Origin of the sequence: Streptomyces malaysiense, assembly GCF_000980885.2 — a bacterium.
Lineage (GTDB): Bacteria > Actinomycetota > Actinomycetes > Streptomycetales > Streptomycetaceae > Streptomyces > Streptomyces malaysiense.
Genome location: NZ_LBDA02000056.1, coordinates 1 through 56,737, shown reverse-complemented (window position 1 = coordinate 56,737; position 56,737 = coordinate 1). Strand labels below are relative to the sequence as shown.

Genomic DNA, 56,737 nt, shown 5'->3' with positions numbered 1-56,737 from the left:
TGCCGCACAGCGCACCCCGGTTGACCGGGAACCCCGGCCGCTCCAGCACCTGGACCGGCGCGCCGTCCGGACCGTCCGCGGGCACCAGCCGCATGCCGCACTGCAACGCGCAGTACGGGCAGTGGGTGTCCACGGCCGTGATGGTGGTCGTCGTCATGCCGTGAGCGTCACCGGCGCGCGTTTCGCCACCGGGTCGCCCGTGTTGCGCCCACGGCACGGCCCCCTCACACCGCCGGTGGTACGGGGTGACGTCCCCGACATCTTCCGTAACGCGGGGGGCCGACCGCTTACGCCGCCGTGACGCGCGGGCAACCGGCCCGCAACGCGTCGGGCTGACCTTGAGGGGCATGGCAACGGGCATCCACACAGGCACCACGGCGGCGCGGCGAGCCGGTCCGCTGACCGGATTCGCGGTCGGAGTGACCGCCACGCGCCGCCGCGAGGAGCTCACCGCGCTGCTGGAGCGGCGCGGCGCACGGGTGGTCGAGGCGCCGCTGATGCGCATCGTGCCGCTCGGCGACGACACCGCGCTGCGGGAGGCCACCGAACGCTGCCTCGCCGGGCCGCTCGACTACGTCATCGCCACCACCGGCGTGGGCTGGCGCTGCTGGATGAGCGCCGCCGACGACTGGGGCACCGGCGGGCGGCTGGCCGCCGCCTGCCGGGCGGCGGTGGTGCTCACCCGCGGACCCAAGGCCACCGGCGCGGTGCGGGCGAGCGGTCTGGACGAGGCGTTCTCGCCGCGTTCCGAGGCCAATGACGAGCTGCTCACCTGGCTGCTCGCCCGGCCGCTCGACGGCCGCCGGATCGCCGTGCAGGAGCACGGAGTGCCGCTGGACGGCTTCGCCGCCGCGCTGCGCGAACGCGGCGCCGAGGTGATCGAGGTGCCGGTCTACCGCTGGGGCCCGCCGGACGACCCGGAGGCGGTGCGCCGCCTCGTCGAACTGACCGTCCGGCGTGAGCTGCATGCTCTGTCCTTCACCAGCGCGCAGGCCATCGAGGCGCTGCTGGCCTGCGCGGACGGCTTCGACCGGCGCGCCGAGGTGCTCGCCGCCCTCGGCCGCGACGTACTCGCGGTGTGCGTGGGGCCGGTGTGCGCGCGGCCGCTGCTCGAACTCGGCATCGAGCCGGTGTGCCCGGAGCGCGGCCGGCTCGGGGCGCTGGTGCGCACGCTCGCCGAGGCGCTGCCGGCCAGGATGCGCCGGGAACTGGAGTACGAGGGGCGGCTGGTGGTGCTCCAGGGGAGCGCGGTGCTCACCGACGACGCCCAGGTCACGCTGCCGCCGGTGCTCGCCGCGCTGCTGCGGGCCCTCGCCGACCGACCGGGCCATGTGCTCAGCCGCGCCGAGCTGCTGCGCCGCGTCTGGCTCGCGGACCGTGCCGACGAACACGCGGTGGAGGCCGCGATCGCCCGCCTCCGCACCGCCCTCGGACCCCATTCGGGGCTGGTGCGCACGGTGTCCAAGCGGGGGTACCGGTTGGCGGTGGCGGCTTGAGCACCGTACGAGCCGGGCCGCGGTGATGGGCTGGGCGCCGCCCGAGCCCACCGGCGATGACAGCAGGGCACGACACGGCGCGAACGGCGGAAAGGACCTGAACACCCCACGGGCCGAACGGCGCCGGCGCCCCGAGCACCGCATGCGCGGAACGGCGGTGCCGGCCCGGACACCGCGCGAGCCGAACGGCGGTGACGACCTGAGCGCCGCACGAGCCGACTGGCGATGGGGGCCTGGGCGCCCCCGCGAGCCGGACGGCGGTGACGGTCCGGGCACCGCGGACGTCAGCCGGCGGCGCCGACCGGGCGCCGCCCCGAACACGCGGCGAAACCGGCCGGGACACCAGCCGGTCGGCGTGCGTCCGGCACGACGGAACCGCCCGCGTCACACGCGAGCGGCGGACGAGCGAAAGGAGAAGGCCCATGAGCGACAGCCCGGTCCTGGTCGCCGTCGGCCATGGCAGCAGAGGCCCGGAGCACGAGGAGACGATCGGTCGGCTCGTCGACGTCGTACGGCGGTCGCGGCCGGGGCTGCGCGTGGAGACGGGGTGGCTCGACCTGGTGCGTCCGCCGCTCGCCGAGGTGCTGGCGGGGCTCGACGCCCCCGCGGTCCTGGTTCCCCTGCTGCTCGGCACCGGCTACCACGTGCGCGTCGACATCCCCGCCGTGGTCGCGGCCGCGCCGGGGGTGACGGCCCGGGTGGCCCGCGCCCTCGGCCCGCACCCACTGCTCGCCGACGCCCTGTGCGACCGGCTGGCGGAAGCGGGCTGGGCACCGGGGAACGCCGTGGTGCTGGCGGCGGCGGGATCGACGGATCCGGGTGCCGACGCGGACACCGTGCGGATGGCCCGGCTGCTGGCGCGGCGGCTCTGCACCCCCGTGGTGCCGTCGTATCTGTGTGCCGGCTCGCCCACCCCCGCCGAGGCGGTGGCCGGACTGCGGCGGCGCGGCCACGGCAGGGTCGCGGTGGCCCGCTACCTGATGGCGCCCGGCTTCTTCGGCGGCCGGGCCGCCGCGGCGGGCGGCTGTGTCACCGCGCCGCCGCTCGGCGCGCACGAGTCGGTCGCCCGGCTCGTGCTGCGCCGATACGACGACGCGGTGCGCGAGGCCGCGGCAGCCGTGCCGTCGTGGCCTCGCGCACCGCGCCGAACCGCTACTTCGTGAGCTCGGACAGCTCCCGGTCGCCGCCGGCGTTCACCCGGCGCCGGACGCCGAACCAGCCCGCGACGAGCATGACGGCGATCACCGGGATGAGCAGCAGGGTCTTGCGGCCGACCTCGTGGTCGTCCCACATCATGCCGAGGCAGACCAGCAGGAAGGCGATCGTGGCGATCTCGGTGACCGGGGAGAACTTCAGCTGGAAGTGCGGCCGGGTCACCAGGCCCGCGCGGGCGCGGCGGACGAAGATCATGTGGCAGATCATGATGATCACCCAGGTGCTGATGATCCCCAGCGAGGCGACGTTCAGCACGATCTCGAATGCCTGGCTGGGCACGAGGTAGTTCAGGCCGACGCCGAGGACGCAGATGCCGCAGGTCAGCAGGATGCCGCCGTAGGGCACCTGGCTGCGGCTCATCACCCGGGTGAACTTGGGCGCGGAGCCCGACATCGCCATGGAGCGCAGGATGCGGCCGGTGGAGTAGAGGCCGGAGTTCAGCGAGGACATGGCGGCGGTGAGGACCACGAGGTTCATCACGTCGCCGGCCGCGGGGATGCCGATCTTGGACAGGACCGTCACGAAGGGGCTCTGGTCGGCGGTGTACACCGAGCCGGGCAGCAGCAGCGCGAGCAGGACGACCGAGCCGACGTAGAACAGGCCCACTCGCCACATGATCGAGTTCACCGCGCGCGGGACGATCTTCTCCGGCTGCTCGGTCTCGCCGGCGGCGACGCCGACCAGCTCCAGGGCCGCGTAGGCGAAGATGACGCCCTGCATCACGAGGACGACCGGCATCATGCCGTGCGGGAAGACGCCGCCGTGGTCGCTGATGAGCTTCATGCCCGGCGTGTAGCCGTCGACGTGGTGCTGGGTGGCCAGCAGGAAGATGCCGACGAACATGAAGGCCACCAGCGTGGCGACCTTGATGATCGCGAACCAGAACTCCATCTCGCCGAAGATCTTCACCGAGATCAGGTTCACGGCGAGCACCACGGCGAGCGCGATCAGCGCCAGCACCCACTGCGGGATGGGCGTGAAGAAGCTCCAGTAGTGCGTGTAGAGCGCGATCGCGGTGATGTCGGCGATACCGGTGGTCGACCAGTTCAGGAAGTACATCCAGCCGGCGACGTAGGCGCCCTTCTCGCCGAGGAACTCACGCGCGTACGAGACGAAGGACCCGGACGAGGGCCGGTACAGGACCAGCTCGCCCAGGGCGCGCACGACGAAGAACGCGAAGATGCCGCAGACCAGGTAGGCCAGGGCGAGCGCGGGGCCCGCGTCGTGCAGGCGTCCGCCGGCGCCGAGGAACAAGCCGGTTCCGATGGCGCCGCCGATGGCGATCATGTTGACGTGGCGGGCCTTGAGGTCCTTGCTGTAACCGGCGTCGCCCGCGTCGGCGGGCGTCTGCGCCGCCTGTGCAGGGGCGGCCTGTGCCGATTCCACGGCTTGCTTGCTCACGGGTGGTACCACTTCCTGGTGCGCCCGGACCTGAGCCCGGGGGTCGTGCAGGGCTTGGCCCGCACCACCCGATGAGTCGCGGCACAGACCAAGCCAGCAGCTTCCCAGACGCATCGCGCATTACGCGGTGGCCTACGTCACACAGCGTTACTTCTCACACGATCTTCCCAGCGTCCACATGATGTCCATCACGGCGTGTACACGACGACACGACGGGTTTCACAGTAGTGGTGTGACAGCGATACTGCTGCACATGACGACCGATGCCGGGGAGATGAGCCTGACCGTCGACGAACTGGCCGCACGGGCGGGGGTGACGGTGCGGACCGTGCGCTTCTACGGGAGCAAGGGGCTGCTGCCGCCACCGGCGATCGGGCCGCGGCGGGTGGGTCGGTACGGGGCGGAGCACCTGGCCCGGCTGGCGCTGATCGAGGAGTTGCAGCGCCAGGGGATGACACTCGCGGCGATCGAGCGGTACCTGGCTCAGCTGCCGTCCGATCTGTCCGCCCACGACCTGGCCATCCACCGCGCCGTGGTCGCCTCCTGGGCGCCGGACTCCGTGGAGACGCTCCCGCGCGCCGAGCTGGAGCGGCGCGCGGGACGGGTGCTGGCCGACGAGGAGTTGGAACGGCTCACGGCGGCCGGGGTGCTGATCGCGGACGCCGAGACCGGCGCCGGCGGGGAGGACCGCTTCCGGGTCGACACCGGCCTGCTGCGGCTCGGGCTCGAACTGCTGGACGTGCCGTTGTCGCGGGGCACGATCCTCGCGGCGCGCGAGGTGCTCATGGAGCACTCGCGCGCCGCGGCCCGTGAGCTCGCCCGGCTCTTCCGCGGCGAGGTGGCCGAGCGGGACACCCGCGACGTGCGGGACCTGTCCGCGCACATCCACCCGCTGGTGGTGCAGGCGCTGCTGACCACCTTCCAGCGTTCGCTGCGCGAAGAGCTGAGCGAGCTGCTCAGCGGCGAGGGGCCGTCAGGCGGCTGAGTCCGTGAAGCGCTCGCCCCGGTCCGCCTTCTCCACCAGCAGCGCCGGCGGCTCGAACCGCTCGCCGTAGGCCTCGGCGAGTTCCCGGGCGCGGGCCACGAAGCCGGGCAGGCCGCCCTCGTAACCGTTGATGTACTGGAGCACACCGCCGGTCCACGCCGGGAAGCCGATGCCCAGGATGGAGCCGACGTTGGCGTCGGCGACGGAGGTCAGCACGCCCTCCTCCACCAGGCGCACGGTGTCCAGCGCCTCGGAGAAGAGCATCCGCTCCCGCATGTCCTCGAACGGGATCTCGTGCCCGGCCTTGGTGAAGTGCTCGCGCAGGCCCGGCCAGAGCCCGGCGCGCTTGCCGTCCTGCGCGTAGTCGTAGAAGCCTGCGCCGCCGCTGCGGCCGGGGCGCCCGAACTCGTCGACCATGCGGTCGATGACGCTGTCGGCCGGGTGCGCCGTCCAGGTGCCGCCGGCCTCCTCGACCGCCCGCTTCGTCTCGTTGCGGATCTTCCGGGGGAGGGTGAGGGTCAGCTCGTCCATCAGGGAGAGCACCTTGGCCGGGTAGCCGGCCTGGGCGGCGGCCTGCTCGATGGAGGCGGGCTCGATGCCCTCGCCGACCATGGCGACGCCCTCGTTGATGAACTGGCCGATCACCCGGGAGGTGAAGAAGCCGCGCGAGTCGTTGACGACGATCGGCGTCTTGTTGATCTGCCGGACCAGGTCGAAGGCGCGGGCGAGGGCCTCGTCGCCGGTGCGCTCGCCCTTGATGATCTCGACCAGCGGCATCTTGTCGACCGGCGAGAAGAAGTGCAGGCCGATGAAGTCGCCCTGGCGCTCGACGCCCTCGGCGAGGCCGGTGATGGGCAGGGTGGAGGTGTTGGAGCACAGCAGCGCGTCGGGCGCGACCACGGACTCGATCTCCTGGAAGACCTTGTGCTTGAGCGCGGTGTCCTCGAAGACGGCCTCGATCACCGCGTCGCAGCCGGCGACGTCGGCGGCGTCCCCGGTGGGCGTGATCCGGGCGAGCAGCGCGTCCGCCTTCTCCTGCGTGGTGCGGCCCCGGGAGACGGCCTTGGCGCACAGCTTCTCGGAGTAGCCCTTGCCCTTGAGCGCGGCCTCCAGCGAGACGTCCTTGAGGACGACCTCGATGCCCGCACGGGCGCACGAGTAGGCGATGCCCGCGCCCATCATGCCCGCGCCGAGCACGGCCACCTTGCGGACCTCCCGGGGCTCGACGCCCTTGGGGCGGTTGGCACCGGAGTTGACCGCCTGGATGTCGAAGAAGAACGCCTGGATCATGTTCTTCGCGGTCTGCCCGGTGACCAGCTCGGTGAAGTAGCGGGTCTCGATGGTGCTGGCGTTCTCGAAGTCGACCTGGGAGCCCTCGACCGCCGCGGCCATGATGTTGCGCGGCGCCGGGTAGGGCGCGCCGTTCGTCTGCTTGCGCAGGCTGGCCGGGAAGGCGGGCAGGTTGGCGGCGAACTTCGGGTTGGCCGGGGTGCCGCCCGGGATCCGGTAGCCCGGGACGTCCCAGGGCTGCTGGGACTCGGGGTGCTCGTCGATGAAGGCGCGGGCCTTGGCCAGCATCTCCTCCGGCGTCTCGGCCACCTCGTGGACCAGCCCGTTCTCCAGGGCGCGCCGCGGGTTGTACTGGGTGCCCTGGAGCAGCAGCTTGAGCAGCGCGTCGGTGATGCCCATCAGGCGCACCGTACGGGTGACACCGCCGCCCGCGGGCAGCAGGCCGAGGGTGACCTCGGGAAGACCGATCTTGGAGCCGGGGGCGTCCAGGGCGATGCGGTGGTGGGAGGCGAGCGCGATCTCGTAACCGCCGCCCAGGGCGGCGCCGTTGATGGCGGCGACGACAGGCTTGCCGAGGGTCTCGATGCGGCGCAGCGCGTTCTTGATCGCGGTCGCGGTGTCGAAGACGGCCTGGGCGTCACCGGGGCCGGCCTGGATCATCTCCTTGAGGTCACCGCCCGCGAAGAAGGTCTTCTTGGCGGAGGTGTAGATGATGCCCCGGATGGAGTCCTTCTCGGCCACGGCGCGGTCCGCGATCGCCTCGATGGACGCCTTGAAGGCCTGGTTCATCGTGTTCGCGGACTGGTCGGGGTCGTCCAGGACCAGGGTGACGACACCGGTGTCGTCCTGCTCCCAGCGGATGGTGGTGCTCTCGGTCATGACAGTCGTCTCCGTTGAAGTCGCTTGGTTCCGCTGGGAGTTCAGATGCGCTCGATGATGGTGGCGATGCCCATGCCGCCGCCCACGCACAGGGTGGCGAGGCCGTAGCGCTTGTCCTGGCGCTCCAGTTCGTCGATGAGGGTGCCGAGGATCATGGCACCGGTGGCGCCGAGCGGGTGGCCGAGGGCGATGGCGCCGCCGTTGACGTTGACCTTGTCCAGCGACAGGCCCATCTCCTGGACGAAGCGCAGCACGACGGCGGCGAACGCCTCGTTGATCTCGACCAGGTCGATGTCGTCGATGGTGAGGCCGGCCTTGGCGAGGGCCTTGCGGGTGGCGGGCGCGGGGCCGGTGAGCATGATGGTGGGCTCGGAGCCGGAGACGGCGGCCGAGACGATCCGCGCGCGCGGGGTGAGGCCGTAGCGCTCGCCGACCTCCTTGGAGCCGATCGCGACGAGCGAGGCGCCGTCCACGATGCCGGAGGAGTTGCCCGCGTGGTGGACGTGGTCGATCTTCTCCACCCAGTGGTACTTCTGGAGCGCCACGGCGTCGAACCCGCCGAGTTCGCCGATGTCGGCGAAGGACGGCTTGAGCTTGGCCAGGGTGTCCGCGGTGGTGCCGGGGCGCGGGTGCTCGTCGCGGTCGAGGACGACCAGCCCCGCGCGGTCCTTGACCGGGACCACGGAGCGGGCGAAGCGACCCTCCTTCCAGGCGTTGACGGCGCGCTCCTGGGACAGCGCCGCGAACTCGTCCACGTCCCGGCGGGTGAAGCCGCCGATGGTGGCGATGAGGTCGGCGCCGATGCCCTGCGGCACGAAGTTGACGTCGAGGTTGGTCATCGGGTCGTTGAACCAGGCGCCGCCGTCGGAGGCCATCGGGACCCGGGACATCGACTCCACGCCGCCCGCGAGGACCATGTCCTCCCAGCCGGAGCGGACCTTGGCCGCGGCCAGGTTGACGGCTTCGAGGCCCGAGGCGCAGAAGCGGTTCTCCTGCACGCCCGCGACGGTGTCCGGCAGCCCGGCGGCGATCGCGGCGATGCGGGCGATGTCCGAGCCCTGGTCGCCGACGGGGCCGACGACGCCGAGCACGATGTCGTCGATGGCGGCAGGGTCGAGGCCCGGGAAGCGGTCCCGGATCTCGTGGATGAGGCCGACGACCAGGTCGATGGGCTTGGTGCCGTGCAGGGCGCCGTTCGCCTTGCCGCGGCCGCGCGGGGTGCGGATCGCGTCGTACACGTACGCTTCGGTGCTCACTGGGATGCCTTTCGGGAGGGTCGGCCGGGCGGTTCGGCCCGCGGCGGATGGGTCGGGGGCTCAGTCGGCGGCCGGGGTCGGCCGGGCGTCGCCGGTGAGCGCGGGTATGTCCCAGTCCCGGGCCACGGCCTCGGTGTCGGCGCCGGGCAGCGCGGGTCCGGTGCGGACGGCGGTGGGGGTGGCGGAGAAACGGGGTGCGGGGGCGGGCTGGGTGATGCCGCCGTGGTCGGTGAAGGTGCCGCGGGCGGCCAGGTGCGGGTGGTGCGGGGCCTCGCGCAGCGACAGCACGGGGGCCACGCAGGCGTCGGAGTCCGCGAACAGGGCGGTCCACTCCTCGCGGCCGCGCTCCCGGAAGCGCGCCGCGATCGCCGCGCGCAGTTCCGGCCACCGGGTGAGGTCGGCGCGGGCGCCCTGGAGGTCGTCCAGGCCGAGCAGGCGCAGGAACTCGGCCGAGAACCGCTCCTCCAGGGCGCCGACCGCCATGTATCCGCCGTCGGCGGTCTCGTAGGTGCCGTAGCAGGGGCAGCCGCCGTCCAGGAGGTTGGTGCCCCGCCGGTCCTGCCAGGCGCCGGCGGACAGCATGCCGTGGATCATCGCGGACAGATGGGCGGTGCCGTCCACGATGGCGGCGTCCACGACCTGGCCGGTGCCGGTGGCACGCGCGTGGTGCAGGGCGGCGAGGACGCCGACGACCAGGTAGAGCGAGCCGCCCGCGTAGTCCCCGAGGAGGTTGGCGGGCACGGCCGGGGGGCTGCCGGGGTGGCCGATCATGCCGAGGGCGCCGGTGAGCGCGATGTAGGACACGTCGTGGCCCGCGCGATCGGCGAGGGGGCCGTCCTGGCCCCAGCCGGTCATCCGGCCGTAGACCAGACGGGGGTTGCGGGCGTGGCAGTCGGCGGGGCCGACGCCGAGCCGCTCGGCGACGCCCGGCCGGTAGCCCTCGACGAGGACGTCGGCGCGCTCGGCGAGGTCCAGGACGCGGGCGGCGCCGTCCGGGGACTTGAGGTCGACCACGATCGAGCGCTTGTTGCGGTTGGTGATGTCGTGGGCGGGGTCGATGCCGAGGCCGGGGCCGCCGGGGCGGTCCACCCGGACCACGTCGGCGCCGAGGTCGGCGAGCAGCATGGCGGCGAACGGGCCCGGCCCGATGCCGGCCAGCTCCACCACGCGCACGCCGCCGAGCGGTCCCCGCTCCGCTGGTGCCGCCGTGCTCATGCCGACCCCCAAGCGTGTGACACAACTGATGTAACACCGGTGATGCTATGAACGCGTTCCATCTGGCACAAGACCTGAACGAGCAAGCGCTTAGCCAAGTGCCCATCCGGCTGAAAATCACCCGGCCGCCTCCGGCACGCTCTCCTCACGCTAGCCTCGGCCACCGACAGCGGCGCGGGCTGCGCGACCGAGGGGTGTCATGAGCAGGCGAGGTGGGTCATGAACGGGCTGGATCGTCCCTACGACGTGGTGCTCTACGGGGCGACGGGGTTCGTCGGCGCCCTGACGGCGCAGTACCTGGCGGCGCACGCGCCGAAGGGCCTGCGCTGGGCGATCGCCGGGCGCGACGAGGTGAAGCTGCGGCGGCTGCGGGACCGGCTGCCCGCGGCCGCGGACATCGGCGTGCTGCGCGCCGACACGTCCCGGCCGGCCGGGCTGCGCGACCTCGCCGAGCGGGCCCGGGTGGTGGCCACGACCGTGGGGCCGTACCTCCACCACGGCGAGCAACTGGTCGCGGCCTGCGCGGACGCCGGGACGGACTATCTGGACCTCACCGGCGAGCCGGAGTTCGTGGACCTGATGTACGTACGGCACGACGCCCGCGCCCGGGAGACCGGCGCGCGCCTGGTGCACGCGTGCGGGTTCGACTCCGTTCCGCACGACCTGGGCGTGTACTTCACGGTGCGGCGGCTGCCGGAGGGTGTGCCGCTGCGGGTGGACGGCTATGTGACGGTCGACGCGGCGTTCTCCGGCGGCACCCTGGCCTCGGCGCTCGGCCAGCTCGCCCGTGGGCGCGCGATGCTGGCTGCCGCCCGCGACCGGGCCCGGCACGAGCCGCGACTGCACGGGCGCCGGGTCGGCGCGCCGACCGGGGCGCCGCGGTTCGCCCGCGAGGTCGGCGCGTGGGCGCTGCCGCTGCCCACCATCGACCCGCGGATCGTGAGCCGTTCGGCGCGGGCCCTCGACCGGTACGGACCCGACTTCCGTTACCGGCACTTCGCGGCGGTCCGTCATCTGCCGGTCGCGCTCGGCGGGGCCGCGGCGGTCACCGCCGCGGCGGCCGCCGCCCAGCTGCCGGCCGTGCGCCACTGGATGTCCGACCGGCTCGGTCCCGGCGAGGGGCCCAGCGCGGAGAAGCGGGCCAGGAGCTGGTTCAGGGTCCGTTTCGTCGGCGAGGGCGGCGGCCGGCGCGTCTACACGGAGGTCGCGGGCGGCGACCCCGGGTACGACGAGACCGCCAAGATGTTCGCCGAGGCCGCGCTCTGCCTGGCCCTCGACGATCTCCCGAAGACATCCGGCCAGGTGACGACGGCCCAGGCGATGGGCGACGCCCTGACGGAGCGGCTGCGAACGGCCGGGATCACCTTCCGGGTGGCGGCCGAGCGGTGACCGGGATCGTCCGGTGCGCGCCCGCCTCGCGCGGGCCCGGTGCGACGATGGGCGTTCAGGCCGGACGATGCCCTGAGGAGGCGCAAAAACCGTGAAGTTCGTGCTCGAAGTGACCGTGGACGAGAACGCGTCCGCGCAGGAGCGGGCCGCCGAGCTGGGCCGGATCCTGCGCTACTGGGGCGGCAATCTGCACCACTACGCGCTGGAGCCGGGCGACGGCTCGCCCCTCCACGACTCCGGATATCAGGAGGTCGGGGCCTGGCGGCTCGTCGCCGACTGAGCCGGCCCGTCCGCCGCCCCCTCCCTCGCCTCTTCCGCCGCCGCCTCCTTGAGCGCCCTGCGGCAGAGGCCGTCCGCGCGGCGGGTGGTCTCCGGGAGGCGGTAGGCGGGGGCGAGCGCCAGCGTGTGGGCGAGGGCGTTGGCCAGGGACACCCGGTGGCCGACGGAGACGAAGACGGGTTTGACGGCGTCGCGCGTGCGAAGGGCGCGGCCGACCTCCTCGGCTCCGGCGAGCAGCGGTGCGGAGCTGCCGCGGGCGGGCGCGGGCTCGTCGTAGGTGAAGGTGAAGGGGTTCTTGGCGACGCCGATGGCGGGCAGGCCGGTGAGAACGCCCAGGTGGCTCGCCAGGCCGAAGCGGCGGGGGTGGGCGAGGCCGTAGCCGTCGCACACGACCAGGCCGGGCGGACACGGCAGGGATTCGAGCGCGGCCAGGACCGCGGGCAGCTCGCGGAAGGCGAGCAGGCCCGGGACGTACGGGAACGACACCCGGCCGACCGCGGTCGACTCGGCGACGACCTCCAGGGAGGCGGCGTCCAGGACGACGGCCGCGGCGGCGACCAGGTCCCGCTCGTCGTCGTAGGCCACGTCGACCCCGGTGACCCGGCCGGTGCCCGGCGGCGGTCCGGGCTCGTCGAGCACCACCCGGCCGCGCAGTTCGTCCTGGACCGCGCGGGCCTCCTCCTCGGTGGTGGGCCAGCCCGCCGGTACGCCTACGGTCGTCATGAGGGCCGACTGTACGTGCCCGGCCCGGCCGCCCCGGCTCCCGGGGTCAGGCTCGCGATCATGCTCGTACCGGAGCCGTCCCGGTACCGGCGGGATCGGGATCGCGACCGCGGCGCGGCCCGTCAGCCCTTCCTGTCGTCCAGCGCGCGCCGCAGCTCGTCCTTGTTCATGTGCGAACGTCCCTCGATGCCCCGCTGCCTCGCCTCGTTGTACAGCTGGTCGCGGGTCGGACCCTGGGGCCCCGACCGGTTGCCCGACCGCAGGCCGCCGCGCCTGCCGGACGACATGTCCTGGGTCGAGGCGCGGCTCGCGGTCCTGGACTCGCCGGACCGGGCGCGCTCCTTGTTGACGGTCCGCGCGGCGATCTCCTTCGCGCGTCCCTCGCTCGCGCCCCGGTCCCGCGCGCTCTCCTTGATGTGCTCGTACTGTCGTTCGCGCTTGGGGCTGGAACCGGCGGGCATGATCGCTCCTTTCACCGCGAAGGCTGGTCCGACGCCTTCGGGGCGCGAGTACCCGGCTCCCGGCGCGCCTACCTCACCGTTCCAGCCGGGCCACCCTGCCCCGCTCGCCGGCCGCCCAGCAGCCGAGGTCGGGGGTGCAGGAGACGGTGTCGTACGAGCCGGTGTCGATCGTGCGCCAGGTGCGGCCGCCGTCCGTGGTCAGATCGGTGCCGGTGGGACCGACGGCGAGCGCCGAGTCGCTGCTGTGCGGGAGCCAGGCCGCGCCGGAGCGGTAGGCGGGCGGCGGGGTGGCGGCGGGCTGCCAGGTGCGGCCGCCGTCCCGGGTGACGGCCGCGGCCTCCGGCGAGGGCAGGCCGGCGCGGTAGTCGCCGCCGACGGCGAGACCGTGGGCGCGGTCGCGGAAGGCGAGCGCGAAGACCCCGCGGGCCGGGTCGCCGGCCGGGACCGGGGTGTCGGTCGCGGTCCAGGTCAGCCCGCGGTCGGCGGAGTGCAGGACCCGCGCGCGGGCGCCGCCGCCGGTGGCCAGCCAGACGTCCTCGGGCCCGGAGGCGACCAGGCACTGCCCGCTCGCCGCGAAGCCCGCCTCGCCGTCGAGGGCGGGCGGCATCCCGGCCGGGGGCAGCACCCGCCAGGAACGGCCGCCGTCACTCGTGGAAAGGACGCGGAACCTCCCGTCCACGGGGTCGGCCACCGCGAGGCCGTGGCGGCGGTCGAAGAAGGCCATGCAGTCGTAGAACGCGTCCGGGTCGGTGTTGCGGAAGGACTCCGTCCAGCTCGCCCCGCCGTCGTCGGTGCGGTACACCCGGGACGCCTCGCCCTCGCCGATGGCCAGGACCACCGCGTGCCGCGCGTCGAACGCCTCGACGTCCCGGAACTCCAGGCCGGCCGCGCCGGACGGGGAGACGTCGCGCCAGGAGGTGCCGCCGTCCCGGGTGAGCAGCACGGTGCCGCCGGTGCCGGCCAGCCAGGCGGTGTGCCGGTCGACGGCGGCCAGGCCCCGGAAGCGGACCTGCGGGGTGCCGGGGTCCTTCGCCGCCCAGTGCACACCCTGGTGCCTGCCGAGCGCTGCGGCCGACGGGACGGTCAGCGCGGCCAGGGCCGCACCGCACGCGACTCCCGCCGCCGCCAGCCTGCCCATCCGCCGCACGCCCCGCGTGCCCCCCAGGTCCCGCTCGCCCCTCGTGCTCCCCATGCGCCTCATGGCGGGCGAAGCTAGTCCACCGCCCGGCCGCCGTCCAGAGGGCCGACCGCCGCGCCGTGGGCGGCGGCACGCGCATGAACGCGGTGACCGAGGTCACTCGTCCCCCAGGTGCACGTACCGGCCGGTTCCGTCGTCTCATCCAGTGCCGGGAGTCACCAGGCCGCAGTCCAGCCGTCACGAGGGAGCAAGGCGTTGTCCACCGTCATCGAGCAGCCCGTAGAAGCCCGCCTCGTCGCCGCCGCACCGCGCATGCAGAGCATTCCCGCCACGCTGCGCTACGACCGCTGCGACCGGTTCGCCGTGCGGATGACCTTCCCGGCCCCGGCCACCCTGGAAGGCGTCGAGGTCTGCTGGACCTTCGCCCGGGAACTGCTCGCCGCCGGACTGCACGCCCCCGAGGGCCAGGGCGACGTACGGGTGCGGCCGTACGGCTACGACCGCATCGTGCTGGAGTTCCACGCGCCCGAGGGCACCGCCGTCGTGCATGTGCGCGCGGGCGAGATACGGCGCTTCCTGGAGGCGGCCGGCGAACTGGTGCCGGTCGGGCTCGAACACCTCCAGCTGGACCTGGACCACCACCTGGCCGAACTGATGCGGGACGCCTGACGGCGCGGACGCGCGGCCCGGCGCACCGGGGCGAGCGCGGCCTCGACGGGTGCGGCCTCGGCGAGCGGGGCGCGCGGCGGGTGCGGCGCCGACGGCGATCCGGGCGACGGCGGCCGGAGCGCGGTCCGGCCGGATGGCGGCCGGCCGGGGAGACGCGGGGTGCGAACGGCGTGGGCGGGTGCCCCGCCGCCCCCACCGCTCCGCCGGAGCGCGAGCGCGTACGCGTACGCCTCGCCGGTAAATGCTTTGACTCCCGTCTGCGGTGCTCCTACCGTTCATCTCGGTTCTGTTGCCGTCGATCGGAGAAGGACGTTGCTCGTCTGAGGTTCGGAGACATCGCGTCGCACCGGTGAGGTGTGCGTGGCGTACGACCCTCGGCGTTCGAGCCGTCCTCCGGCACAGGCCCTTCTTCTTTTTGTACGGCCTCCGGGTGATCCATCGGTTCCCGCCCCGCGGTGTCTCCAGACGCGTCCGCGAAACCGCACTCACTCCCCCGCGAGGCCCCTATGTCATCCGCGTCCTCCTCTTCCGTCAGCCTTTCCTCGCTGTCCTTCGCCTGGCCCGACGGCACCACCGTGTTCGACGGGCTGGACCTCTCCTTCGGCCCCGGCAGGACCGGGCTCGTCGGCGTCAACGGATCCGGCAAATCAACCCTGTTGAAGCTCCTGGCGGGTGAACTCGCCCCGGCCGACGGCACCGTCAAGGTCATGGGCGAGGTCGGTTATCTCCCGCAGAACGTCACCCTGGACACCGCGCTCCGCGTGGACCAGGCCCTCGGCATCGCCGAGCGGCGGGCCGCGCTGCACGCCATCGAGGCGGGCGACACGGCCGAACGGCACTTCGAGACGGTGGGCGACGACTGGGACGTCGAGGAGCGCGCCCTGGTCACCCTCGGCGAACTCGGCCTGGGCCACATCGGGCTGGACCGCACCGTCGGCGAGGTGTCCGGCGGCGAGTCGGTGCTGCTGCGGCTCGCGGCGCTGCTGCTGCGCCGCCCGGACGTACTGCTCCTGGACGAACCCACCAACAACCTCGACCTGTACGCGCGCCGCCGCCTCCACCAGGCCGTCGCCACCTGGTCCGGAGTGCTCGTCGTCGTCAGCCACGACCGTGAACTGCTGGACCTGGTCGACCAGATCGCGGAACTGCGCTCCGGCGAGGTCGCCTGGTACGGCGGCAACTTCTCGGCCTACGAGGAGGCACTGTCCGTCGAGCAGGAGGCGGCCGAACGGATGGTGCGGGTCGCCGAGGCCGATGTGCGCAGACAGAAGCGCGAGCTGGCCGACGCACAGGTCAAGTTGGCCCGCCGCAAGCGGTACGGGCAGAAGATGTGGGAGTCCAAGCGGGAACCGAAGATCGTGATGGGCGCCCGCAAGCGCGCCGCCCAGGAGTCGGCGGGGAAGCACCGCATCATGCACGAGGAACGCCTCGCCGAGGCCAGGGAGCGCCTGGACGACGCGGTGGACGCGGTGCGGGACGAGGACGAGATCCGCGTCGACCTGCCGTACACCGCCGTGCCGCCGGGCCGGCAGGTACTCACCCTGGAGAACCTGGCGACGGCCTACGGGGCGCGGGTCGGGGGAATCCTCGATCTGCGCGGCCCGGAGCGGATCGCGCTGGTCGGGCGCAACGGCACGGGCAAGACGACGCTGCTGCGCACGGTCGCCGGGGAACTGGCGCCGACGGAGGGCACCGCCACCGCCCACGTCCCGCTGCGGTTCCTGCCCCAGCGCCTGGACGTGCTGGACGACGAGCTGACCGTCGCCCAGAACGTGGCCCGGTTCGCGCCGGGCGCCACCAACAACCGGGTCCGGGCGCGCCTGGCCCGCTTCCTGTTCCGGGGCGCGCGCGCCGACCAGCGGGCGGGCACCCTGTCCGGCGGCGAGCGCTTCCGGGCCGCGCTGGCCGCGCTGATGCTGGCCGAACCGGCACCCCAGCTGCTCCTGCTCGACGAGCCGACCAACAACCTCGACCTGGCGAGTGTGCGGCAGCTCACCTCGGCCCTGGAGTCGTACGAGGGGGCGCTGCTGGTGGCCAGCCACGACCTGCCGTTCCTGGAGTCGATCGGCATCACCCGCTGGCTGCTGATGGCGGACGGCGAGCTGCGGGAGATCGCGCCGGAGGATGTCGGCTAGGGAGGGGGACGACCCGGGGACGAGGGTTTTGTCCTGGCCACGTCGGGCTGCATGATGGCGGACCAGCGCCGCGCACCTCGCGCAGGCACCGCGTCTCCGACCGGAAAGGCCCGTCGTGCCCAGCAAGAAGGCTCTCGTCCGCCGCCCGAGCCCCCGTCTCGCCGAGGGCCTGGTGACCCATGGCGAGCGGCAGAAGGTCGATGTCGGGCTCGCCACCGAGCAGTGGGAGGCGTACGTCGCGGCGCTGCGGGCGCACGGGTGGGAGACCTTCGAGGTCGAGCCGGCCGACGACTGCCCGGACTCGGTGTTCGTGGAGGACACCGTCGTCGTGTTCCGCAATGTCGCGCTGATCACCCGGCCGGGCAGCGCGTCCCGCCGCCCGGAGACCGCCGGTGTGGAGGAGGCGGTGGCCGGCCTCGGCTGCTCGGTCAACTGGATCTGGGACCCGGGCACCCTGGACGGCGGCGACGTCCTGAAGGTCGGCGACACGGTCTACGTCGGCCGCAGCGGCCGCACCGACGTGGCCGGGGTGCAGCAGGTGCGGGCCGCTTTCGAGCCACTGGGTGCCCGGGTGGTGGCCGTACCGGTGAGCAAGGTGCTGCACCTGAAGTCGGCCGTGACCGCGCTGCCGGACGGCACCGTCATCGGGCACATCCCGAAGGTGGACCGGCCCTCGCTGTTCCCCGGCTTCCTCTCGGTGCCGGAGGAGTCCGGCGCGCACGTGCTGCTGCTCGGCGGGCACAAGCTGCTGATGGCGGCGAGCGCCCCGAAGACCGCCGAGCTGCTGACCGACCTCGGCTACGAGGTGGTCACGGTGGACATCGGCGAGTTCGAGAAGCTGGAGGGCTCGGTGACGTGCCTGTCCGTACGGCTGCGGGAGCTGTACGCCTGACCGGGTGAGCCCCTCCCCCCGACGGCCCCGGGGCCGATGTGTCCCGGGGCCGCGCCCTGCACCCGGACGGCCCGGCGCACCTCTGATCTGGGGCTCTCTTACGACGGCCTTAACCTACGGTTTCGTAACCTACGGTTTCGTAGCCTACGATCACGTAGGTTTCCCGGCACCGCTCGCCGGTACCCCTCGTTTGTGCTCTCCCCCGTTCGGCGTCCCCTGGAGTTCCCGTGACGATCACTTCCCCCCATCTCGGCAGCCCGTCCGTCTGGACCGACGCCCGGCTGCTGTACGCGCTGGAGGAAGTGGTGGAAGGAGAGTTGAACCGGCATCTGAAGGTCGCCAAGGACTGGATGCCGCACGAGTACGTGCCCTGGGGCGACGGGCGCAACTTCCCGGGCCTGTTCGAGGACGGGGAGCCCTGGACGAAGGACCAGTCCAAGGTGACCGAGATCGGTCGCACCGCCCTGGTCGTCAACCTGCTGACCGAGGACAACCTGCCCAGCTACCACCACGAGATCGCCAGCCTGTTCGGCCGCGACGGCGCCTGGGGCACCTGGGTGCACCGCTGGACGGCCGAGGAGGGCCGGCACGGCATCGTGATGCGGGACTATCTGCTCGCCTCGCGCGCGGTGGACCCGGACAAGCTGGAGCAGTTCCGGATGGCGCACATGAGCGAGGGCTTCGAGTCCGACAACCGGCACTCGATGCTGCACTCGATCGCCTATGTCGCCTTCCAGGAGCTGGCCACCCGGATCTCGCACCGCAACGCCGGCCATCAGTCCGGTGACCCGGTGTGCGATCGCATGCTCGCCCGGATCGCGACCGACGAGAACCTGCACATGGTGTTCTACCGCAACCTGCTCAAGGCGGCGTTCGAGCTCGCGCCCGACCTGACGATGCAAGCGGTCCGGGACGTCGTCGTGAACTTCCGGATGCCCGGCCACGGGATTCCCGGTTTCGAGCGGGCCGCCGCGCAGATGGCGATCGGCGAGGTCTACAACCTGCGCATCCACCACGACGACGTGCTCCAGCCGGTGCTGCGCTTCCTGAAGGTCATGGATCTCGACGGCCTCGGGCCCGAGGGGCGGCAGGCGCAGGAGGAACTCGGCCTGTACATGGGCGGCCTGGACATGGAGGCCGGCCGGTTCGACGAGAAGCTGGCGGCGCGCAAGGCACGGATGGCGGCGCGGGCCGCCGGCCGCTGAGCGGGGCGGTCACCGGCCGGCCGGACCCCCGGTCCCGGGGGCCGGTCAGCCGGAGGTGCGGCGCAGGGCGAGGCGTTCCTTCTCGGACAGCCCGCCCCAGACGCCGAAGCGCTCGTCGTTGGCGAGGGCGTACTCCAGGCAGGCCGGGCGCAGCTCGCACATCCCGCAGATGCGCTTCGCCTCGCGGACCGAGCTGCCCGGCTCGGGGAAGAAGAAGTCCGGCCCCGTCTGCGCGCACAGGGCCTGCGCCGGCCAGGTCGGGTCGGCCGGGGTGATGGTGTCGAGGTGCATGGCAAGGATCATGCCGATCGGCGAAAAACGTTCGATCAACGCGCGCTCAACGCCGTCGTCGGGGCCTCCGGCCGCATCGATGATGCTCCACGGCACCGGTCGGTTGCACGGCGGCGCGCGGAATTTCCGGGAACCCGGCGGACATGCCGGGTCGCCGATGGCGCGGGCGCGCTCCGGCGGTGCTCCGGCGGCGGTCGTCGGAGGGCGGTGCCAGACTCGGCAGTGCACGGGACGGGACCCCTTCGAGGAGGGCGGCAATGCTCAGCACCGATTTCGTCGACGGCGCGCCGAACTGGCTCGACATCGGCGCACCGGACATCGACGGCGCGCGCTCCTTCTACGGCTCCCTGTTCGGCTGGCGCTTCGAGTCGGCGGGCCCGGACGCGGGGGGCTACGGCTTCTTCCAGCTGGACGGGAAGACCGTCGCTGGTGGGATGCGGTGCGGGCCCGAGCAGGGGCCGCCCGCGTGGACGCTGTACTTCGGGACCGCGAACGCGGCGGCGACCGCCCGAGCGGCCGAACAGGCCCACGGGAAGGTGCTGTTCGGGCCGGTCGACGTGATGGGCCAGGGTGACATGGCCGTCCTCGGCGACCGGGCAGGCGTACGGTTCGGGGTCTGGCAGCCCGGCCGGACCAGGGGCGTGGACCTGGCGAGCGCGCCGGGCGCGTTGTGCTGGGCCGAACTGCACACCCCGGACGTCGCGGCGGCGGCCGCCTTCTACCACCGGGTGCTGGGCCTGGAGACGTCCGGGGTGTCCTTCCCGGGCGGCGTGTACACGTGCGTCAGCCCGGCGGGTGCCGGTAAGGACGCGATGTTCGGCGGGATGGTGCCGCTGACCCGGGCGGGGGACGAGCCGTACTGGCTGCCGTACTTCGAGGTCGGGGACACCGACGCGATCGCGGCCGAGGCGCGGCGGCTCGGCGGCTCGGTGAGCGCCCCGGCCGTGACGGTCGAGGGCGTGGGCCGCGTCGCCAGGCTCGTCGATCCGTACGGGGCACGGTTCGCGGTGATCCGGAGCGAACGGACCCGGGGGTGAGGCCGTGACCGGGGGCCGGCCGGGGTGCGGTCGGGCGCGCGGTGGCCGGCGGCCCCGCACGGCTCAGGCGGATGCCCGGCGGATCAGGGTGGTCGGCAGGATCACGCCGGGTCCCGGAGTCCGGGCCGCCGGCCCGGTACCGCCCGGACCTGAGGAGCGGTCCGGGGCAGAGGAGACTTCCGGTGCTGAGGCGCCGTGCGGGACGGAGGTGCCGTGCAGGGCGGAAGGCCCTCGCAGCAGCAGACGGGCCATCAGGCGGCCCATCCGCTCGATGTCCTGACGGACCGTGGTCAGCGGCGGATCGGACTGCTCGGCCAGCGGCAGCATGTCGTCGAAGCCGACCACGGCCACGTCCTCGGGCACCCGCAGCCCCCGCTCCCGCAGCACGCGCAGCGCGCCCAGCGCGGTGAGGTCGTTCGCCGCGAACACGGCGTCCACGTCCGGGCGGCGGCCGAGGAGTTCCCGCATGGCCCGCTCCCCGCCGGCCGGGGTGAAGTCGCTCTCCACCACCAGCGAGGGATCGAGCCCCCCGCCGGCCGTCTCCGCCATGACGTCCCGGTAGCCGTCGAGCCGGTCCGCGGCCGAGGTCTGGTCCAGGGCGCCGGTGATGTGCGCGATCCGGCTGCGGCCGAGCCCGACCAGATGGCGTACGGCCGTGCGCGCACCGCCCCGGTTGTCGGTGTCCACGTACATCGGTGTGCCGGTGCGGTCCCGCCAGCCCGGCCGGCCCCCGAACACGGTGGGCACCCCGGCGTCGTGGATGAGTCCGGGCAGCGGGTCGTCCAGGTGCAGGGAGAAGACCAGCGCCCCGTCGACATGGCCCCCGGCGAGATACCGGGCGACCCGGGTGTGGTCGTCCCGGCCCTCGGTGAGCAGCAGCACCAACTGGTTGTCGTGCGCCGTCAGTTCCTTGCTGATGCCGCGCAACTGGAGAGCGAAGAAGGGGTCGGTGAAGACCCGGACCTCGGGTTCGGCGATGACGACGGCCACGGCGTCGTGCCGCTTCGTGACGAGGCTGCGTGCCGCCTGGTTGGGGACGTAGCCGAGTTCGGCCACGGCCCGCCGTACCCGCTCGGCCAGCGGTTGCCGCACCCCGTATCCGCCGTTGACCACCCGTGACACGGTGGCTCTGGACACCCCGGCGCGCGTCGCCACGGCCTCCAGGGTGGGACGCGACACTGCCTCGGGCACCACGGGACTCCTCATCGGCCGGTTACCGCCCAGGATAACGAGGGTCCGGTGCCCGGCGGGGCGTCGTCGGTGGTCAGGACGCGGGGTCCTCGCGGGCCCGGCTCGGCCGGACGCGTTTGGGTTCGCCGGGCATCTTCGGGTACTCCGGCGGGTACGGCAGATCGCCCAGCCCGTGGTCGTGCTCGTCACGGCGGGCCAGCTCCAGCAGGGCGTCCAGGGAGTGGGCGTGCTCGTCCATGCCGGCGTGCACGTCGCCGAGTTCGGCGAACCGGGCCGGCATCGTGGCCAGGTCGAAGTCGCGGGGCCGGGCGGAGTCGACCTCCGCCCAGCGCAGCGGCGCGGAGACCGTGGCCCGCGGACGGGGGCGTACCGAGTAGGCGGAGGCGATGGTGCGGTCGCGTGCCGTCTGGTTGTAGTCGACGAAGACACGGGCGCCGCGCTCCTCCTTCCACCACTTGATGGTGACCTGTTCGGGCATCCGGCGTTCCAGCTCCCGGCCGACGGCGATGGCGGCGCGCCGTACCTGGGTGAAGGTCCAGCGGGGTTCGATGGGCACGAAGACGTGCAGGCCCCGGCCGCCGGAGGTCTTCGGCCAGCCGCGCAGTCCCCCGAACTCGTCGAGGACGGCGCGCAGTTCATGGGCGGCGCGGACGGCGTCCGTGTAGTCGGTGCCGGGCTGCGGGTCGAGGTCGATGCGCAGTTCGTCGGGGTGGTCGACATCGTCCGCGCGCACCGGCCAGGGGTGGAAGGTGAGGGTGCCGTACTGGGCGGCCCACACCACGGCGGCCTCCTCGGTCGGGCACATCTCGTCGGCGCTGCGGCCGCTGGGGAAGGTGATGTGGGCGGTCGGGATCCAGTCGGGCATGCCCTTGGGGGCGCGCTTCTGGAAGAACCACTCGCCCTCGATGCCGTCCGGGTAGCGCTCCAGGGTGGTGGGCCGCCCGCGCAGGGCGCGCAGGATGCCGGGGCCGACCGCGACGTAGTACCGCGCGAGGTCCAGCTTGGTGAAGCCGCGCTCCGGGAAGAACACCTTGTCCGGGCTGGACAGCCGTACGGTCCGCCCGGCCGCCTCCAGTTCCACCGCTTCGGCCATGCGGCCACCGTAGGCGCCCCCCGCGCGGCTCGCACACCGGGCGCGCACGGGTGCGCACACCGGGCGCGCGCTCGCGGGCGCGAGCAGAATCGGAGCCATGGAGCTGCCCGTGATGCCGCCGGTGAAGCCGATGCTCGCCAAGTCCGTGGCGAGGATCCCGCCGGGCATGCACTACGAGGCGAAGTGGGACGGGTTCCGTTCGATCGTGTTCCGCGACGGCGCCGAGATCGAGCTGGGCAGCCGTACCGGCAAGTCGCTGACCAGGTACTTCCCAGAGCTGGTCGAGGCGCTGCGGGAGCGGGTGCCCGAGCGGTGCGTGCTCGACGGGGAGATCGTGATCGCGCGGGCCGGGCATCTGGACTTCGACGCCCTGACCGAGCGGATCCATCCGGCCGCCTCCCGGGTGCGGACGCTGGCGGAGCGGACCCCGGCCTCCTTCGTCGCCTTCGATCTGCTGGCGCTGGACGACCACGCCCTGCTGGACGTGCCGCTCGGCGACCGCCGCGCGCTGCTGGACCGGGCCCTCGCCGACGCCACGCCGCCGGTGCATCTGGCGCCCGCGACGACGGATCTCGCGGTGGCCGAGCTGTGGTTCGACCGGTTCGAGGGCGCCGGACTCGACGGGATCGTGGCCAAACCGCTCGACCTGCGCTACCGGCAGGACGAGCGGGCCATGTTCAAGATCAAGCACGAGCGCACGGCCGACGTCGTCGTGGCCGGGTACCGGCTGCACAAGAGCGGCCCGGTGGTGGGCTCACTGCTGCTGGGGCTGTACGACGGACGGGGCAGGCTCCAGCACGTGGGCGTGTCGGCCGCGTTCCCCATGAGGCGGCGCGCCGAACTGGTCGAGGAGCTGGCGCCGCTGCGGATGGACGATGTCACCGGGCACCCCTGGGCGGCCTGGTCCGAGGAGGCCGCGCACGAGAGCGCCCGGCTGCCGGGCGCGCCGAGCCGCTGGTCGGGCAGGAAGGACCTGTCCTGGGTGCCGCTGCGGCCCGAGCGGGTGGCCGAGGTCGCCTACGACCACCTGGAGAACGGGCAGCGCTTCCGGCACACCGCCCGGTTCCGCCGCTGGCGACCCGACCGGGCGCCCGGGAGCTGCACGTACGCCCAGTTGGAGGAGCCGGCGCGGTACGACCTCGCGGAGATCCTCGGGGAGCGGCGCTGAGACCGGCCGGGAGAGCCGGTGACTCTGCCGCCGGGGAGCTCCCGCCGCTACGGCTTCATCAGGACCTTGACCGCGCCGTCCTCCTTGCGCTGGAACATCTCGTAGGCGTGCGGCGCCTCGGCCAGCGGCACCCGGTGCGTGGCGAAGTCGTCCACGCCGAGCGGGTCCTCGTCGGTGAGGTACGGCATGATCCGGTCGCTCCAGCGGCGGACGTTGGCCTGCCCCATGCGGAGCTGGGTCTGCTTGTCGAACAGGGTGAGCAGCGGGATCGGGTCGGCCATGCCTCCGTAGACGCCGCTGAGCGAGATGGTGCCGCCCCGGCGTACCAGGTCGATCGCCATGTACAGGGCGCCGAGCCGGTCGACGCCGAAGCGTTCCGCGAGAGGGGCCGCGACCCTGCGCGGCATGAGGGAGGTGGCCTGCTGGGCGAGCCGCGCGGCCGCGCTGCCGTGGGCCTCGGTGCCGACGGCGTCGATCACCGCGTCCGGGCCCCGGCCGCCGGTGTCGTCGCGGATCGCGTGGACCAGTGCCTTCTCGTCGTCGAAGGTCCTCAGGTCGTACGTCCGCACGCCCCGCCGGCTCGCCCGCGCGAGCCGCTCGGGCACGAGGTCGACGCCGAACACCCGTTCCGCGCCGCGTGCCACGGCGATCCGGCAGGACATGTCGCCGATCGGGCCGAGGCCGAGGACCGCGACGCTGCCGCCGGGCGGGACCGCCGCGTACTCGACGGCCTGCCAGGCGGTGGGCAGCACGTCGGAGAGATAGACGAAGCGGTCGTCCGGCGGGCCCTCGGGCACCTTCATCGGGCCGAACTGCGCCTGCGGCACCCGCAGGTACTCGGCCTGGGCGCCCGGTACGGCGCCGTACAGACGGGTGTAGCCGAACAGGGCCGCGCCCATGCCCTCGCCGGTGACCTGGGTGGTCTCGCACTGGGTGGTGAGCCCCGAGTCGCACATGAAGCAGTGCCCGCACGCGATCTGGAACGGCACCACGACCCGGTCGCCGGGCCTCAGGTCCGGCACCTGGGAGCCGACCTCCACCACGATGCCCATGGGCTCGTGGCCGAGGATGTCGCCCGGGGTCATGAACGGGGTGAGCACTTCGTACAGATGCAGGTCCGAGCCGCACAGCCCGCTGGAGGTGATGCGGATGACGGCGTCGGTGGGTTCCTCGATCCTCGGGTCCGGCACGTCCTCCACCCGCACGTCCCGCCTGCCCTGCCAGGTGACTGCCTTCATGAGGTCGCGCTCCTTCGGTCGCTCGCGTGCGTCCGGTTCGCGTGCCGGCCGGGTACCCGTGCGGACGGGCACCGAACCCCCTGGTGGGCGCGGCGTGGGTGCGGGCGGGCGCGGGAGCCACGTGCGCGCGATCCAGCGACGGACGACGGGCGGGACGGCGAGAGTGGGCACGGGACGTGGTGCGCGAAGAGGCGCGGTGACGGCGGTCGTGCTGGCCGCCTTGCTGGCCTCGGGGTGCGGCGGGCACGGCGGCCGGCACGACCGGGGCCCGGTGCCGACCCGGCCCCCGGCCTCCACCGCCGCGGGCGGCTCCCCGCTCGCCGTGAAGATCGACAATGTGCCGGCGGCCCGCCCGCAGACCGGGCTCGATGCCGCCGACGTGGTGTACGCGGAGCAGGTCGAGGGCGGTCTGAGCCGGCTGATGGCGGTGTACGCGAGCCGGCTGCCGGACGCCGTCGGACCGGTGCGCAGCGCCCGTGAGTCCGATCTGGAACTGCTCGGCCAGTTCGACCGGCCGTACCTGGCCTTCTCCGGTGTCCAGCGCAAGCTGCTGCCGCTGATCGGGCAGGCGCCGGTGCGGCCCGAGTCGCCCGAGGAGGCACCCGGCGCCTACTACCGGGACAGCGCGCGGGCCGCGCCGCACAACCTCTATCTGCGCCCGGCGCGCCTGCTGCGCTCCGCCCCGGGCGAGGGCGCGCTGACCACGGGCTTCCACTACGGTCCCGCCCCCGCCGGCGGCACCCCGGTGGCCTCGCGCACCGTGCGCTATCCGGCGGCCCGGTTCACCTTCTCCTGGTCCGCGGCCCGGCACGGCTGGCTGATCGCCATGGACGGCACCCCCACGGTCACCGCGGACGGCCCCCGCCCGGCGCCGCCGACGGTCGTCGTCCAGTACGTCGGCATCCGCGACTCGCGGTACCACGACGTCCTCGGCAACCCCACCCCCTACACCGAGACGGTCGGCTCCGGGCGGGCGGAGGTGCTGCGCGACGGGCGCGCCTTCGCCGCCACCTGGTCACGGCCGGCGGCGAACGACGGTACGACGTTCACCGCGGCGGACGGCGCGCCGCTGGCCCTCGCCGCGGGTCAGGTCTGGGTGGTGTTCGCACGGGCGGGCTGAACCGCCCCGCGGCGCCCGAGGATTACCGCGCCCCACCCCCGTCGAGCGCCGCCCTCGCCTGTGCCACCAGGCCGTCCGCCCCGCACGAGCGGGCCAGGGCGAGGCCCCGGTCGAGTTCGGCGGCGGAGCGGGCGAGGACGCCGTACTCGATGCGGGCGGCCGCGTGCTCGTACTGGGAGGGCGATGCCTCCAGATAGGTGACGGCGCGGCCCGCGAGCTGGCGTGCGCGGCTGCCGGTCTCGAGCGCGGCGGCACAGCGCAGGGCCTCGCCGATGGCGGTGTCCGTGCCGAAGCGCTCGGCCTGCCGGCGGGCGTCGGCGGCGAGCCGCTTGCTGCGGGCCGGGTCCTGGACCGCGAGGGCGCGGGCGAGGTCGACCGACCAGGGCGCGAGGACCGGGTTGTGGCCGCCCCTGGAGACGGCGGTCTTCTCGGCGGCCTCCAGCTCGTTGACGCCCTCCTCGACACGGCCGACCGCGAGCAGCAGCCGGCCGCGCACCGAACGGACGTCGGGCAGCACGATGGTGGACGGGTAGGGCGGGGCGAAGCCGTACTGTTCGGCGACCGACCAGGCCTCCTGGACGCGGCCGCGGGCGAGCAGGGTGTCGACCAGCCCGCACGTGGCGGACCAGTGCAACGGCAGGCGCCGGCCCACCCGTTCGGCCAGGACGAGGGCCTCGCGCAGATTGGTCTCGGCGTCCCGCAGACGGCCCTGCCTGCGATAGGCGAGACCCAGGTAGGCGTTGGCCAGGGAGAGATGGCCGCCGTGCCAGCCCGAGCCGGTGTACACGCGCAGGGCCTGCGCGAACAGGCTCTCGGCGCGGTCGAGCCGGTCGGTGTACACATAGGCGCTGCCGAGCATCATCAGCAGCTCGATGCCCCACTCCCGGTCGGTCCAGCCGAGGCCGGGCGCGAGCCTGCCGTTGACGAGGGCCCGGTCGCAGAGTTCGACGATCTCGGCCGCGCTCTCGCCGTGCGTCATGGCGTCGAAGCCGCGCAGGATCAGCAGCGCGCGCTCGGTGTTGTCGCGGCCGGTGCAGGTGGCGGCGAGTTCCGCGAGGCTGCGCGAGCGGGCCGGGGCGGCGGCCTCGCCGTGGATGCCCTCCCACATGTACTGGAACGCCTGCAACCGCATCCGCACGGGCCCCGGTTCGTGCCGGGCGGCCTCGGCCTCGATGGTGCGGACGGCCTCCTCCAGCTGGTCGTTGTGGAGCAGGGCCTGGGAGAGGCGGACCACGGCGTCGACGCGGTCGCTGCCGTCGAGGCCGCGCATGCCGAGGGCGCTGCGCAGCTGACCGATGGTGACGGCGGGCGCGGTGAGCAGGGTGGCGCAGCCCAGTTCGTACAGGACGTGCGCGTGGATGTCGGGGCGGGGCGGCTCCTCCAGGGCGCGTTCGAGGCAGACCCGGGCGGCGTCGGGCGCGCCGACGGCGAGGTGTTCGCGGGCGGCCTCGCGCAGCTGCTCGACCAGTCTCTCGTCGGCCTCCGGATGGACTTCGAGGAGGTGCCTGGCGGCTTCGGCGGCGCCCCGGCCCAGCTCGGTGACGATCTCGGCGGCCACGCCGTGCATCGCGGTGCACACGCCCGGCGGGATGGAGTTGTAGACGGCGGATGCGATCAGCGGATGCACGAACTCCAGGTCGCCGCCGCGGTGTTCGGTGGCCGTGGGATCGGGCGTGGTGAGGATGCGGGCGGTGCGCAGCAGACCTGCGCAGTGCCGGGCGGTGTCCTCGTCCATGGTGGCGAGGCGGGCGACCGACTCCAGGGTGATGCCGGTACCGAGGACGGCGGCGGCCCAGGCGAACTGGGTCGCCTGGAAACCGAGTTCCTTGATCCGGTCGACGAGTCCGCCACCGCGGGCCGCGCGGTTGAGGGCGCGCAGTTCCCCGGCGCGGGCCTCCACCGGCGACAGTTCGCTCTCCTGCACCTTGGCGAGGAGTTCGACGGCGTCGTAGGGGTTGCCCGCGGTGACGGCCCAGACCTCGCGGCAGAACGCGTCGTCGGCGTGCCGCCCGAGGGTGGCTCGGGTGAGTCCGGCCGCGGCGCCGGGGGTGAGCTCGCGCAGGTTGTTGACCGCGCGGCCCGCGGCCTCGGCGACCGCGTCGAGGTGGCGGGCGCTCTCCCCGCTGACGTCGCCGGGCCTGCGGGCGACCACGACCAGCACGGACAGGTCGTGCAGGCGCTCGGCGAAGGCGGCGAGCCAGCGCAGGGTCTCCTGGTCGGCCCAGTGCGCGTCGTCGATCAGCAGCACGAGCGGCCATTCGCGGCGGGCGAGCCTGCGGACGGCGGCGACGAGGCCGTCGCACACGTACTGCGGGTCGGCGCTCTCCTCCTGCGGTTCGGCTATGCCGAGGGCGGGACCGGCGATGTCGTACCAGTCGCCGAGGTACTCGCGGGCCTCCTCGGGCAGCAGCGACAGCAGCGCGGGCTGGAGCAGCTGCCGTACGACGTTGAAGGGAACGGACCTCAGGGTCTCGGCGCCGCGGGCGTACCACACGGTGCAGCCCCGGCGTTCGGCCATGCGGCGGATCTCGGTCAGCAGCGCGGTCTTGCCGAGGCCCGCCTCGCCGCGGAAGACCAGCAGGCCGCCCGCGGAGGACTCGTCGGCGCGCAGCTCCTCGATGGCCCGCGCGACGGTGTCGATCTCCGCGTCCCGCTCCCACAGGGGAGCCGAAGCGGCCGCCGCCGGCCGTCCCTCCGTCATCCTGTTACCTCCCCAAGGTCGCCCGAATGACGTACAGACCCCGAGCGTAGCCGTCCGGTGGGATATGTGGAGGCCGGTCGGGGCAGCTCTTGCACAGCCGGGTGAAAGTTCGGGCGGCCGGGCGACGCGGGCCCGTCCCGATCAGCGATGTCGTCGGCGGACGGAGCGTCAGCAGTGACCGGGACGAGGCGGGTTCCGCGCGGGCTTACCACGGGCCGGGGCCCCGGGGTGCGGGCCGTGGCGGCGGGTTCGGCCGGGAGCTTCGTGACGTGGTACGCGTTCGCGGTCCACGGCTTCCCCGACACCGTGCTCGCCGAGCGGGTCTTCATCCCGGTGGGCGGCGCGGGTGACGGGCCGGGCGGCGGCCGGTCGTGCTCGCGGACGCGGTGCCGGTGGTGGCGACCGCGCGGCCGGGGCTCGGCCCCGCTCCAGGATCCCGGCACCCCGACCTCGGTGAAGGCCCTCGCCCTGGCCGGCGCGGGCGCGGTGAGCGGGCCGGCCCTGCCGAAGCGGGCTCCGCGGGAGACGCGTCGGCGGAGCCGGCTGCGCGGGAAGACCTCACGGGGAGCGATCGGGAGGAAGCGGTGCGAGTGATCGGACTGATGTCCGGGACGTCGTACGACGCCGTGGACGCGGCGGCCGGTGATCTGCGGCTGGACGGGGACACGTTGGCGCTGCGGCCGCTCGGGATGGTCAGCGCGCCCTACGAGGAGCCGTTGCGCGCGGCGCTCGCGAAGGCGTTGCCGCCCGCGGAGTGCGGTGTCGAGGCGGTGTGCCGCCTCGACACCGGGATCGGGCGGGCGTTCGCCGCGGCGGCGGTGCGGGCCGACCGGGAACTGTGCGCGGGACGAGCGGAGTTGGTGGCCTCGCACGGACAGACGGTCTACCACTGGGTGGCGGACGGGCGGGTGCGCGGCACCTTGCAGCTCGGGCAGCCCGCGTGGATCGCGGAGGCGACCGGGCTGCCCGTGGTCGCCGACTTCCGGGCCCGGGACGTCGCGGCGGGCGGCCAGGGCGCGCCCCTGGTCAGCCTGTTCGACCTGCTGTGGCTGCGCGGCCGGCCGGGCCGGCCGGTGGCGCTGAACATCGGCGGGATCGCCAACCTGACCGCGCCGGACGGCACCGCCTTCGACACCGGACCGGGCTGTGCGCTGCTGGACGCGGCGGCACGGGAGTTCAGCGGCGGGCGGCTGGCCTACGACGCGGACGGCGCCCTCGCCGCGCGCGGCCGACCGGACCCGCGGCTGCTGGACCGGCTGCTCGGTGAGCCGTACTACGCCATGCCCGCGCCCCGCACCACCGGCAAGGAACTGTTCCACGCCGGATATCTGCGGGCCGCCGGCGCCTTCGGCGGGGGCCGGCCGGAGGACGTGCTGGCCACGCTCGCCCTGCTGACCGCGCGGACGGTCGCGGACGCGGTCCGGTCGGTCGGCGCGAGCGAGGTGATCGCGTCCGGCGGGGGCGTGCGCAATCCGGTGCTGGTGCGCCTGCTCCGGGAACTGCTCGGGGAGATCCCGCTGCGCTCCTCGGACGAACTGGGACTGCCCGCCGCCGCCAAGGAGGCGTACGCCTTCGCCGTCCTCGGCTTCCTCACCGCGCACGGCCTCGCGGGAACCGATCCGCGCAGCACGGGGGCGCGGCGGCCGAGCGTGCTGGGGTCGGTCACACCGGGGCGGGACGGGTTCCGGATGCCGGCGCCCGCGAGGTGCGTGCCGGTGCGGCTGGTGGTGGAGGGCGGGGAGGGGGAGCGGACGGTGCCGGCCGAAGAATTCGGGAGGTGATTTGTCCGGGTCGGCAGGATTGGCGGCAGATCCTCTCATCGCACTTTCACGGATGCCTCATACGGTGGGGCCATGACGCAGGTGACTCCTCCCGGGTGGTACCCCGACCCCGGGCAGACGCATGACGGCCCGCCCACCGAGCGCTGGTGGGACGGCAAGGCCTGGACGGACCGGATCCGCCCCGCCGGGACGGCCGCGACGTGGGGTCCCCCGGCGGCGCGGCCCGGCCAGGCGCCGGAGTCCGGCCGGGCACCTGAGTCCGGCCCGGCACCGGACGGCGGCCAGGCACCGGGGCCCGGCGACGCGGCCGGGGCCGGCACTCAGGCGCGGACGGCCCCGGCGGCGGGCCCCGTGCCGCCCGCCGCCGAAGCCCCCGACGCCGGTCCGGCGCCAAGGACCGCTCCCCCGCCGCCGGCCGGCCAGGCGCCGCCCGGCTACGGCGCCCACCCCGGCCACCAGCCCCCTCCCGGGCAGCCCGGCTACCCGGCCTACACCGGCTATCCCTCCTATCCCGCGCCGCCTCCGCAGCCCTCCCACAGCGGGCTGCGGACCGGCATAGCGGTCACCGCGGCGGTCGCGGTGCTGGCCTGTATCGGGATCGGTGTGTACGCGCTCACCGATGGCAGCGGCCGTGGCAACGACCGCGCCGGGGCGCCGCACAGCGCGAGCGGCGGGCAGAACGGCGGCGGGTTCGGCGGCCGGGGAGGCCCCGGCGGATCCGACGGCTCCGGCGGCGCTTCCGGCGGACAGGGCGGCTCGGGCGGCTCGGGCGGCTCGGGCGGCTCGGGCGGCCAGTCTCCGGAGCGCACCCCCGCGCCCAAGATCAAGGGCGGCGGGACCGTCCCGGACTCGGTCGACGGCGTCAGTCTGCCCGTGCCGAAGGGCTGGACCGGGCAGACGATCAGCGTCGGCGCACAGGTCACCTCGGACGACTCCTACAAGTGCCCCGGCAACAGCTCCCAGACCTGCACGGCGGGCGGCGCGTACACCGCGCCCGCCGTGGCGCTGGGCACCGACGGCGACACCGCGGAGCAGGTCGCGAAGGCGGACATCGCGGCGAACGCGAAGGAGTCGTACGGCGGCAGCACCTACGGCAGCATCACCTCGCACCGGCAACTGGCCGCCGAGGCGGTGACGGTGGCCGGGCAGAAGGGCTACCTGGTGCGCTGGAAGGCCGTCACCAGCAAGGGCGCCGACGGACTGGTCGAGTCGGTCGCCTTCCCCTCCCCGAACGACGCCCGGCAGATCGTGGTCGTGCGCTTCGGCGTCGACGTCGGGCAGGACGCGTCGGTCATCGACGAGATCCTGAAGGGGATCAAGGTCTCCTCCGGCGGCGGGGACGGCCAGAACGTCTGACCCCCTCGAAGGCCCCGGAACGCGGAAAGCACGAAAGGCGCGGGCGGAACGCGGAAGGGGTTGAAGAGTCCGGCCGGGTGGGGTTCCCTCCGCTCAAGGGGAACCCCACCCGGCCGGGGGTGCGCGCCGCCCCCGTCCCCACGGTGCGGCGCGGGCAGACCGCCGTTCAGTCATCCCGTGAACGGCGGCCTGGGTCTCATGTGAGCCCGAGCGCGGGCAGCACGGTGGCCTCCACGAACCGGAGCAGGTAGCCGGCGTCGGCGTACTGGCCGCTGAGCACGGGCCGGACGCGCAGCACGCCGAACATCATGGCGGGGATGAACTCAAGGGCGGGGTGGTCCGCCGCGACCTCACCGCGCGCCACGCCTCGGTCGAGGATCTCCTGGAGCGCGGCGATCTCCGGGTGCACCAGCGCCTCGCGCAGCGCCTGGGCCAGTTCCTCGTCCTGGGTCACCGCGGACCCGAGCGCCTGGAGCAGCTTGGTGTCCTTGCCCGACCAGTCGCCGGCGGCCCGCGCCGCCCGGCGCAGGTCCTCGGCGAGCGATCCGGTGTCGATGCCGGCGAAGCGCACCCGCCCCCTGGCCCGCAGCGCGGCGGCCACGAACTGGGGTTTGTTCTTCCACTGCCGGTAGAGCGTGGACTTGCTGCAACGGGTGCTGGAGGCGACGCCCTCCATGGTCACGGACTCGTAGCCGCACTCGCGGATCTGTTCCAGCACGGCGTCGAAGAACTCCCGCTCACGCTCCGGCGTGATCTTGGAGCGGCGCGAGGCGACGACCGACTCCGGTCCCTCCGCGGCCTGCGACGTCATGTGGTGTTTCCCCTCGCTCATGGGCTCGGGCGCCCCGGGCCCGGTTTCCAGTGTGTCGGACTTCAATCGATACACGAGTGTACCGGTACTCCATCGTATCGGTACACTGCCGTATCGGTACACCAACGTATCGGTACGGACACGTACCAAAGAGTCGCCGCACCGTACCGAAGCATCACCGCACACGATCTTCAGCGAAGGGGCCGGGGGATGACCGCGCTCACCGAGCCTGCCGAGGCAGAAACGGACCCGGACGCCGTCGCGCGTCCGGGTCTCATACGCGAGTTCCTGCTCGTCGCGGGGCTCTTCCTCGTCTACAAGCTCGGCCGGCAGCTGGCCACCGGCCACACCATCCGCGCCTTCCACAACGCCCATCGCGTCTGGGACCTCGAACGGAACCTGCGCCTGCCGCACGAGACCGCCGTCCAGTCGGCACTGCTGCACGGCGACACCCTCGTCCGGGCCGCCAACACCTACTACGCGGCGGTGCACTTCCCGGCGACGCTCGCCTTCCTGGTCTGGCTCTACCTCAGGCGCCCCGCGCACTACGTGTGGGCCCGCCGGGTCCTCGCCGCGGTCACCGCGGCCGCCCTGGTGCTGCCCTTCGCCTTCCCGCTCGCCCCGCCGCGCATGCTGGCCGGGACCGGCCTGGTGGACACCGCCCGGGTCTACGGCCCCTCCGTGTACGGCCCGCCGGCCCACGACCATCTCTCCAACCAGTTCGCCGCGATGCCCTCGCTGCACTTCGGCTGGGCCCTGATGGTGGCGATCGGCCTGATCGCGGCCACCCGCTCCCGCCTGCGCCCGCTGTGGCTGCTGCACCCACTGCTCACCCTGCTGGTGATCGTGGGCACGGCGAACCACTACTGGCTCGACGCGCTCGTGGCGACCGCCATGCTGGGCGTCGCCCTCGCGCTGTTCCGTCCCCCGCACCGCGCTCCCACCACGACGGGCGTCGGCACCGGCCTGGCCGTCCCGCGCCGACGGGTGCCGGCGGGAGCGGGCCGGTGAACGCCGCCGAACTGGTCGCCGTCGCACTGTCCCTGGTCTCGGCCGTGGCCTACGCGCTCGCCGCCGTCGCCCAGGAGCGCCTGGCCGCCCGCGACGCCGGGGCCGGGCTGCGGCGGCTGCTCGGCACGGGCGCCTGGTGGTCGGCGGTCGGCCTGAACGCGGCGGCCGCGCTGCTGCACGTCGCGGCCCTGAAGTACGGTCCGCTGACCGTCGTACAGCCGCTCGGCGCGCTGACCCTGGTGGCGGCCGTGCCGCTCGGCGCGCGGGCGGCCGGACGGCGGGTCAGCGCGGTGGAGTGGCGCGGTACGGCGCTCACCCTGCTCGGTCTCGGCGCGGTACTGGTCACCGCGTCGGGACCCGCGCCCTCCCGGGTGCTCAGCCTGCCCGAGGCGGTCGCGGTGGCCGGTACGACGGCCGCGCTGATCGGCGCCCTGTCCTGGCCCGGCGCCCGGCCGGGGCTGCGGCACGCGACCGCGTCCGGGTTCGCCTCGGGGGTCGCCTCCGCGCTCACCCAGACCGTGACCGTCGCCGTCACCGACCGCTCGGGGCCGGTTACGAGCACCGAGGTGATCGTGGTCGCGGTGCTGGTCGCGGCGTTCGCGGCCGGCGGTCTGCTGCTGTCCCAGACCGCCTACCGCGGCGGCCTCGGCGCCCCGCTGGCGGTCGTCACCCTGGCGAACCCGGTGGCCGCCGCGCTGATCGGGCTCACCCTGCTCGGGCAGGGCCTCACCGGTGGCGCGGGCGGTGTGCTGCTGGCGCTCGCCGGGGCCGCGCTCGCCGCCCGCGGTGTGGTGCTGCTCACCCGGGCGGCCAAGGAGGCGGCGGACGTGGCGGACTCGCACGGCCATCCGGTGGCCGCGGTGCTCGCGCTGCGCCCGGGGACGGCGGCGACCGAACCCGCCCTGCGGTCCCGGCTGCCGGGGCAGCCCGAACAGCCGGGGCGTCTCACGGCGCGGTGACCTCGCGGCCCGCGGACGTCGGCGGCCGGTGCGCGCGTCCCCGCGTGCACCGGCCGCCGTTGCCGTACTCGGTGTTCTGCCGTGCTTCGTGCCGTGTGGCGCGTGCCCCCGTGCGGGAGGCGCTCAGTTCCAGCCCCGCGAGTCCTGCTTGAGCGCGGTGTCGACGGTCAGGGCCGTCGCGACCACCAGGCTCAGCAGCGGCTCGGGCAGCTGGTAGTGGATCTGGAGGACGTAGTTGTCCGCGGTGGTGAACAGCGTCTTGGCGAGGCCCTCCCAGGTCTTGGTGATCCGGGCCACCTCGTTGTCCGCGTGGTCGACGATCGCGAAGTTCCACGCCCGCCAGTTCTCCGCCTTGATCGCGCCGACCTGCTGGCCGTTGACGTTCATCGCGAAGTTGATCTTGCCGATCATGTTCTGCTGGACGATCTCGCCGACCGGCGAGCCGTCCGGGCGGGACACGATCACCCGGGACTTGAAGATCTTCGCGGGCCGGGTCAGCAGCAGCTGCGGCTGCCCGTAGGCGTCGCGGATCTCCAGCTTGTGGGTGAGGAACTGGTCCCAGCTGGAGACGAAGCGCAGGATCTTGCGCAGCGCGCCCTGCCCGACCTCGGTGACCGAGCCGAGCTCACGGCCGTTCTGGTCCATGACCTTGTACTCGTTGGTCAGCTCGATCAGCTTGGCCTTCTGGTTCACCACCAGCACCGGCTCGGTGAACAGGGTGCCGCCGCCGGGGCCGCCGGCCACGACGCCGGCCTGCTGCTGCACCTGGCGCTGCACCCGGGCGTCGGGAGCCTGCTGCTGGGGGAACTGCTGCTGCGGCACGGCCTGCTGGGCCACGGGGGGCTGCTGCGCCGCCGGGGCCTGCTGGGCCTGGCTGTTCGTGTGCTCGGTCCACTGGTTCCCGTCCCAGTAGCGGAGCGTCTGAGGAGCACCGTGCGGGTCCGGGTACCAGCCCGCCGGAGTGTTCGATTGCGTGGTCACCGGGGCACACTACCCTGCCCTGACCAGTACCTGACCAACTCGGCGGAAGCGGTGCTCATCGCCCGTTCACTCCGTCGCGAGCGCCGGGTCGCTGACGCCGGGCCGCCCGTTCTCCACGTGCCCGGCGAAGCCGCGCAGGAAGGCCGGGTCGTCCGCGGAGGTCACGGTCAGGTCGTACCACCGGTGGCTGCGCCTCAGGTCCACGGTGTGCCGGACGCGCGCGCCGGGCCGTACGGAGACGGTGACCGGGGCGCCGCCGTAGCCGTCGGCTATCTTCAGCCGGGCCGTGCCGGAGCCCTGGTTGGTGAGGGTGAGTTCGACGTGGTCGCCGGTGTGCCGGGCGGTCGCCTCGGGACCCGCCGTCCTGTTGCCGCCCTTGAAGACGCGCAGGAAGCCGTTGGGGCCGTGCACCGCGAGGTCGTAGGAGCCGCCGGAGTAGGCCGAGTTCCAGGTGTCGGACAGGGACTTGCCGGCCTCGGTGGTGTACGTCCAGGGGCCGTCGGCGCGGTTGCCGGAGGTGACGAGGAAGACCGCGCCCGCCTTGGCCCCGGAGGCGAAGGAGAGGGTGAACGTGCCGGCCGAGGTGTCCGCCGAGCCGTCCACGACGGGCGCGTACCTCAGCGGGCGGGTGGGCCGGCTGCCGCGCTCCTGACGGGGCAGCGACGGGTTCGCCGGCGGCTTGGGCACGTAGTCGGGGTGCCGGTCGTGGTCCGGCGGCAGATAGCCGGCCGTCGAAGGCAGCGAGACCGTCCTGACGTCCTTGCGGCAGAAGTCGAAGGCGCTGGTGAGGTCGCCGCAGACGGCCCGCCGCCAGGGCGAGATGTTCGGCTCGCGCACCCCGAAGCGCTGCTCGATGAAGCGGATGATCGAGGTGTGGTCGAAGGTCTCGGAGCAGACGTAACCGCCCTTGCTCCAGGGCGAGACCACCAGCATCGGCACCCGCTGGCCGAGACCGTACGGTCCGGCCGAGTACCCGGCGCCGCCCCGGTACAGGTCGGCCGAGGCGTCGACCGTCGACTTGCCCTGGGCTCCGGAGGCGGCCGGGAAGGGCGGCAGGACGTGGTCGAAGAAGCCGTCGTTCTCGTCGTAGGTCAGGAACAGGGCCGTCTTCGCCCACACCTCGGGGTCGGAGGTGAGCGCGTCCAGGACCTGGGAGACGTACCAGGCGCCGTAGTTGGCGGGCCAGTTGGGGTGCTCGGTGAACGCCTCGGGGGCGACGATCCAGGAGACCTGCGGGAGCGTGCCGGCCCTGACGTCCGCCCTCAGCCGGTCGAAGAAGCCCTCGCCGGCCTTCGCGTTCGTGCCGGTGCGAGCCTTGTCGTACAGCGGGTCGCCGGGCCGGGCGTCGCGGTACCTGTCGAAGTAGAGCAGCGAGTTGTCGCCGTAGTTGCCCCGGTAGGCGTCCTCGATCCAGCCCCAGCCGCCGTTCGCGTCCAGGCCGTCGCCGATGTCCTGGTAGATCTTCCAGGAGACGCCCGCCTGCTCCAGGCGCTCGGGGTACGTCGTCCAGCCGTAGCCCTTCTCGTCGTTGCCGAGGACCGGGCCGCCGCCTTTGCCGTCGTTCCCGGTGTGACCCGACCACATGTAGTAGCGGTTGGGGTCGGTGGAGCCGATGAACGAGCAGTGGTAGGCGTCGCAGATGGTGAAGGCGTCCGCGAGGGCGTAGTGGAACGGGATGTCCCGGCGGGTCAGGTACGCCATCGTGGTCGCGGACTTGGCGGGCACCCACTTGTCGTACTTACCGCCGTTGAACGCGGTGTGCCCGTCGTTCCAGCCGTGCGGCAGGTCCTGGATGAAGGCGAGGCCGAGGTCGTCGGCGTCCGGGTGGAAGGGCAGGATGTCCCGGGTGCCGTCCGACTGCCGCCACACGGAGCGGCCGTTCTGGCTCACCGGGCGCGGGTCGCCGAAGCCGCGCACGCCCCTCAGCGAACCGAAGTAGTGGTCGAAGGAACGGTTCTCCTGCATCAGGACGACGATGTGTTCGACGTCCTCGACCGATCCGGTGCGATGGTTCGCGGGGAGGGCGGCGGCGCGCTGGACGCTGCTCGACAGCGCCGTGAACGCCGTCGTGGCGCCCGCGATCTGGAGGAAGCGCCGGCGGTTGACTTCGGTCATGGGGGATGGGTCCTCTCGTCCTGACGTCCGTGACTGCCGCGCCGAGTGTTCCAAGCGCGGCGAACGTCAGGGAAGGGTGAGGTGACGCCGATATGAAAGTACGTCTCGCGAACGGTGTCAGTCCTCGGGCGGCGGGACGACCGTCAGATGCGCCGGCACGGCGCGCTGCCCGCGCGGGCGCCGGACCGGCGCGGCGGCCCCGCGGGAGTCGCGCGGGACCAGCGTCAGCCGCCGGCAGCCCAGCTCGCCGAGGGCCTGGGAGGTCTCGTCCACGATGCGGCACTCGGTGGGGCCCCGGCGCGGATCGGGGTGCAGCAGCAGCCGTACGGCCCCGTCGAGCCGGGTGCCGCGCTCGCCGACGGCGCGGATCCAGTGCGGCAGACCCTGCCGGTAGGCGGCGTCCATGAGCGGGTCCTGCATGATGTCCCGGCGGATGGCCTGGAGTTCGGGATCGTGGCCGTAGGCGTCGATGGCGCCCTTGAACTGGGCCAGCATCGGCAGGCACCAGCCCGCCTCGTGGTCGCCGAGGACGAGCCCGGCGTCGGGGTGGAACAGCACGAACCGCAGGAAGTTGTCCCCGGGCATGGCCGTGGGATGCGGGCGCGCCCCGCCGAACAGCGTGGCGTAGGCGTCGTTGGCCAGCACCACGTCCCAGCGGTGGTCCACCACCAGGGACGGGAAGGGCACGGCGTCCAGCAGCACGCCGTGGTCCTGTAGGTACGACTGGGTCTCGGAGGTCTCGGGGACGGGCCGCGGCGCCGGCCGCTGCCCTCCTGCCTGATGTGCCATCGGGAGGTCACCCCTCTTGCCTCTGCGGCCTTCACGCGGCGATGCGATCCTGCTTCCCCACGACGAGTGATGTCAACTATCGTGGCATTCCACGCCGGTTGACGGCTGAAATTCGCCACAGTTGTGGCGACACCTGGATGTGGGTTCACGGCACGGGCTAATCTCCGGGAAGTTCACGGCGACCGCCGGTCCTGGTACCGGGCCCGCGGGACGCACGGACGCACCTGTTGCCCTTGCTCGAGAGACGTAGGAGTTCTGTCGGTGACGGATGGCTACGAGGATCCGGGCGCCGCGGCGACCGCCCAGCTGCCGGCCGTCGTCGCCCGCGTCACCGCGCTCGCCGAGCGCCTCGGGGTGACCCAGCCCGAGGTCTTCGACGTCGCGCGGCTCTCGGTCGCCTGCGGGGTGCCCGAGCCGGTGGTCAAGGCGCTGCTCAGCGGGCGCCCGGCGGGCGAACCCGATGTCCAGGCGCGGTTCCTCCAGCGCCTCGGGCTGCTGCGGCGCACCCGGCTGAAGCCCAACGGGCGCAAGTACACCCAGCAGGAGATCGCCGACGGCGCGGGCATGTCCCGGCAGCAGGCCGGTGCCCTGATCAACGGCGACCGGCGGCCCACCATGGAGCACTGCGACGCGTTGCAGCGCTTCTTCCGGGTGCACGCCGGGTTCCTGACGGCGGAGGACCCGGAGGCGCTGGCGGGCGCGCTCCAGCGCACCGAGCAGGAGCTGCTCCAGAAGCTGGCCGACCGGGAGCGGGCCGCGGCCGGGCCGGCCGAGGATCCGCTGGAGCGGCTGCTCCAGGACCACGGGGTGCGCGGAATCGCCTGGCGCGCCGCGCAGTTGCCGACCGACCAGCACCGGGACAAGGTCGCGGAATGGCTGGACATGCTCCTTGAGAGCGTGAAGCGGCCGGAGGCCTGACGGCGTCCGGGACGCGGCGCCGAGGTGCGGTTTCGCCCGATTGTCAGTGGTGCGCGGCAAGCTGGTACGAGTGCGCCGCAGCGCGCGTGACCGTGACGCCTACTCGGGGAGAGCAGACCGATGCCGACCGCTGTACTGACCGACCATGAGCGCACCGCCGTCCAGGCCTACTTGCGGCTGCTGCACACGGTGCGCGCCGCCTTCGACGGTCCACCGGACGGGGCGCCGCCCGCCCTGGTGCCGCCGTCCGTGCTCGCCGAGGCGGAGACGGCCCTCGCACGCGCGGGCCTCGCGGGCAACGAGGAGGGGTTCTTCCGGATGCTGGGCGAGTGGTGCCCCTCGGCCCGGTGAACGGACGCCGGGCCGGGGGCCCCGGGACCGCCGTGGCCGGACGCGGGTCCGGGGACGGCGACGGCCGCCGTGGCCGGACCCGGGGGTACGAGAACGGCGGCCGCCGTCGCCGGGACGCGGTTACCGCGGCGGGGCCGCCGGGGCTTCTCGGGCGCGGGCGCGGGTGCCCCTCAGCCGGGGTGCGGGATGACGACCGTGGTGGTCACCAGCGCGTCCCGGGCGGCCCAGCGGCCGTCGAGCACCTGGAGGCGGCGGCCGCCGACGAGGGGGCCGGGGACCAGCAGTTCGGCGTGCAGGGTGCCGTGCGGGGCGCCGTCGGGGGACGGGCTCAGGGTGATGTCGGCCTCGGAGAAGTCCAGCCACTTGTGGGTGAGCGGGAACCATGCCTTGTACACCGACTCCTTGGCGCTGAAGAGGATGCGGTCCCAGTGCACGGCGGGCCGCCGCTCGGCGAGCCGCTCCAGGCGGGCCGTCTCGGTGGGCAGGAAGACGGAGGCGCCGACGCCGTCGGGCAGCGGGCCGTGCGGCTCGGCGTCGATGCCCAGCGAGACGAGATCGGTGGCGCGGACCAGCGCGGCGGCGCAGTAGCCGTCGCAGTGGGTCATGCTGCCGACGATGCCCGCCGGCCACTGCGGGGCGCCCCGCTCGCCGCTGACCACGGGCCGCGCCGGGATGCCGAGCTTCTCCATGGCACGCCGGGCGCAGCCGCGTACGGCGGCGAACTCGCGGCGCCGCTTGGCCACGGCACGGGCGACGAGCACCTCCTCCTCCGGGTGGAGCGGGGTGTCCCACAGCGGGTCGTCATGGAGTGCCTCCACGGCCACGACCGACTCCGGGAGCAGTTCCTCGATCACCGGCTTCCACCTCCTCCATCGGCAGGATGCGGCGCGCCGTTCCCGGCGTCCGCGAACGCTTGCGCCACTCGCGGGGGTAGCCCACGGAGACCTCGGTGAAGCGGACTCCGTCGTGCCAGGTGGTGCGGGGGATGTGCAGATGGCCGTAGACCATGGTGGCGACGCGGAACCGGCGGTGCCAGTCGGCGGTCAGCCGGGTGCCGCACCACATGGCGAACTCGGGATGCCACAGCACCTCGGTGGGGTGCCGGTCCAGCGGGTAGTGGTTGGCCAGCACGGTCGGCAGGTCCGCGGGCAGCGCCGCGAGCCGTTCCTCCGTCCGCGCCACCCGGTCGCGGCACCACGCCTCGCGGCTCGGGTACGGGTCGGGGTGCAGCAGGTACTCGTCGTTGCAGACGATGCCGGTGCTCTCGGCGTAGGCGAGGCCCTCGGCCTTGGTGGCGCAGCCGGCGGGCAGGAAGGTGTAGTCGTAGCCGAGGAACAGCGGGGCGACGGCGACCGGGCCACCGGGGCCCCGCCACACCGGGTAGGGGTCCTCGGGGGTGAGGACGCCGAGCTCGCGGCAGACCTGGACCAGATGCTCGTAGCGGGCGACGCCGCGTAGCTGTACGGGGTCCTTCGGATGGGTCCACAGGTCGTGGTTGCCGGGTGCCCACAGGACCTTGCGGAAGCGGGCCGCGAGGGTGGCGAGGGTCCAGCGGATGTCCTCCACCGTCTCCGCGATGTCGCCCGCGACGATCAGCCAGTCCTCGTCGCCCGTCGGGTGCAGCCGCTCCACGAGCGCCCGGTTCTCCGGATAGGAGATGTGCAGATCGCTGATGGCCAGCAACTGGCCGGGACCGGCCGTCGGCTCCACCCCGTGTCCCCCTTCCCGTCAGCGGATCGTCCGGTCCACAAGAACACAATCGCGTGCGGCGTTCAAGAGCTTCTTGAGCCGGTCTACTTGAGGTAGGCCAGGCCAGGATGGACCGCCAGGTAGCCGTCCGTCAGCCGGCGGGCCACGGTCACCGAGTCGACCAGGGGGTGCAGGGCGAACGCCTTGAGCGCGGTGGCCCGGGAGCCGGACTCGGCGGCGGCGAGGACCTCGCGTTCCACCGCCTTGACCGAGGAGACCAGGCCCGTCGCGTGGGCGGGCAGCGGGGCGGTGGCCAGCGGGTGGGCGCCGTTGGCGTCCACCAGGCAGGGGACCTCGATGACCGCGTCGGCGTCCAGGCTCGGGAGGGTGCCCTGGTTGCGGACGTTGAGGACGAGGGTCGTGCGGGTGTCGCGGGCGACGGCGCGCATCAGGGCGAGGGCCACCTTCTCGTACCCGCCGGAGAGGTCCTCCTCCTCGCGTTCGCCGGCGCCCGCCGTCTCCCGGTTCTCCGACATGTACGTCGCCTCTCGCTCGGCACGGGTGCGGTCCCAGGCGGCGAGCGCGGAGACGTCCGGGTGCCCGGCTCGCGCGTAGAAGCGGGCCTGCTGGTCGCGCAGGAAGGCGCCGCGGGTCAGCTCGGCCTGCTGGTAGGCGCGGACGGTCTCGCGGTTGAAGTAGTAGTAGTGCAGGTACTCGTTGGGGATCGCGCCGAGCGAGCGCAGCCAGTCGGGGCCGAAGAGCCTGCCCTCCTCGAAGGAGCCGAGCAGCGCGGGGTCGGCGAGCAGCCGGGGCAGTTCGTCGCGTCCGGCGACGCGCAGGCCGCGGACCCAGCCGAGGTGGTTGAGGCCGACGTAGTCCACGAAGGCGTCCCCGGGGGCGACGCCGAGGACGCGGGCGACGCGCCGCCCGAGGCCGACCGGGGAGTCGCAGATGCCGATGACCCGGTCGCCGAGATACCGGGACATCGCCTCGGTGACCAGGCCGGCCGGGTTGGTGAAGTTGATCACCCAGGCGTCGGGGGCGAGGCGGGCCACGCGGCGGGCGATGTCGGTGGCGACGGGCACGGTGCGCAGCCCGTAGGCGATGCCGCCCGCGCCGACCGTCTCCTGGCCGAGCACGCCCTCGGCCAGCGCGACCCGCTCGTCGTCCGCCCGGCCCTGGAGACCGCCGACCCGGATCGCGGAGAAGACGAAGTCGGCACCGCGCAGGGCCTCGTCGAGGTCCGTGGTGGTGGTCACCCGGGGTGCGCCCGGGTGCTCGGCGGCCTGCTCGGCCAGGACCCGGGAGACCGCGTGCAGCCGTCCGGCGTCCAGGTCGTGGAGGACGACCTCGCCGACCCGGCCCTCGGCGCGGTCGGCCAGCAGCGCGCCGTACACGAGCGGCACGCGGAAGCCGCCACCGCCCAGAATCGTCAGCCTCACGTCCCACGCACCTTTCCCGAGTCCCGAGACCCCTGCCGGGGCACATCATCCCCGCGCGCCGCCTCCCGGCGCACGTACCGGCCCGGACCGGTTCCCCTCTCCCGCCCCGGAAGGCGCCGGTCGGCGGCCGGAACCGGCACGCCCGACGCACGGCGGTCACCCGGCGGCCACCGATCCGTGGTTGCATGCGACTCCCGACTCCACAGCCGTGACAGGAGCCTGATGAAACGTCAACTCGCCGCGCTCACCGCACTGGTGGGTGCTCTCGTGTGTGCCGCCCCGAACGCGTCGGCGTCCGAGCCGGCCCGGTGGGCGGCGGCCGGGACGTCGTACACCGACACCCTGGGCGGCGGCCAGGGCCTCGCCAGCCGGGCCGACGGCTCGCTGCTGCACCGCGGGCTGCTGGACATCCCGCTGGGTCTGCGGATCAAGGGCTGGAACCATGTGGGCGACCCGGACATCGCGCGCGGCTACGTCTTCGACGCCTACCAGGGCGCGGACACCGCCACCTCGAAGATGTACACGGTGACCACACCGGGCGGCAAGCGGTACGACTACGTGCACCCGCTGGATCCGGGCGAGAAGGTGAACAACTCCTTCGCCGCCGTCTCGCCCGACGGGCAGTGGCTGGTCTCCGGTGAGTGGGAGGACCAGGACCGGCTCCAGGTGTTCCCCGCGCCGCTGCTCAACCCCGCGACCCCGCGGGGCGGCGGGACGCTGGCCCAGGCCGGTCAGATCAGCCTGGACAAGCAGGTCCGCGACATCCAGGGCTGCGACTTCGTGACCGCCACCCGTCTGGTGTGCGCCTCCGACGACGACTCGGGCCGGCTGTTCCCGCAGAGCAGGCCGCTCCTCCAGGTGGACCTGCCGCACCCGCTGGACGGCAGGCCGGTCACCGGCCGGGTGAGCAGCCTCTTCGGGCTTCCCCAGCAGAGCCTGTGCAAGGGCACGTTCGAGGCGGAGGGCGTCGACTACGACCCCGGCACCGGCACCCTGCGCGCCGAGGTGATCGCACCGGGCGTGTGCGCGGTGGCGACGACGGTGTACGCGTACCACCTGGAGTAGGCCCGGGGCCGGGTGGGCGGCGGCCGGCCGGGAGCCGGCCGCCGCCCACCCGCTTCAGCGGGTGAACTCGGCTGCCCCGCACGTACTTTCACTGCTTCAAGTCTTGACGGACCCGGAGTCGGGGAGCACATTGGCGGCACCGTGAGAGCGCTCTCAAACGCCCCCCGCTCCCCCGCTCCCCCTTCCCCCGAGAGGCCACCCGTGAGTGATTCCTCCGGCACCCCCAGACCTCGTTCCCGCTCCCGCTCCCGTTCCGTGCGCCGCGCCCTCGTCGCGGCCGTCGCGACGTTCGGCCTCGCCGCGGCCGTCGCCACCGCGGCCACCGGGCCCGCGGACGCCTCCGCCCCGGCACCGCCCTCCGGCTGGTCACAGGTGTTCCTGGACGACTTCGACGGCGCCGCCGGCAGCAGCGTCAACACCTCGAACTGGCAGTTCGACACCGGGACTTCCTATCCCGGCGGGGCCGGCAACTGGGGCACCGGCGAGGTCGAGTCGATGACGTCGAGCACCAGCAACGTCTCCCTCGACGGCAAGGGCGACCTGCTCATCACCCCGCGCCGCGACGCGTCCGGCAACTGGACCTCCGGCCGGATCGAGACCACCCGCACCGACTTCCAGCCCCCGGCCGGCGGCAAACTGCGCGTCGAGGCACGCCTCCAGATGCCGAACGTGACCGGGAACGCCGCCGCCGGGTACTGGCCGGCGTTCTGGATGCTGGGCGCGCCCTTCCGCGGCAACTACCAGAACTGGCCCGGCGTCGGCGAGCTGGACATCATGGAGAACGTCCAGGGCCTGGACAAGACCTGGGCCACCATGCACTGCGGCACCAGCCCCGGCGGCCCCTGCAACGAGACCAGCGGTATCGGCAACTCGACCGCCTGTCCCGACACCACCTGCCAGTCGGGCTTCCACACCTACACCATGGAGTGGGACCGCTCGGTGAGCCCCGAGGCGATCCGCTTCTACGTCGACGGCGTCAACTACCAGACCGTCACAGCCGGTCAGATGGACGCGACCACCTGGGCCGACGCCACCGACCACGGCTTCTTCGTCATCCTGAACGTGGCGATGGGCGGCGGCTTCCCGGGGGCCTTCGGCGGCGGCCCGACCAGCGCCACCGAGCCCGGTCACCCCATGGTCGTCGACTACGTCCAGGTGCTCCAGTCCTCGGGCGGCGGAGGGGGCGACACCACTCCCCCGCCGCCCGGCGGCCGGGACGCGTACAGCCAGATCCAGGCGGAGTCGTACGACGGCCAGTCCGGTGTCGGCACCGAGACCACCACGGACACCGGCGGCGGCCAGGACCTGGGCTACCTCGCCAATGGCGACTGGGCGCTGTACAAGGGTGTGGACTTCGGCTCGACGCCGGCCACCCAGTTCTACGGACGGGTGGCGAGTGGCGCGGGCGGCGGGGTCAGCGGCCTGGTGGAGGTGCGGCTGGACAGCCGTGGCAACGCGCCGATCGGCAGTTTCGCGGTGGGTGACACCGGGGGCTGGCAGTCCTGGCGGACGGTTCCGGCCAACATCGGGTCCGTCACCGGCACGCACGACGTGTACCTCACGTTCACCAGCGGGCAGCCGGCCGACTTCGTGAACGTCAACTGGTTCGACTTCGGACACTGATCCGCGGCGGGAGCCGGGCAGCGTTCCGGCCTGACGTCGGAACCGCCCCGGTTCCCGCCGTGTCCGGTGCGTGGTGTGCGCGTGCCGCACCAGAGACCGAACCGCGCGCCGCAGTTCGCGCTGACCGTCCGGGCGGGCCTGCGCACGGATCGGGCCGGGCAGGCCCCACGCGATGCCCGACAGCCTGGCAGCCTGGCAGCCTGGCAGCCTGGCAGCCTGGCAGCGGACAAGGCGTACAGCGAGCGGTACAGCAAACGCAATGCCGTTGAGCGGGCGGTCAACAGATCGAAGCAGTCCCGGGCCGTGGCGACTCGCCATGACACGCGCGGCTATGTCTGCCCCGGCACCGCCACTGCGGCAGCCCTCGTGATCCGGCTTCGGACCCGACTGCCCGGACAAGTCCTAAACGATGTGGTGCTGCAGACGCCGGTACTCGAGGAAGTACGCGAGTGCGTTGAGGGCCAGCATGGTTGTGGCGAGGGCCGGCTGGATGGGCGGAACCCAGTCGCCGTCGACGAGGGCGGTGCCGGGGTAGAGGATCGCCGACAGCTGAGTGATCCAGTACAGCGACTCGGCAACGACGACGACCTGGACCAGGGAGCGCGTCCAGGCGCCCCGGTGCACCCACAGCAGGTACAGGCCGATCAGGCCGAGTGCGGCGCCCATGCTCATGGTCTGGGCGTTGTGGAACTTGGCGTGCGGCGGCCAGTCGGGGTTGTAGATGTGGGTCTTGTTCCAGTCCGCGATGTAGGCGCCGGTCATGGTGACCAGTGAGGTGAGGGTCAGCAGCACCTTTCCAGTGGTGATCTCGGGCATGGGGTTTCTCCCTCGGGGGTGAGTGGTGTGTGAAAGGGCGTGGTGCCGGGTCCCGGAACGGCTCAGGCGGCGATCCGGTCGCGGAACTTCTCGGCCTGCCGGCGGGCCTGTTGGTGCGCGTCGGTCAGGGACGCCTTGTGGAGCGGGATCAGGTGGGTCAGCGCCGGGACGACGGGCGCCATGGTCAACTCGGGCATGAGCGAAGTGACTTCGAGGCCGAGCATGTCGTGCAGGATCGTCTCCAGTGCGGGCACGACGAAGTCCTTGCCGTGATTGGGGGTGCCGGGGCCGTAACCGCCGCCGCGTGCCGAGACCACCAGGGCCGGACGGCCGGACGCCGCGGGACCGTCGGGGAGGCCGAAGGTGCGGCCCTTGACGATGACCTGGTCAAGCCATGCCTTGAACACCGAAGGCATCGTGAGGTTGTACATCGGCACGGTGAACAGGTAGGCGCTCGCGCCGAGGAACTCCTCGACGAGTTCGTCCTGGACAGCGGCGGCCGCGGCTTGTTCCGGAGTGTGCCGGGCGGGGTCGGTGCCCCAGGCGGCTATGCCCGCCGCGCCCAGGTGGGGTACGGGCGAGGCGGCCAGGTCACGGTGGACGGCCGGCGCGTCCCAGGTGTCCCGGAAGGAGCGGGCGACCTGGGACGACACCGAATCGGCGCCGAGCGAGGAGGAGTCGATGTGGAGCAGGTAGGACATGGAGGAGCCCTTGTTGGTCGGTGGAGAACGGGAAACGGGCAGGGCAGGGCAGAGCCGCGGGCCGGGCTGGTGCGGTGTGGGTGAGGTGACCGCGTCGATGCCGTACGGGGGCCTGGCGGCTGCTTCGGCGCAGCCCTCGGCAGGGGGACGTCGGCCGTGCCGGTCACCCGCGCCGGCGTCCCGGCGCGGGGCGGGGAGAGCGGTCAGGCCGCGGTGGGCCCGGCGGTCGGCTCGTGGCCGGTGGCGTACCGGTAGGAGGCGGCGATGACCTTCTTGGCCACCTCCAGTTCGGCCTCGTCACGCGGGGCGTAGAACATGACGACATTGGCGCCACGGTTGTAGAGCGGGTGCTTCTCGCCCCATCCGGAGGCCAGGAACGCGGCGTGGTCGGCCGGGTCCAGGGCCAGGTGCAGGCTGCCGTCGGCGTGCAGGTGTACGAATTCCGCGTTCCCGCGCGGCAGGAACAGCCGGGTACCGCGGGCGGGGGCGGCATCGCCGAGGAACACCGCCCAGGTGCTGGGGACGGAGATCTCGCTGCGGCCTGAGACGGTGCCGGGGAGCGCGGTGGCCATCCACCGCCGTAGTGCCTCCTTGATCTGCGGCGGGCTGGGCTGGGTGAGCTGCAGGTGCGGGACCTCGGGCCCGGTCTCGGGCCGGTCACCCGCACGCTCGGGCAGCGCGGGGAAGGTCATGGTGGTGCCTCTTCCGTGGTGCGGACGGCCCGTGGGTACGACGGGCGGTCGGCTGATCGCCGAGCGGTCCGGCTCGCTGTCGGCTCGCTCGCTGACACCACCAAGTTAGTATCCTCGGGATAGTGGTTTCCTCCAGGAAAGTTCCCCGGCTGCCGAGTACGGGGGCGCCGGCACGAGCGGAAGGACAGGTGCCGTGACCGATCCGGCGCAGCAGGTGTGCCCGATCAACCCGGTGGTCGAGCTGGTGTTCAGCCGCTGGACCACCCCGATCCTGTGGGCCCTCGAACACCATGGGCGCTCACGCTTCAGCGAACTGCAGCGACTCCTGCCGACGATCACGCCGAAAGTGCTCACCCAGCGCCTGCGCCGGCTGGAACGGGACGGCCTGATCACCCGCACCTACCATGCCGAGGTCCCGCCGAGGGTCGAATACGCCATCAGCGAGCTGGGCCGCACCCTCGTCCCCGTCTTCGACGCCATCGCGGGCTGGTCCGACGCCCACCTGCCCCAGGTCACCGCCGCCCGTCGGGACTACGACACGGCACGCGCGGAGGAAGAAGCCTGGGCGGCGGGCTGAGGAAGAGCATTCGCGGTCAGCCACCCAACCGGCCCGCGCCCGGTGCAGCTGCCGGGGATGTCGAGAGCCGGTTCTTGGCCGCGCCACGGGCCGTCCCCTCGCTCACATCGGCAATCGGGCAAGGCGTCATCGCGTGATCTCCTGGACGGGCCCTAACGCAGTTCGGCGCGGAAGGCCACCGGCGTTCGCCCGGTGTGCAGTTGGAAGAACTTGGAGAAGTTCGCCGCGTCCGGGAAGCCGACGGCCGCGCCGACCCGGCCGATGGGCAGCTCGGTGTGGGCGAGCAGGCGTTTGGCCTCCAGGACGACGCGTTTGTCGATGAAGCCCTTGGGCGTCCCGCCGGTGGCGGCGCGCACGGCGCGCACCAGGGTGCGGCGCGAGTAACCGAGGGCGTCGGCATAGGCGCTGACGCTGTGATTGGTGGCGAAACCCCGCTCGACCGCGTCCCGGAACAGGGTGAAGGTGTTGTCCGACTGCTGCCGGGAACCGGGCGCCGAGCTGGCGGCGAGATGGGAGAGGCGCAGCAGGAAGGCGGTCAGGCCGTGCCGCAGGACGGCGGCGTGCAGGCTCGGCGGGAGCGTCGTCGTGTCCTCGTACTCGCGCCGCAGCTGCTCCAGGGCCGCCCTGAGCGCTTCGAGCCGGGCCGGATCGGGGCGCAGCAGCGGCGGCAGGTCGTAACGGTACAGGCCGGTGGCCTCGACGGTGGCGCGCGGCAGGAATCCGGGCTGCATGGTCAGCACGATTCCGCGGTACACGCACTCGCGGGAGAAGCGGTGGACCTGTCCGGGGCGTATCCACAGCAGGTCGCCGGCCGCGGCCTCGTACTCGGTGAAGTCGACCATGTGGCGGACGGGGCCGTCGGTGAACAGCAGGATCACATGGAAGTCGATCCGGTGGACGCGGTCCAGCGGGATGTCGGCCCGCCAGGAGCGGCCGGCCCCCATGCGGCCGATCCGCATGCCGACACCGCCGACGGCCAGCTCGGTCGGGAAGGGGAGGGTTCTGATGCCGTCGGCCGTGCCGTCCGCACCACCGGCGGTACCGGTGGCGGCCCCGTCTTGGGGCGTTGTGTCAGCCATGTCCTGTTCGTGCCGTCCCTGCTCCGCGATCACTGTCCCAGATTCACCACAGGGTGACACATCCCGCCCTTCCGTCGAAAAAGTCAGACTTTTAAGTTTGAACGCGTCCGGCCAGCCTTTTCGTACTGAACGAGGACTTCTTGAAGATGAGCACGCAGACTTCCGGTGGCTTCGAGTGGACCGATCTCGACCGGCGGGCCGTGGACACCGCCCGCCTGCTGGCGGCCGACGCGGTGCAGAAGGTGGGCAACGGCCACCCGGGCACCGCGATGAGCCTGGCGCCTGCCGCGTACACGATCTTTCAGAAGATGATGCGTCACGATCCGGCGGACCCGGAGTGGACCGGCCGTGACCGGTTCGTCCTCTCCCCCGGCCACACCTCGCTGACCCTCTACACCCAGCTGTTCCTCGCCGGGTACGAGCTGGAGCTGGACGACCTGAAGGCGTTCCGCACCCACGGGTCCCGGACCCCGGGCCACCCCGAGTACGGGCACACCGCGGGCGTGGAGACCACCACCGGACCGCTCGGACAGGGCGTCGCCAACGCGGTGGGCATGGCGATGGCCGCCCGCTACGAGCGCGGCCTGTTCGACCCCGAGGCCCCCGCGGGCACCTCCCCCTTCGACCACACCGTCTGGGCGATCGTCTCCGACGGCGACCTGGAGGAGGGCGTCTCCGCCGAGGCGTCCTCGCTCGCCGGCCACCAGAAGCTCGGCAACCTGGTCTTCCTCTACGACGACAACCACATCTCCATCGAGGGCGACACCGCGACCGCCTTCTCCGAGGACGTACTCGGGCGGTACGAGGCCTACGGCTGGCACACCCAGCGCGTCGAGCCCACCGCCGACGGCGACGTGGACGTGCCCGCCCTCCACGCGGCCCTGGAGGCGGCCCGCGACGAGACCGGGCGGCCCTCGATCATCGCGATGCGCACGATCATCGCCTGGCCCGCCCCGAACGCCCGGAACACCGAGGCGTCGCACGGCTCGGCGCTCGGCGCGGAGGAGATCGCGGCCACCAAGCGCCTCCTCGGCTTCGACGCGGAGCGGTCCTTCCAGGTCGAGGAAGAGGTCCTGGACCACGCCCGGCGGGCCCTGGACCGGGGCGCCGAGGCGCACGCGGCCTGGGACAAGCGGATCGCCGAGTGGCGCACCGCCGAGCCGGAGCGCGCCGCCCTGTTCGACCGGATCAGCCGGGGCGAGCTGCCCGCGGGCTGGGAGGACACCCTGCCCGTGTTCGAGGAGGGCGGATCGGTCGCCACCCGGGCCGCCTCCGGCAAGGTGCTCCAGGCGCTCGGCCCGGTGATCCCCGAACTGTGGGGCGGCTCCGCCGACCTCGCCGGCTCGAACAACACCACGATCGACAAGTCCAGCTCCTTCCTCCCCGAGGGCAATCCGCTGCCGAGCGCCGACCCCTATGGCCGTACCGTGCACTTCGGCATCCGCGAGTTCTCCATGGCGGCGGAGATGAACGGCATCGCCCTGCACGGCAACACCCGCGTCCACGGCGGCACCTTCCTGGTGTTCTCCGACTACATGCGCAACGCGGTGCGGATGTCCGCGCTGATGCAGCTGCCGGTGACGTACGTCTGGACGCACGACTCCATCGGCCTCGGCGAGGACGGTCCGACCCACCAGCCGGTCGAGCACCTGGCCTCGCTGCGCGCGATCCCGGGCCTGAACGTCGTCCGCCCGGCGGACGCCAACGAGACCGTGATCGCCTGGGCCGAGATCCTGAAGAGGCACGCCACCAGCCCCGCCCCGCACGGGCTCGCGCTCACCCGCCAGGGCGTGCCGGTGTACGCGCCGAACGAGGACGCGGCCAAGGGCGGCTACGTGCTGCGCGAGTCCTCGACGGAGGTCCCGGAGGTGATCGTCATCGCGACGGGCTCCGAGGTGCGGCTCGCCGTGGCCGCGCGGGAGCGGCTGGAGGCCGAGGGCATCGGCACCCGGGTGGTCTCGATGCCGTCCGTGGAGTGGTTCGAGGAGCAGCCGCGCGCCTACCGCGAGCGGGTGCTGCCGCCGGCCGTGAAGGCCCGGGTGGCGGTGGAGGCCGGCATCGGGCTGACCTGGTACCGCTTCGTGGGCGACGCGGGCCGGATCGTCTCCCTGGAGCACTTCGGCGCCTCCGCCGACGCACAGACCCTGTTCACCGAGTTCGGGTTCACCCCCGAGAACGTCGCCGCGGCGGCCCGCGAGTCGCTCGCCGCCGCGCGCGCCTGACACCGACACACGAAGAAAGATGATGACTGTGACCGAAGCAATCGCGACCCCGGGAGCCCTCAAGCGCCTTGCCGACGAGGGTGTGTCCATCTGGCTGGACGACCTGTCGCGCAAGCGGATCACCTCGGGCAGCCTCGCCGACCTGGTGGCGAGCGGCAGCGCCGTCGGTGTCACCACCAACCCGTCGATCTTCCAGGCGGCCATAGGCTCCGGTGAGGGCTACGAGGAGCAGCTCACCGATCTGGCCGTACGCGGCGTGACCGTCGAAGAGGCCGTGCGGATGATGACCACCGCCGACGTCCGGGACGCCGCCGACGTCCTCGACTCCGTGCACCGGGCGACGAACGGCCGCGACGGCCGGGTCTCCATCGAGGTCGACCCCCGCCTGGCGCACCGCACCGCGGCCACCGTCGCCGAGGCCAAGCAGCTGTTCTGGCTGGTCGACCGCCCCAACGTGATGATCAAGATCCCGGCGACCGAGGCCGGCCTGCCGGCGATCACCGAGGTCGTGGGGCTCGGCATCAGCGTCAACGTGACCCTGATCTTCTCCCTGGAGCGCTACCGCGAGGTCATGGCCGCCTACCTGGCCGGCCTGGAGAAGGCCCGCGAGCGCGGCGTCGACCTGTCCACCATCCACTCGGTGGCCTCGTTCTTCGTCTCCCGGGTGGACTCCGAGATCGACAAGCGGCTGACCGCGCTGGGCACCGACGAGGCCCTCGCCCTCAAGGGCCGCGCGGCCCTCGCCAACGCGCGGCTGGCCTACGAGGCCTACGAGGAGGTCTTCGCCTCGGACCGCTGGCTGTCGCTCGCCGGTGACCGGGCGAACAAGCAGCGTCCGCTGTGGGCGTCCACCGGCGTGAAGGATCCCGCGTACAAGGACACCCTGTATGTGGACGACCTGGTCGCGCCGGGCACGGTCAACACCATGCCGGAGGCCACCCTGAACGCCGTCGCCGACCACGGCGAGATCACCGGCGACACGGTGACCGGCGGCTACGCCCAGGCCCGCGCCGACCTCGGCGCGATCGAGCGGCTCGGCATCTCCTACGGCGAGGTCGTCCAGCAGCTGGAGGACGAGGGCGTCGCCAAGTTCGAGTCGGCCTGGCAGGACCTGCTGGACGCGGTGGCGAAGTCCCTGGAGAGCAAGGGAGCTGACGCGCGATGACCGAGAAAGCGAGCCCCGCCCCGGCGCCCGAGCGGGCGCGGGGGCACGTCACCCCGGCCGCCGACTGGGTGAACCCGCTGCGGGACACCCGGGACCGCCGCCTCCCGCGCATCGCGGGTCCGTCGGGCCTGGTCATCTTCGGTGTGACCGGTGACCTGTCCCGCAAGAAGCTGATGCCGGCCGTGTACGACCTGGCCAACCGCGGTCTGCTGCCGCCGGGCTTCTCCCTGGTCGGCTTCGCCCGCCGCGAGTGGGAGGACCAGGACTTCGCGCAGGTCGTCCACGACTCGGTGCGCGAGCACTCGCGCACCCCGTTCCGCGAGGAGGTGTGGCAGCAGCTCGCCGAGGGCATGCGCTTCATCCCCGGCGACTTCGACGACGACACCGCGTTCAAGCAGCTCAAGGACGCCGTGGACGAACTGGACGCCTCCCGCGGCACCGGCGGCAACTTCGCCTTCTACCTCTCGGTGCCGCCGAAGTTCTTCCCGAAGGTCGTGCGGCAGCTGAAGAAGCACGGCCTGGCGAGCCCGCCCGAGGGCTCCTGGCGGCGCGCGGTCATCGAGAAGCCGTTCGGCCACGACCTGGCCAGCGCCCGCGAACTGAACGCGCTGGTGCACGACGTGTTCGAGCCGGACCAGGTGTTCCGCATCGACCACTACCTGGGCAAGGAGACGGTCCAGAACATCCTGGCGCTGCGCTTCGCCAACCAGATGTACGAGCCGATCTGGAACCGCAGTTACGTCGACCACGTGCAGATCACGATGGCCGAGGACATCGGCATCGGCGGCCGGGCCGGCTACTACGACGGCATCGGCGCCGCGCGTGACGTCATCCAGAACCATCTGCTCCAGCTGATGGCGCTCACCGCCATGGAGGAGCCCATCGCGTTCGACGCGGAGGCGCTGCTCACCGAGAAGCTGAAGGTGCTCAAGTCGGTACGGCTCCCGGACGACCTGGGCGACCACACCGTGCGGGCGCAGTACGCGGGCGGCTGGCAGGGCGGCGAGAAGGTCGTCGGCTATCTGGAGGAGGACGGCATCGACCCCCGGTCGAAGACCGACACCTTCGCCGCGATCAAGATCGGTATCGACAACCGCCGCTGGGCGGGCGTCCCGTTCTACCTGCGCACCGGCAAGCGGCTCGGCCGCCGGGTGACGGAGATCGCCGTCGTCTTCAAGCGGGCCCCGCACTCCCCCTTCGACTCCACCGCCACCGAGGAGCTGGGCCAGAACGCGATCGTGATCCGCGTCCAGCCGGACGAGGGCATGACCGTCCGCTTCGGCTCCAAGGTGCCGGGCACCTCGATGGAGATCCGGGACGTGTCCATGGACTTCGCCTACGGCGAGTCGTTCACCGAGTCCAGCCCGGAGGCGTACGAGCGGCTCATCCTGGACGTGCTCCTGGGCGACGCCAACCTGTTCCCGCGTCACCAGGAAGTGGAAGAGTCCTGGAAGATCCTCGACCCGATCGAGCGGTACTGGGCGGCAAACGACCGTCCGGCACAGTACGCGTCGGGCAGCTGGGGACCGCGGGAAGCCGACGAGATGCTCGCACGAGACGGACGGAGCTGGCGCAGGCCATGAAGATCGACCTGACCGACACCACGGCAAGCAAGATCAACAAGGCGCTGGTGCAGGGCCGCCGAGCGATCGGCACCCCGGCCGTGGGCATGGTCCTGACGATGGTCATCGTCACGGACGAGGAGAACGCCTACGACTCGATGCGGGCCGCCGAGGAGGCCTCGCACGAGCACCCCTCGCGCACCCTGGTCGTCATCAAGCGGCACGCCCGCACACTGCGCGACCGCACCCACTCGCGCCTCGACGCCGAGGTCCGGGTCGGCTCCGAGGCCGGCACCGGCGAGACGGTGGTACTGCGCACCTACGGCGACGTCTCCGACCACGCGGACTCGGTGGTGCTGCCCCTGCTGCTGCCGGACGCCCCGGTCGTCGTGTGGTGGCCGGTGGACGCGCCCGACACCCCGTCGAAGGACCCGCTCGGCGCGCTCGCGCAGCGCCGGATCACCGATCTGTACGCGGTGGAGCGGCCGATGGAGGTCCTGCAGGCCCGCGCCCGCAACTACGCGCCCGGCGACACCGACCTCGCCTGGACCAGGCTGACGCTGTGGCGCTCGATGCTGGCGGCCGCGCTCGACCAGGCGCGGGCGGAGGTGACGTCGGCGGCCGTGGAGGCCGAGGCGGACAACCCCAGCGCCGAGCTGCTGGCCCGCTGGCTGGAGGCACGGCTGGGGGTGAGCGTGGACCGCGTGGTCACCGAGGGTCCGGTGGTCACCGCGGTACGGCTGGGCACCCACGACGGCGAGATCGTCGTGGACCGCCCCGAGGGCCCGCTCGCGACGCTCACCCTGCCGGGCCAGCCGCCGCGCACCCTCGCCCTGAAGGTCCGCCCCACCTCCGAACTCATCGCCGAGGAGCTGCGCCGCCTCGACGCCGACGAGATGTACGCCATCGCCCTCAGGGGCGAGGCCGCCAAGGAGAACGCCTGAGATGGCCGACGTCCGCTATCCCAACCTCGTCCACCGGCCCGAGTGGACGGCACTCGCCGACCACCGCGCCGAGGGACCGCTGCACCTGCGCGAGCTGTTCGCGTCGGACCCGGGCCGCGCCGAGCGGTACGTGGTCCGGGTAGGTGATCTGCACATCGACTACAGCAAGCACCTGATCACCGACGAGACCCTGGCCCTGCTCCAGGAACTCGCCACCGCCACCGATGTGTTCGGGCTGCGGGACGCCATGTTCCGCGGCGAGAGGATCAACGTCACCGAGGACCGCGCGGTGCTGCACACCGCGCTGCGCGCGCCCCGGGACGCGGTGATCGAGGTGGACGGCGAGAACGTGGTGCCCGGGGTGCACGCCGTTCTCGACAAGATGAGCGACTTCGCGCGGCGGGTGCGTTCCGGTGCCTGGAAGGGCCATACCGGTGAACGGATCCGGAATGTCGTCAACATCGGCATCGGCGGCTCCGACCTCGGGCCGGCGATGGCGTACGAGGCGCTGCGCTGCTTCGCCGACCGGGACCTGACGGTCCGGTTCGTGTCGAACGTGGACGGTGCCGACCTGCACGAGGCCACCCGTGGCCTGGACCCGGCCGAGACGCTGTTCATCGTCGCCTCCAAGACGTTCACGACGATCGAGACGATCACCAACGCCACCTCCGCGCGCGCCTGGCTGCTGGACGCCCTCGGTGACGAGGCCGCGGTGGCCAGGCACTTCGTGGCGCTGTCCACCAACGCGGAGAAGGTGACCGGGTTCGGCATCGACCCGGACAACATGTTCGAGTTCTGGGACTGGGTCGGCGGCCGCTACTCGTACGACTCCGCGATCGGCCTCTCCCTGATGATCGCCGTCGGGCCGGACCGGTTCCGGGAGATGCTGGACGGCTTCCACCTGGTCGACGAGCACTTCCGCACCGCGCCGGCCGAGGCCAACGCCCCGCTGCTGCTCGGCCTGCTGGGCATCTGGTACGGCAACTTCCACGACGCCCAGTCGCACGCCGTGCTGCCGTACAGCCACTACCTGTCCAGGTTCACCGCGTACCTCCAGCAGCTGGACATGGAGTCCAACGGCAAGTCGGTGGACCGCCGCGGGCGCCGGGTGGAGTGGCAGACGGGTCCCGTGGTGTGGGGCACGCCGGGCACCAACGGGCAGCACGCGTACTACCAGTTGATCCACCAGGGCACCAGGCTGGTCCCGGCGGACTTCATCGGCTTCGCCCGCCCGGTCGGCGAGCTGAGCGGCGGACTCGAGGCGCAGCACGACCTGCTGATGGCCAACTTCTTCGCCCAGACGCAGGCGCTCGCGTTCGGCAAGAGCGCCGAGGAGGTCCGCGCGGAGGGCGTGCCCGAGGAGCAGGTGGCGCACCGCACCTTCCGCGGCGACCACCCGACCACGACGGTCCTCGCCACCGAGCTGACCCCGTCCGTGCTGGGCCAGCTGATCGCGCTGTACGAGCACAAGGTGTTCGTGCAGGGCGCGGTGTGGGACATCGACTCCTTCGACCAGTGGGGCGTGGAGCTGGGCAAGGTCCTCGCCAAGCGCGTCGAACCCGCCCTCACCGAGGGGGCGGACGTACCCGGCCTCGACCCCTCCACCAAGGCCCTCGTCGCC

Annotated in this window: 51 protein-coding genes (1 of these 51 cut by a window edge); 27 read left to right on the top strand and 24 right to left on the bottom strand. The window is 73.0% G+C overall.

What is annotated here, in order from left to right; translation table 11 throughout:
- Window positions 1–157 carry the start of a molybdopterin oxidoreductase family protein gene (locus VT52_RS23765; protein ID WP_071387635.1) on the bottom strand. The gene continues 1,946 nt to the left of window position 1, outside the view, so the window shows 157 of its 2,103 coding nt (coding positions 1–157); its start codon is at window positions 155–157; its stop codon lies off the left edge, out of view.
- Window positions 158–347: 190 nt separating this feature from the next.
- Here VT52_RS23765 and VT52_RS23760 point away from each other — a divergent pair, with 190 nt between their 5' ends.
- Together VT52_RS23760 and VT52_RS23755 are read left to right on the top strand one after the other, a co-directional pair.
- Window positions 348–1,496, top strand: coding sequence for a uroporphyrinogen-III synthase (locus VT52_RS23760; protein ID WP_046422855.1), 1,149 nt, complete (start codon window positions 348–350; stop codon window positions 1,494–1,496).
- 422 nt (window positions 1,497–1,918) lie between these two features.
- Entirely contained in the window at window positions 1,919–2,659 is a 741-nt protein-coding gene (locus VT52_RS23755) for a sirohydrochlorin chelatase (RefSeq protein ID WP_046422853.1), read from the top strand.
- Here the strand turns inward: VT52_RS23755 and VT52_RS23750 are convergent.
- Window positions 2,649–4,112: an amino acid permease gene (locus VT52_RS23750; protein WP_046422851.1), complete on the bottom strand. Its 1,464-nt coding sequence runs from the start codon at window positions 4,110–4,112 to the stop codon at window positions 2,649–2,651. The two genes, VT52_RS23755 and VT52_RS23750, sit on opposite strands and share 11 nt — an antisense overlap.
- Window positions 4,113–4,365: 253 nt before the next feature.
- Between VT52_RS23750 and VT52_RS23745 the strand changes: the two genes are divergently transcribed.
- Window positions 4,366–5,097: a MerR family transcriptional regulator gene (locus tag VT52_RS23745; protein WP_046422849.1), complete on the top strand. Its 732-nt coding sequence runs from the start codon at window positions 4,366–4,368 to the stop codon at window positions 5,095–5,097.
- On the opposite strand, the gene VT52_RS23740 is transcribed toward VT52_RS23745, so the two are convergent.
- Genes VT52_RS23740 through VT52_RS23730 form a run of 3 tightly spaced genes read right to left on the bottom strand, consistent with a single transcriptional unit; the run spans window position 5,086 to window position 9,737 of the window.
- Window positions 5,086–7,266 carry a 3-hydroxyacyl-CoA dehydrogenase NAD-binding domain-containing protein gene (locus VT52_RS23740; RefSeq protein WP_046422847.1) on the bottom strand — a complete coding sequence of 727 codons (2,181 nt, stop codon included), beginning with the start codon at window positions 7,264–7,266 and terminating at the stop codon, window positions 5,086–5,088. The genes VT52_RS23745 and VT52_RS23740 overlap by 12 nt on opposite strands.
- 41 nt (window positions 7,267–7,307) lie before the next feature.
- Window positions 7,308–8,522 (bottom strand): acetyl-CoA C-acetyltransferase, encoded by a 1,215-nt coding sequence (locus VT52_RS23735; protein WP_046422845.1) that lies wholly within the window; start codon window positions 8,520–8,522, stop codon window positions 7,308–7,310.
- A gap of 60 nt (window positions 8,523–8,582) precedes the next feature.
- A complete protein-coding gene (locus VT52_RS23730) occupies window positions 8,583–9,737 on the bottom strand; it encodes a CaiB/BaiF CoA transferase family protein (protein ID WP_046422842.1) in 1,155 nt (384 codons plus the stop codon).
- Between the two features lie 219 nt (window positions 9,738–9,956).
- On the opposite strand from VT52_RS23730, the gene VT52_RS23725 reads away from it, so the two are divergent.
- Window positions 9,957–11,126 carry a saccharopine dehydrogenase family protein gene (locus VT52_RS23725; RefSeq protein WP_046422839.1) on the top strand — a complete coding sequence of 390 codons (1,170 nt, stop codon included), beginning with the start codon at window positions 9,957–9,959 and terminating at the stop codon, window positions 11,124–11,126.
- Between the two features lie 91 nt (window positions 11,127–11,217).
- Window positions 11,218–11,406, top strand: a complete 189-nt coding sequence (locus VT52_RS23720; RefSeq protein WP_046422837.1) for a hypothetical protein — start codon at window positions 11,218–11,220, stop codon at window positions 11,404–11,406.
- Here VT52_RS23720 and VT52_RS23715 read toward each other — a convergent pair.
- From VT52_RS23715 to VT52_RS23705, 3 genes are all read right to left on the bottom strand, one after another.
- Window positions 11,370–12,128: an endonuclease V gene (locus VT52_RS23715; protein WP_046422835.1), complete on the bottom strand. Its 759-nt coding sequence runs from the start codon at window positions 12,126–12,128 to the stop codon at window positions 11,370–11,372. The genes VT52_RS23720 and VT52_RS23715 overlap by 37 nt on opposite strands.
- 122 nt (window positions 12,129–12,250) lie before the next feature.
- Window positions 12,251–12,589, bottom strand: coding sequence for a hypothetical protein (locus VT52_RS23710; RefSeq protein WP_046422833.1), 339 nt, complete (start codon window positions 12,587–12,589; stop codon window positions 12,251–12,253).
- A 73-nt stretch (window positions 12,590–12,662) separates the two neighbouring features.
- The gene (locus tag VT52_RS23705) at window positions 12,663–13,727 is read right to left on the bottom strand and encodes a WD40/YVTN/BNR-like repeat-containing protein (RefSeq protein WP_079175230.1); all 1,065 of its coding nucleotides are present in this window, start codon (window positions 13,725–13,727) and stop codon (window positions 12,663–12,665) included.
- Window positions 13,728–13,982: 255 nt separating this feature from the next.
- Between VT52_RS23705 and ssgD the strand changes: the two genes are divergently transcribed.
- The 4 genes from ssgD to VT52_RS23685 all read left to right on the top strand — a co-directional run bounded on the left by ssgD (window position 13,983) and on the right by VT52_RS23685 (window position 18,628).
- Window positions 13,983–14,396: a spore wall synthesis regulator SsgD gene (gene ssgD, locus VT52_RS23700; protein ID WP_046422831.1), complete on the top strand. Its 414-nt coding sequence runs from the start codon at window positions 13,983–13,985 to the stop codon at window positions 14,394–14,396.
- A gap of 506 nt (window positions 14,397–14,902) precedes the next feature.
- A complete protein-coding gene (locus VT52_RS23695) occupies window positions 14,903–16,531 on the top strand; it encodes an ABC-F family ATP-binding cassette domain-containing protein (protein WP_046422829.1) in 1,629 nt (542 codons plus the stop codon).
- A gap of 115 nt (window positions 16,532–16,646) precedes the next feature.
- Window positions 16,647–17,423, top strand: a complete 777-nt coding sequence (ddaH, locus tag VT52_RS23690; RefSeq protein WP_046422828.1) for a dimethylargininase — start codon at window positions 16,647–16,649, stop codon at window positions 17,421–17,423.
- A gap of 227 nt (window positions 17,424–17,650) precedes the next feature.
- Window positions 17,651–18,628 (top strand): acyl-ACP desaturase, encoded by a 978-nt coding sequence (locus VT52_RS23685; RefSeq protein ID WP_046422826.1) that lies wholly within the window; start codon window positions 17,651–17,653, stop codon window positions 18,626–18,628.
- Window positions 18,629–18,673: 45 nt separating this feature from the next.
- Here the strand turns inward: VT52_RS23685 and VT52_RS23680 are convergent, their stop codons facing one another.
- Window positions 18,674–18,919: a WhiB family transcriptional regulator gene (locus VT52_RS23680; protein WP_046422823.1), complete on the bottom strand. Its 246-nt coding sequence runs from the start codon at window positions 18,917–18,919 to the stop codon at window positions 18,674–18,676.
- A gap of 257 nt (window positions 18,920–19,176) precedes the next feature.
- Between VT52_RS23680 and VT52_RS23675 the strand changes: the two genes are divergently transcribed.
- Window positions 19,177–19,956 carry a VOC family protein gene (locus VT52_RS23675; RefSeq protein ID WP_046422821.1) on the top strand — a complete coding sequence of 260 codons (780 nt, stop codon included), beginning with the start codon at window positions 19,177–19,179 and terminating at the stop codon, window positions 19,954–19,956.
- Between the two features lie 63 nt (window positions 19,957–20,019).
- Here the strand turns inward: VT52_RS23675 and VT52_RS23670 are convergent, their stop codons facing one another.
- Window positions 20,020–21,162, bottom strand: coding sequence for a LacI family DNA-binding transcriptional regulator (locus VT52_RS23670; RefSeq protein ID WP_046422820.1), 1,143 nt, complete (start codon window positions 21,160–21,162; stop codon window positions 20,020–20,022).
- Between the two features lie 58 nt (window positions 21,163–21,220).
- Entirely contained in the window at window positions 21,221–22,240 is a 1,020-nt protein-coding gene (gene ligD, locus VT52_RS23665; RefSeq protein WP_206306593.1) for a non-homologous end-joining DNA ligase, read from the bottom strand.
- A 97-nt stretch (window positions 22,241–22,337) separates the two neighbouring features.
- Between ligD and VT52_RS23660 the strand changes: the two genes are divergently transcribed.
- Window positions 22,338–23,408 carry an ATP-dependent DNA ligase gene (locus VT52_RS23660; protein ID WP_046422819.1) on the top strand — a complete coding sequence of 357 codons (1,071 nt, stop codon included), beginning with the start codon at window positions 22,338–22,340 and terminating at the stop codon, window positions 23,406–23,408.
- Window positions 23,409–23,455: 47 nt separating this feature from the next.
- On the opposite strand, the gene VT52_RS23655 is transcribed toward VT52_RS23660, so the two are convergent.
- Window positions 23,456–24,646 (bottom strand): zinc-dependent alcohol dehydrogenase, encoded by a 1,191-nt coding sequence (locus VT52_RS23655; RefSeq protein ID WP_046422818.1) that lies wholly within the window; start codon window positions 24,644–24,646, stop codon window positions 23,456–23,458.
- A gap of 196 nt (window positions 24,647–24,842) precedes the next feature.
- Here VT52_RS23655 and VT52_RS23650 point away from each other — a divergent pair, with 196 nt between their 5' ends.
- Window positions 24,843–25,766 carry a DUF3048 domain-containing protein gene (locus tag VT52_RS23650; protein WP_240509857.1) on the top strand — a complete coding sequence of 308 codons (924 nt, stop codon included), beginning with the start codon at window positions 24,843–24,845 and terminating at the stop codon, window positions 25,764–25,766.
- Between the two features lie 22 nt (window positions 25,767–25,788).
- On the opposite strand, the gene VT52_RS23645 is transcribed toward VT52_RS23650, so the two are convergent.
- On the bottom strand, window positions 25,789–28,467 hold the full coding sequence (locus VT52_RS23645; RefSeq protein ID WP_046422815.1) for an ATP-binding protein: 2,679 nt from the start codon (window positions 28,465–28,467) through the stop codon (window positions 25,789–25,791).
- Between the two features lie 264 nt (window positions 28,468–28,731).
- Between VT52_RS23645 and VT52_RS23640 the strand changes: the two genes are divergently transcribed.
- The 3 genes from VT52_RS23640 (at window position 28,732) to VT52_RS23630 (ending at window position 31,604) form a co-directional block, all read left to right on the top strand.
- Complete coding sequence (locus VT52_RS23640; RefSeq protein ID WP_071387634.1) at window positions 28,732–29,061, top strand: hypothetical protein; 330 nt, start codon at window positions 28,732–28,734, stop codon at window positions 29,059–29,061.
- Window positions 29,052–30,248: an anhydro-N-acetylmuramic acid kinase gene (locus VT52_RS23635; RefSeq protein ID WP_046422812.1), complete on the top strand. Its 1,197-nt coding sequence runs from the start codon at window positions 29,052–29,054 to the stop codon at window positions 30,246–30,248. The genes VT52_RS23640 and VT52_RS23635 overlap by 10 nt, the downstream gene beginning before the upstream one ends.
- Window positions 30,249–30,320: 72 nt before the next feature.
- A complete protein-coding gene (locus VT52_RS23630; protein ID WP_071387633.1) occupies window positions 30,321–31,604 on the top strand; it encodes a DUF2510 domain-containing protein in 1,284 nt (427 codons plus the stop codon).
- A 196-nt stretch (window positions 31,605–31,800) separates the two neighbouring features.
- Here the strand turns inward: VT52_RS23630 and VT52_RS23625 are convergent, their stop codons facing one another.
- A complete protein-coding gene (locus VT52_RS23625; protein ID WP_046422807.1) occupies window positions 31,801–32,415 on the bottom strand; it encodes a TetR/AcrR family transcriptional regulator in 615 nt (204 codons plus the stop codon).
- A 210-nt stretch (window positions 32,416–32,625) separates the two neighbouring features.
- Here VT52_RS23625 and VT52_RS23620 point away from each other — a divergent pair, with 210 nt between their 5' ends.
- Window positions 32,626–33,426, top strand: a complete 801-nt coding sequence (locus tag VT52_RS23620) for a phosphatase PAP2 family protein (protein WP_046422806.1) — start codon at window positions 32,626–32,628, stop codon at window positions 33,424–33,426.
- Window positions 33,423–34,385: a DMT family protein gene (locus tag VT52_RS23615; protein WP_046422803.1), complete on the top strand. Its 963-nt coding sequence runs from the start codon at window positions 33,423–33,425 to the stop codon at window positions 34,383–34,385. Before VT52_RS23620 ends, VT52_RS23615 begins: the two co-directional genes overlap by 4 nt.
- Window positions 34,386–34,508: 123 nt before the next feature.
- Here the strand turns inward: VT52_RS23615 and VT52_RS23610 are convergent, their stop codons facing one another.
- The 3 genes from VT52_RS23610 to VT52_RS23600 form a co-directional block, all read right to left on the bottom strand.
- Window positions 34,509–35,366, bottom strand: coding sequence for an LURP-one-related family protein (locus tag VT52_RS23610; RefSeq protein ID WP_046422801.1), 858 nt, complete (start codon window positions 35,364–35,366; stop codon window positions 34,509–34,511).
- A 66-nt stretch (window positions 35,367–35,432) separates the two neighbouring features.
- A complete protein-coding gene (locus tag VT52_RS23605; RefSeq protein ID WP_046422799.1) occupies window positions 35,433–37,481 on the bottom strand; it encodes a phosphocholine-specific phospholipase C in 2,049 nt (682 codons plus the stop codon).
- Window positions 37,482–37,598: 117 nt separating this feature from the next.
- Window positions 37,599–38,270 (bottom strand): MmyB family transcriptional regulator, encoded by a 672-nt coding sequence (locus VT52_RS23600; RefSeq protein WP_046422797.1) that lies wholly within the window; start codon window positions 38,268–38,270, stop codon window positions 37,599–37,601.
- Window positions 38,271–38,531: 261 nt separating this feature from the next.
- Here VT52_RS23600 and VT52_RS23595 point away from each other — a divergent pair, with 261 nt between their 5' ends.
- Window positions 38,532–39,188: a helix-turn-helix domain-containing protein gene (locus VT52_RS23595; protein WP_046422795.1), complete on the top strand. Its 657-nt coding sequence runs from the start codon at window positions 38,532–38,534 to the stop codon at window positions 39,186–39,188.
- Between the two features lie 120 nt (window positions 39,189–39,308).
- Window positions 39,309–39,539 carry a hypothetical protein gene (locus tag VT52_RS23590; RefSeq protein ID WP_046422793.1) on the top strand — a complete coding sequence of 77 codons (231 nt, stop codon included), beginning with the start codon at window positions 39,309–39,311 and terminating at the stop codon, window positions 39,537–39,539.
- A 170-nt stretch (window positions 39,540–39,709) separates the two neighbouring features.
- Here the strand turns inward: VT52_RS23590 and VT52_RS23585 are convergent, their stop codons facing one another.
- The 3 genes from VT52_RS23585 to VT52_RS23575 form a co-directional block, all read right to left on the bottom strand.
- A complete protein-coding gene (locus tag VT52_RS23585) occupies window positions 39,710–40,393 on the bottom strand; it encodes a 4'-phosphopantetheinyl transferase family protein (RefSeq protein ID WP_046422791.1) in 684 nt (227 codons plus the stop codon).
- Complete coding sequence (locus tag VT52_RS23580; RefSeq protein ID WP_046422789.1) at window positions 40,341–41,249, bottom strand: metallophosphoesterase family protein; 909 nt, start codon at window positions 41,247–41,249, stop codon at window positions 40,341–40,343. Before VT52_RS23580 ends, VT52_RS23585 begins: the two co-directional genes overlap by 53 nt.
- 83 nt (window positions 41,250–41,332) lie before the next feature.
- Entirely contained in the window at window positions 41,333–42,670 is a 1,338-nt protein-coding gene (locus VT52_RS23575; RefSeq protein ID WP_046422787.1) for a 6-phospho-beta-glucosidase, read from the bottom strand.
- A gap of 222 nt (window positions 42,671–42,892) precedes the next feature.
- On the opposite strand from VT52_RS23575, the gene VT52_RS23570 reads away from it, so the two are divergent.
- Both VT52_RS23570 and VT52_RS23565 read left to right on the top strand, forming a co-directional pair.
- Window positions 42,893–43,735: a hypothetical protein gene (locus VT52_RS23570; RefSeq protein WP_046422785.1), complete on the top strand. Its 843-nt coding sequence runs from the start codon at window positions 42,893–42,895 to the stop codon at window positions 43,733–43,735.
- 201 nt (window positions 43,736–43,936) lie between these two features.
- A complete protein-coding gene (locus VT52_RS23565) occupies window positions 43,937–45,358 on the top strand; it encodes a glycoside hydrolase family 16 protein (RefSeq protein ID WP_046416963.1) in 1,422 nt (473 codons plus the stop codon).
- Between the two features lie 402 nt (window positions 45,359–45,760).
- On the opposite strand, the gene VT52_RS23560 is transcribed toward VT52_RS23565, so the two are convergent.
- The 3 genes from VT52_RS23560 to VT52_RS23550 form a co-directional block, all read right to left on the bottom strand.
- Complete coding sequence (locus VT52_RS23560) at window positions 45,761–46,174, bottom strand: DUF6640 family protein (RefSeq protein ID WP_046416962.1); 414 nt, start codon at window positions 46,172–46,174, stop codon at window positions 45,761–45,763.
- Between the two features lie 62 nt (window positions 46,175–46,236).
- On the bottom strand, window positions 46,237–46,875 hold the full coding sequence (locus tag VT52_RS23555) for an FMN-dependent NADH-azoreductase (protein ID WP_046416961.1): 639 nt from the start codon (window positions 46,873–46,875) through the stop codon (window positions 46,237–46,239).
- Window positions 46,876–47,078: 203 nt separating this feature from the next.
- On the bottom strand, window positions 47,079–47,567 hold the full coding sequence (locus VT52_RS23550; RefSeq protein WP_046416960.1) for a luciferase domain-containing protein: 489 nt from the start codon (window positions 47,565–47,567) through the stop codon (window positions 47,079–47,081).
- Window positions 47,568–47,760: 193 nt separating this feature from the next.
- On the opposite strand from VT52_RS23550, the gene VT52_RS23545 reads away from it, so the two are divergent.
- On the top strand, window positions 47,761–48,144 hold the full coding sequence (locus VT52_RS23545) for a winged helix-turn-helix transcriptional regulator (RefSeq protein WP_046416958.1): 384 nt from the start codon (window positions 47,761–47,763) through the stop codon (window positions 48,142–48,144).
- A gap of 152 nt (window positions 48,145–48,296) precedes the next feature.
- Here the strand turns inward: VT52_RS23545 and VT52_RS23540 are convergent, their stop codons facing one another.
- Window positions 48,297–49,223: a helix-turn-helix domain-containing protein gene (locus VT52_RS23540; RefSeq protein WP_046416964.1), complete on the bottom strand. Its 927-nt coding sequence runs from the start codon at window positions 49,221–49,223 to the stop codon at window positions 48,297–48,299.
- Window positions 49,224–49,369: 146 nt separating this feature from the next.
- On the opposite strand from VT52_RS23540, the gene tkt reads away from it, so the two are divergent.
- From tkt to pgi, 5 genes are all read left to right on the top strand, one after another.
- The gene (gene tkt / locus VT52_RS23535) at window positions 49,370–51,445 is read left to right on the top strand and encodes a transketolase (RefSeq protein ID WP_046416956.1); all 2,076 of its coding nucleotides are present in this window, start codon (window positions 49,370–49,372) and stop codon (window positions 51,443–51,445) included.
- Window positions 51,446–51,464: 19 nt separating this feature from the next.
- On the top strand, window positions 51,465–52,610 hold the full coding sequence (gene tal, locus VT52_RS23530; RefSeq protein WP_046416955.1) for a transaldolase: 1,146 nt from the start codon (window positions 51,465–51,467) through the stop codon (window positions 52,608–52,610).
- Window positions 52,607–54,193, top strand: coding sequence for a glucose-6-phosphate dehydrogenase (zwf, locus tag VT52_RS23525; protein ID WP_046416954.1), 1,587 nt, complete (start codon window positions 52,607–52,609; stop codon window positions 54,191–54,193). The genes tal and zwf overlap by 4 nt, the downstream gene beginning before the upstream one ends.
- Window positions 54,190–55,116 carry a glucose-6-phosphate dehydrogenase assembly protein OpcA gene (opcA, locus tag VT52_RS23520; protein ID WP_046416953.1) on the top strand — a complete coding sequence of 309 codons (927 nt, stop codon included), beginning with the start codon at window positions 54,190–54,192 and terminating at the stop codon, window positions 55,114–55,116. The genes zwf and opcA overlap by 4 nt, the downstream gene beginning before the upstream one ends.
- A gap of 1 nt (window position 55,117) precedes the next feature.
- Window positions 55,118–56,737: glucose-6-phosphate isomerase (pgi, locus tag VT52_RS23515; RefSeq protein ID WP_071387632.1), on the top strand; the 1,620-nt coding region annotated here is incomplete at its 3' end.

Bases quoted from the DNA above. Each gene is read 5' to 3' on its own strand.
- VT52_RS23730 (WP_046422842.1), bottom strand. From the start codon at position 9,737: ATGAGCACGGCGGCACCAGCGGAGCGGGGACCGCTCGGCGGCGTGCGC.
- VT52_RS23630 (WP_071387633.1), top strand. From the start codon at position 30,321: ATGACGCAGGTGACTCCTCCCGGGTGGTACCCCGACCCCGGGCAGACG.
- opcA (WP_046416953.1), top strand. From the start codon at position 54,190: ATGAAGATCGACCTGACCGACACCACGGCAAGCAAGATCAACAAGGCG.
- ligD (WP_206306593.1), bottom strand. From the start codon at position 22,240: ATGGCCGAAGCGGTGGAACTGGAGGCGGCCGGGCGGACCGTACGGCTG.
- VT52_RS23725 (WP_046422839.1), top strand. From the start codon at position 9,957: ATGAACGGGCTGGATCGTCCCTACGACGTGGTGCTCTACGGGGCGACG.
- VT52_RS23645 (WP_046422815.1), bottom strand. From the start codon at position 28,467: ATGACGGAGGGACGGCCGGCGGCGGCCGCTTCGGCTCCCCTGTGGGAG.
- VT52_RS23550 (WP_046416960.1), bottom strand. From the start codon at position 47,567: ATGACCTTCCCCGCGCTGCCCGAGCGTGCGGGTGACCGGCCCGAGACC.
- VT52_RS23705 (WP_079175230.1), bottom strand. From the start codon at position 13,727: ATGGGCAGGCTGGCGGCGGCGGGAGTCGCGTGCGGTGCGGCCCTGGCC.
- VT52_RS23540 (WP_046416964.1), bottom strand. From the start codon at position 49,223: ATGGCTGACACAACGCCCCAAGACGGGGCCGCCACCGGTACCGCCGGT.
- VT52_RS23695 (WP_046422829.1), top strand. From the start codon at position 14,903: ATGTCATCCGCGTCCTCCTCTTCCGTCAGCCTTTCCTCGCTGTCCTTC.
- VT52_RS23710 (WP_046422833.1), bottom strand. From the start codon at position 12,589: ATGCCCGCCGGTTCCAGCCCCAAGCGCGAACGACAGTACGAGCACATC.
- VT52_RS23760 (WP_046422855.1), top strand. From the start codon at position 348: ATGGCAACGGGCATCCACACAGGCACCACGGCGGCGCGGCGAGCCGGT.
- tal (WP_046416955.1), top strand. From the start codon at position 51,465: ATGATGACTGTGACCGAAGCAATCGCGACCCCGGGAGCCCTCAAGCGC.
- VT52_RS23600 (WP_046422797.1), bottom strand. From the start codon at position 38,270: ATGGCACATCAGGCAGGAGGGCAGCGGCCGGCGCCGCGGCCCGTCCCC.
- VT52_RS23620 (WP_046422806.1), top strand. From the start codon at position 32,626: ATGACCGCGCTCACCGAGCCTGCCGAGGCAGAAACGGACCCGGACGCC.
- VT52_RS23715 (WP_046422835.1), bottom strand. From the start codon at position 12,128: ATGACGACCGTAGGCGTACCGGCGGGCTGGCCCACCACCGAGGAGGAG.
- VT52_RS23675 (WP_046422821.1), top strand. From the start codon at position 19,177: ATGCTCAGCACCGATTTCGTCGACGGCGCGCCGAACTGGCTCGACATC.
- VT52_RS23625 (WP_046422807.1), bottom strand. From the start codon at position 32,415: ATGACGTCGCAGGCCGCGGAGGGACCGGAGTCGGTCGTCGCCTCGCGC.
- VT52_RS23755 (WP_046422853.1), top strand. From the start codon at position 1,919: ATGAGCGACAGCCCGGTCCTGGTCGCCGTCGGCCATGGCAGCAGAGGC.
- VT52_RS23560 (WP_046416962.1), bottom strand. From the start codon at position 46,174: ATGCCCGAGATCACCACTGGAAAGGTGCTGCTGACCCTCACCTCACTG.
- VT52_RS23670 (WP_046422820.1), bottom strand. From the start codon at position 21,162: ATGAGGAGTCCCGTGGTGCCCGAGGCAGTGTCGCGTCCCACCCTGGAG.
- VT52_RS23555 (WP_046416961.1), bottom strand. From the start codon at position 46,875: ATGTCCTACCTGCTCCACATCGACTCCTCCTCGCTCGGCGCCGATTCG.
- tkt (WP_046416956.1), top strand. From the start codon at position 49,370: ATGAGCACGCAGACTTCCGGTGGCTTCGAGTGGACCGATCTCGACCGG.
- VT52_RS23680 (WP_046422823.1), bottom strand. From the start codon at position 18,919: ATGCACCTCGACACCATCACCCCGGCCGACCCGACCTGGCCGGCGCAG.
- VT52_RS23590 (WP_046422793.1), top strand. From the start codon at position 39,309: ATGCCGACCGCTGTACTGACCGACCATGAGCGCACCGCCGTCCAGGCC.
- VT52_RS23570 (WP_046422785.1), top strand. From the start codon at position 42,893: ATGAAACGTCAACTCGCCGCGCTCACCGCACTGGTGGGTGCTCTCGTG.
- VT52_RS23740 (WP_046422847.1), bottom strand. From the start codon at position 7,266: ATGACCGAGAGCACCACCATCCGCTGGGAGCAGGACGACACCGGTGTC.
- VT52_RS23745 (WP_046422849.1), top strand. From the start codon at position 4,366: ATGACGACCGATGCCGGGGAGATGAGCCTGACCGTCGACGAACTGGCC.
- VT52_RS23605 (WP_046422799.1), bottom strand. From the start codon at position 37,481: ATGACCGAAGTCAACCGCCGGCGCTTCCTCCAGATCGCGGGCGCCACG.
- VT52_RS23660 (WP_046422819.1), top strand. From the start codon at position 22,338: ATGGAGCTGCCCGTGATGCCGCCGGTGAAGCCGATGCTCGCCAAGTCC.
- VT52_RS23655 (WP_046422818.1), bottom strand. From the start codon at position 24,646: ATGAAGGCAGTCACCTGGCAGGGCAGGCGGGACGTGCGGGTGGAGGAC.
- zwf (WP_046416954.1), top strand. From the start codon at position 52,607: ATGACCGAGAAAGCGAGCCCCGCCCCGGCGCCCGAGCGGGCGCGGGGG.